This is a genomic window from Caulobacter sp. HJHS_5, from assembly GCF_056683955.1.
Genome location: NZ_JBWZNC010000003.1, coordinates 221,811 through 276,083, shown reverse-complemented (window position 1 = coordinate 276,083; position 54,273 = coordinate 221,811). Strand labels below are relative to the sequence as shown.

Here is a 54,273-nt window from a genome sequence, read left to right as displayed (position 1 = left end):
GGACCGCCCCGATGGCGGCGCCGATCAACAGCACGAAGGTCGCCGCCGCCTGCAGCCCGAAGCCGGGATAGCGCGCCTTGGCGTCCTTCATGTAGCCGACCCAATAGAGCAGTCGGCCGACGGTCCAGACCACGCCGAGGCCGGCGGCGACATAGTCGCTCCAGTAGAGGGCGAAGATCCACAGGGCCGGCAGGAAGATCGCCAGCCATTCGAGGGTGTTGCCCTGCACGCGCAGCGCCCGCTCGACCTGCGGCGCGCCGGTCATCGCCGGCGGCTCGACGCCGTGCTTCCGCCGGGTGCGCGACACGTTCATCCCTGTTCCGAGATAGACCAGCAGGGCGACGACGGTGACCAGGGCGACAAGATTATGCGGCTGCATCAACGAAACGCCTCCCAAGCTTGAGCGTCGGAACCTTACGTTTCAGGCGCGTTTCCTAGTGTGGCAACCCCCCGCGAACGCGGGATATGCGCAGGAGGCCGGTCATGCACGTCGACTCGACCGCAATTACCGACATCGACTACGAGGAAAACCACGGCAAGCTGATCGTCACCTTCACCGACGGCGACTGCTACGTCTACGTCGGGGTGCCCGGCGAGGTGCACCGCTCGTTCGTCGACGCCGACTCCAAGGGCAGCTTCTTCGCCTACGAGATCCGCGACCGGTATCCGTTCAACCGCCTTTCCTGATCAGGCCCGCGCTGAAACGAGCCAACAGGCGGCGGTCATCGGCGCGACGCCGTCCACCGCGTGCGGCGCGAGGGCCGCTCCGACCGCCTCACGCACCTGGGTGCGCACGGCTTCGGATTGGTCGCGCAGGATCGGCCCGAGCATGCCGAGGTCCAGGCTCAGCGCCATCAGTTCGTCGAAGCTCGCGGGCGTCGGCGTGTCGAGCGGCTCGATCTCGATGTCGCGCCAGCCGCTGCGTTCGAGGATGCCGCGCACCCGGTCCGGATCGGCGAAGGCGAAGCGGCCCGGCGCTCCCGGGGTCGGCGCCGGGATGGGCGGCAGGAATGGCCGGGCGGCGTCCACCGCCACGAGCGAGAGCGGGTTGTCCTGCGGCTTGCGCCAGCAGGTGAAGGCGAGGCGGCCGCCGGGAACCAGCGCTTTCCGCAGATTGGCGAAGGCGGCGTCGAAGTCCTCGAAGAACATCACCCCGAAGCGGGAGTAGACGACGTCGAAGCCGCCCGGCTCGAAAGAATGGGTCTGGGCGTCGGCCTCCAGGAAGTCGATGTTGGCGAGGCCCGACTTCGCGGCGGCCTCGCGGGCGCTTGCCAGCAGGGTCGCGGAGATGTCGACGCCGAGACACCGGCCGTCCGGAGCCGTGCGCCGGGCGAGATCGAGGCTGGTGTCCCCGGTCCCGCAGCCGACGTCCAGCACCCGGTCGCCCGGAGCGACCCGGGCCCGTGCGGCCGTCGCCTCGCCGACCGGGCGGTTCATCCGCTCCATCACCGGGTGCAGCGCCGCCCAGGCCCGGCCCATGGCGTCCTTCCAGTTCGCGCCCGTCAGGACGCCGGGCCTGTCGGTTTCGCTCATGGTCGGGCTCCGGAAGAATGATCCTAGCTGTTGTTGCGGCGGTCGCGCTTGGCGGCCACGCGCAGGCGCAGGGCGTTCAGCTTGATGAAGCCGGCGGCGTCGCGGTGATCGTAAGCCACCTTGCCTTCCTCGAAGGTGACGAGATCCTGGTCGTACAGCGAATAGGGGCTCTCGCGGCCGACGACGGTGACGTTGCCCTTGTAGAGCTTCACGGTGACACGGCCCGTCACCAGCGCCTGCGAATGGTCGATGGCCGCCTGCAGCATCAGGCGTTCCGGTGCGAACCAGAAGCCGTTGTAGACCATGCTGGCGTACTTCGGCATCAGCTCGTCCTTCAGGTGCATGGCGCCCCGGTCGAGGGTGATGCTTTCGATGCCGCGGTGGGCGGCCAGCAGGATCGTGCCGCCCGGAGTCTCGTAGACGCCGCGGCTCTTCATGCCGACGTAGCGGTTTTCCACGAGGTCGAGGCGGCCGACGCCGTTGTCGTGGCCCAGCTGGTTCAGCTTGGTCAGCAGGGCGGCCGGGCTCAGGCGCTCGCCGTCGATGGCGACCGGGTCGCCCTTCTCGAAGTCGATGGTGAAGACGGTCGGCTTATCCGGCGCATCCTCCGGGGCGATGGTGCGCATGTGCACGAACTCGGGGGCGGGCACGGCCGGGTCCTCGAGGACCTTACCTTCCGACGACGAGTGCAAGAGGTTGGCGTCGACGCTGAACGGGGCTTCGCCCAGCTTGTCCTTGGCGATCGGAATCTGGTTGTCGCGGGCGAACTCCAGCAGGGCCTCGCGGCTCTTGAAGTCCCACTCGCGCCAGGGGGCGATCACGGTGATGTCCGGTTCCAGGGCGTAGTAGCCGAGCTCGAAGCGGACCTGGTCGTTCCCCTTGCCGGTGGCGCCGTGGCAGACGGCGTCGGCGCCGACCTGGCGGGCGATCTCGATCTGGCGCTTGGCGATCAGCGGCCGGGCGATCGAGGTGCCGAGCAGGTACTGGCCTTCGTAGACGGTGTTGGCGCGGAACATCGGGAAGACGAAGTCGCGCACGAACTCCTCGCGCAGGTCATCGATGAAGATGTTCTCGGGCTTGATGCCCAGCAGCAGGGCCTTCTCGCGGGCCGGGCCCAACTCCTCGCCCTGGCCGAGGTCGGCGGTGAAGGTCACGACTTCCGCCTGGTACTCGGTCTGCAGCCACTTGAGGATGATCGAGGTGTCGAGGCCGCCGGAATAGGCGAGCACGACCTTCTTGACGGGCTTGGCGGCCATGAGCGGGGTCCTTCGGGGAGGGTTTGGGTGAAGTCGCGCGCCTTTAAGCGCGTGCGGCGTGAAGCATCAAGGCTCGTTCGCGCCGCCCGGCCCCAGGCTCTGCAGCACGGCGCGCAGATGGGTCAGGTGGATCAGGCCGAAGAGGGCGGTCAGCAGGCCGCGCGTTCCGAACAGGATGAGGGCCCAGGTCGCGTCGATGTCGCGGTTGGCGAGGCCCCAGAAGGTCAGGGCCAGCAGCACGATGGCGGCGACGGTGGGGGTGAAGGCCAGGGCGAGGCGCTTCGGCGCGAGGCCGCCCCAGGGCGCCGGAATGCGGGCGTCGTCCGGCACGCGCCGCCAGATGACGCGCGAGGCGCCCCAGATGATCGACAGGGCGGCGATGGTCACCCCATCGCCGAGCAGGCGCAGCGTCGTCTCCATGGCTGCGACCTATACCGTGACCTGGGCGCCCAACTCCACCACCCGGCCGGGCGGAATCTTGAAGAAGTCGGTCGGATTGGCGGCGTTCTTCATCAGGAAGATGAACAGCCGGTCCTGCCACAGCGGCATGCCCGAATGGGCCGAGGGCACGATCGAGCGGCGGCCGAGGAAGAAGCTGGTCGACATGATGTCGAACTTCAGCCCCTGCTTGCGGCAGACGGCCAGCGCCTTGGGCAGGTTCGGGCTCTCCATGAAGCCGTAGAACACCGTCACCTTCTTGAAGTCGTCGCTGATCCGCTCGATCGACACGCGGCTGTCCTCCGACAGGCGCGGGCTTTCGGCGGTGCGTACGGTCAGGATGACGTTCTTCTCGTGCAGAACCTTGTTGTGCTTGAGGTTGTGCATCAGGGCCACCGGCGTCATCTCGGTGTCCGAGGTCAGGAAGATCGCCGTGCCGGGCGCGCGGTGCGGTTGGCGGGCGGCCAGGATCTCCATCAGGTCGACCAGGGGCACGCTGTCGCGCCGCGTCTTTTCCGCCAGGATCTTGGCCCCGCGGTTCCAGGTCCACATGACCATCACCAGCACCCCGCCGAACGCCAGCGGCAGCCAGGCGCCGTCGGGCACCTTCAGCAGGTTGGCGGCGATGAACACCATGTCGAGCAGGGCCAGCGGCACCAGCAGGGCGAAGGTCTGGGCGTAGTTCCATTTCCAGACCAGCCGGATGACGACGTAGGCCAGCAGGGTGTCGACGAACATCGCCCCGGTCACCGCGATGCCGTAGGCGGCGGCCAGGCGGTGCGAGCTCTGGAAGATGACCAGCAGCACCAGCACCCCGATCATCAGCAGGGTGTTCACCGACGGCACGAAGATTTGGCCGGCCTGGGTCTCGGAGGTGCGCTTGATGTCGATGCGGGGCAGGAGGCCCAGTTGCACGGCCTGCTGGGTCATGGAGAAGGCGCCGGTGATCACCGCCTGCGAGGCGATGACCGTGGCGGCGGTGGCGAACACCAGGATCGGCCAGTAGGCCGCCTGCGGCACCATTTCCCAGAACGGATTGTGGCGGGTCTCCGGCTGCTGCAGCACCATGGCGCCCTGGCCGAGGTAGTTCAGCGCCAGGCAAGGGAAGGCGAGGTAGAGCCAGGCGGCCTGGATCGGCTTCTTCCCGAAATGGCCCATGTCGGCATAGAGCGCCTCGGCTCCCGTCACCGCCAGGAACACGCTGCCGAGGATGACGAAACCGACGAGGCCGTTCTCGCGCAGGAACAGAAAGCCGTAGGCGGGATTGATCGCCCGGAAGATCGACAGATCGTCGGCCAGATGGAAGACGCCCAGAGCCCCGAGGATCAGGAACCAGATCACCATCACCGGGCCGAACAGGGCCGCCACCCGGTGGGTGCCCTTCGACTGCACCAGGAACAGGCCGATCAGGATCACGCCGGAGATCGGCAGGATGTAGGGCGTGAACAGGTGGCCGACGCGGGGCGCGTCCTTCAGGCCCTCCACGGCCGAAAGCACCGAGATGGCCGGGGTGATGATGCCGTCGCCGTAGAACAGCGAGGCGCCGATCACCCCCAGCAGGAAGATGGCCGCCGACCGCTTGCCCTTGCTGCGTCCCAGCGCCTTCTGGGCCAGGGCCATCAGGGCCAGGGTGCCGCCCTCGCCCTTGTTGTCGGCCCGCATGAAGAAGACCACGTACTTGATGGTCACGAACAGCGTCAGCGTCCACAGCACCAGGGAGACGACGCCGAGCACGGCGATCTCCGGGTTGGCGGTTTCGCCGCGCGCGTGGCTCAGCGCCTCGCGCATCGAATAGAGCGGGCTGGTGCCGATGTCGCCGAACACCACCCCCACCGCGCCGAGCGCGAGGGCGAAAAAGCTGCCCTGGCCATGGGCGGCGGTGTGGGCAGACTGATGAGACGGCGCTTCGACGGCGGGGTCGGACGAGTTCGCCGGCATCGCGCCCGGGGCTTCGGGAGCCATTCAGGTCCTCCGGGCGCGCGGATCCGACGACGAGGGTCGGGGCGTCCCAAAAATCCGCCCGTGCAGGCAGCGGCGGGCGCGATACACCCTTTCGCAGCCGCACACAATCGTACCGTTCCTACGGGTGGGATTCGACATTTTCATTGAACGTGCGCGCAGGGCGCCTACGTTCCGTGCCGAGGTTGTATACCAATGTCCGACAGTCAGAAGTTTCCCGTCGCCGCTCACGCCCTCGCCTATCTGGCGCACAAGGGCGCGTTCGCGCCTGAGCAGGCGGTGTCCAGCGCGGCGCTGGCGGCTTCGATGCCGACCAATCCCGTGGTCGTTCGCCGCGTCACCTCCATGCTCGGCAAGGCCGGGCTGATCGGCGCCCGGGCCGGCGCCAACGGCGGCGCCTGGCTCCTGAAGCCCGCCGAGCAGATCACCCTCGACAACGTGCTGCGAGCGGTGAACGGCTGCGCCCACCTCGGCGTCGCGCCTCCGGGCGCCAAGGGCTGTCCGGTCGGCGAAAAGATTCCCGAGGCGGTCAGCGCCGCCATCGTCGCCGCCGACAAGGCCGTGGCCGAGCGCCTCGGCCAGATCACCGTCGCGGACCTGCTGAAAGACTGCTGAGAAAATCTGGGGGCGGCGCCCCTGGCGGTCGAGGATCGGCCTTAATATGTAATCGCCACCGATACGATTACGAATAAGGATCGACTTTCATGACCACCGTCGCCGTCGTCTACCATTCGGGCTATGGCCATACCGCGGTGCTGGCCGAGCAGGTCGCCGCGGGCGTTCGCGCCACGGGCGCCGAGGCCCGCCTGCTGCCCATCGAGAGCGCCGCCCAGGATTTCGGGCCGCTGCTCGAACAGGTTTCCGCGTCGGACGCCGTCGTGTTCGGCGCCCCGACCTACATGGGCGACGTCTCTGCCGCGTTCCGCGCCTTCGCCGAAGCCTCGTCGCGGGTGTTCGCCACCGGCGGCTGGCAGGACAAGCTGGCCGCGGGCTTCACCAACTCGCACAGCTTCTCGGGCGACAAGACCCACGCCCTGACCAGCCTGGCGATCCTCGCCGCCCAGCACGGCATGAACTGGGTCAACCTCGGGGTGCCCGCCCCGTCGGTGACCGCCGCCGAACGCGGGCCGGAGACGCTGAACCGCGTCGGCGCCTTCCTCGGCCTCGCCGCCCAGTCGGACAACGCCTCCGCCGAGATCACCCCGCCCACCGGCGACCGCCGCACGGCCTACCTGCTCGGCGAGCGCGTGGCCAAGGCCGCCCAGCGCTGGACGGCCGGCCAGGCCGCCGAACCGCTCGCCAACGCCGCCTGAGCTTCGCCGGACGCGCGAAGGCGGCTTGCGTGGCCGGGGCAAGCGCCGCATGGAGGTCGCGGCGAGCGGAGGCGTGTGATGTCGGTGAGGCTGAAGTTGGCGGCGAAGCTGCTGCTCGGACGCATCGATCCGTCCCTGGTGCTCGCCGCCCTGGCCCCTCCGCCGCCTGGGCCGCCGCCGCGGCCGGACGTCGCCCGCCACCCGGTCCTTCCAGGAGTCCTCCACGAAAACATCGACCAGCCCGCTCTCCATGCGGCGGCTGGGACGGCCTTCGAGCGCACCTACTACGCTCATGGCGGCCGGCCGATGTTCAAATGGGTCCATTATCTTCCGCTCTACGACCGCGCCCTTGCGCCCTATGTCGGCAAGCGGCCGCGGGTGCTGGAGATCGGCCTCGCCCAAGGCGGTTCGTTGCAGCTCTGGCGCGAGCACCTGGGCGAAGAAGCCCACATCGTCGGGCTGGATCTTAAGCCGGCCTGCGCCCGGTTCGCCGCCGACGGCTTTCCGATCTACATCGGCGACCAAGGCGATCCCAAGCTGCTCGCCCGGATCGCCGCCGAACACGGCCCGTTCGACATCGTCATCGACGACGGCAGCCACATCACCCATCACCAGATCGCCAGCTTCAAGGCCCTTTGGCCGCACGTGAAGACCGGCGGCGTCTATGTGTGCGAGGATTTGCACTCCAACTACTGGCCGGGCTGGGAAGGCGGCCTGGATCGCGATGACAGCTTCATCGCCTTCACCAAGCGGCTGATCGACAAGCTGCACGACAAGTACTGGCGCGGCGCCGAACTCGACGATCCGACGTCGGAAGAGATCGACTACATCACTCTCGCCGACAGCATCGCCTTCTTTCACAAGCGCGCGCCGACGCCGACGCACATGGATATGGTCGGCCAGCAGGGCTGAGCTTGAACAGACCGGAGGCGCGGGCCACTCTGAGGCCGCGCTTCATAGAGTTTTCCGCATGCCTCGCCGCCTCGCCTTGATCACCGGCGCTTCCGCCGGCATCGGGGCCGCCTTCGCCCGCATCTACGCCTCCAACGGCTATGACGTGGCCCTGACCGCCCGTCGCGCCGACCGGCTGGAGGAGCTGTCGAACGAACTGACCCTGCGTTACGGCGTCGAGGCCCTGGCCGTTCCGGCCGACCTCGCCGAGGCGGGCGCCGTCGACGCCGTCCTCGGGCGCCTCGCCGCCGAGGGCCGCGAGATCGACGCCCTGGTCAACAACGCCGGCTACAGCATCTCCGGCGCCTATGCCGGTTCGGATTGGTCGGCCCAGGCGGCGATGCTGCAGGTGCTGGTCGGGGTGGTCTGCGAGGCCAGCCACAAGGTGCTGCCGGGCATGCTGGAGCGGCGCTTCGGGCGCATTGTCAACGTCGCCTCCCTGGCCGGCCTGATCCCCGCCTCGCCGCACGCCACCCTCTACGGCGCCTGCAAAAGCTTCCTGGTGAAGTTCTCCCAGACCCTGCATCTCGAAACGCTGAACACCGGCGTCCACGTCTCGGCCCTCTGCCCGGGCCTTACCTATTCGGAATTCCACGACGTCGACGGCAGCCGCGCCCGCCTGGAGGCGGCGACGCCGGAATGGATGTGGATGGGCGCCGACGAGGTGGCGGCTCACGGCTACGAGGCGGTGGAGGCCAACCGCCCGGTCAGCGTCACGGGCGCGCCCAACAAGGCCATCGCCGCCTCCGCCAAGCTGATCCCCGACGACTGGGGCCTGGCCCTGATCGCCAGCCAGGGCGGCCGCTTCCGCCCTCGTTAAGGCGCCGCCCGCCAAGCGAGAGTCAGACGGTCGCCGCGCACCTGGTAGGATTCCAGGTCGCCGAGAAAACTCATGCCGAGCAGCGAGGTCGACATCGGCGCCTGGTTGATCATCACCCGGAAATTGTCCGCCCGGATCGGCCCCACCTCCAGCCGGTCCACGGTCGCGGCCGCCGCGTAGCCGACGCCGTTGGCTGTCTCGGCCCGGTAGCCGTAGTCGAGGGCGGAGAGATCGATGCCCAGGCGCTGGGCGTCGCCAGGGCTCAGCACCGTGTCGGTCGCGCCGGTGTCGACGAGGAAGCGCACCGGCTGGCCGTTCACCCGCCCCACCAGCACGAAGTGGCCGCTCTCGTCGCGCGGCACGACCAGCTCCCGCTCGCCGGTCGCCACCGGCGTCCCGCCCCCGAAGGCGACGCGTACGCGCCGGCCCGCGTCCTCGAACACATCGCGATAGGCATAGCCGACCGCCAACACGGCGAAGATCGCCGCCCAGATGGCGATGTGGGCGAGGTGCTGGCGGATCCTGCCGCGCTCCAGCCGCAGGGCGCCGGCGGACAGGAGAATGAGGAAGCCGACGCCATAGGCGACCGACCACCAGTCCTCCTTGCTGTTCATCGCCGAGGGGAAGGCGCGGGCGAGGGCCAGCATCAGCCCGATGACGGCGGCGATCAGCAGTATCCACAGCCATCGCTGATGACGCGGCGGGGGCGGCTCCTCCACCGGCGGTTGGGGACGGGTCCAGGGGCTGCCAGCCTCGGACATCAGTGACCCGCCGCATAGGGCGCCGCGGCCGCGGGAATGATCAGCCCCCGCGTCGCGTCGCCCACGCCCGCGATGATGAACTGCACGGCCATGGCGCAGAGGATGAGGCCCAGCACCCGCACCACGATGGTCATGCCGATGCGGCCGAGCAGCCTGGAGATGACCGGCGTCGCCCAGAAGGTCAGCACCACCACCACCGACACCGCGGCGATCGATGCGATGCCGCCGGCCATGCCGGTGAGGCCCAGCGGCTGGGCGTCGCTGGCGAAGATCACCACCGTGGAGATCGCGCCCGGCCCGATCAGCAGCGGCATGGCGAAGGGCACGATCAGCTTTTCGAACCGCTTGCGGGCATAGCCGCGCGTCGAAAGGTCGGCCTCGTCGGCGGCGTCGGCGAACTTGGCGGTGAAGTCGTCGCGCGCCATGTCCAGGCCAAGCAGGAACAGGATGATGCCGCCGGCGATGCGGAAGGCCGGCAGGGAGATGCCGAAGAACTCCAGCAGGCTCAGGCCCGTGAAGTAGAAGATGGTCAGGAAACCGAGGACGAACAGGCCGATGTAGACCGCGATCAGCCGGCGCTGCGAGGCGTTGGCGCCGGAGGTGGCGGCGGCGAACACCGGCACGTTGCCGATCGGGTCGATCAGCGCGAACAGGGCGACGAAGAAGTTGACGAAAAGGTCGGTCTGGCCCATTCGATGGTCTCGCCCCACACTTGAAGATCGCATCCGCGCCGGTTGAGGCCGCAGGCGCGCGCACGCAGAGGAGCGAACATGCCCGCCCAAGCCCTCGCCGAGCAAGCCCCTGCCACGCTTCGCGCCGATCCGCGCCTGATCGTGCCGCTCGACCTGCCGACTGTCGTCGAGGCCGAGGCCATGGTCGAACGCCTGGGCGACGCGGTCAGCTTCTACAAGGTCGGGCTGGAGCTGCTGGCCACCGGGGGCATGGCCTTCGCCGGCCGCCTCAAGGCCGCCGGCCGCCAGGTCTTCCTCGACTGGAAGCTGCACGATATCGGGGCCACGGTCCGCAAGTCGACGGCGGCCCTGGCCGGCAGCGGCTGCGACCTGCTCACCGTCCACGCCGAACCGCAGGTGATGCGCGCGGCGGTCCAAGGTCGGGGTTCGGGCTCCAGTCTGAAGATTCTGGGGGTCACGGTCCTGACCAGCCTGACCGACACCGACCTCGTCGAGCTCGGCTACGGCTTCACCGCTCGCGACCTCGTCGCCCGCCGGGTGCGCCAGGCGCTGGACTGCGGCGTCGATGGCGTGGTCTCCAGCCCGCACGAGGCGGCGCTGGTGCGCGAGATCGCGCTGGCCGCCGGCCGCCCGGACTTCCTGATCGTCACGCCCGGCGTGCGCCCCGCCTGGTCCGGCAAGGACGACCAGGCCCGCGCCGCCGCGCCGGCCGACGCGCTGGCGGCCGGGGCCAGCCACCTGGTCTGCGGCCGCCCGATCACCGGAGCCGCCGATCCGCACGCGGCGGCGCTGAGGGTGGTCGAGGAGATGGCGGCCTAAAACCCCATGAGTGCTTCGACTGGCGCTGCGCGCCGCTCAGCATGACGTAGGGTTTCAGCTTACAGACACCGTCATCCTGAGCAGGCCGCGCAAGCGGCCGTGTCGAAGGACGCACAGCGTGGCCGCGATCTCAGAAATCGACCGCGATCCCCTTACGCTCCCAGTCGCCGAACCGCGTCGGCTCCGGCCCCTTCGGGCCACCCAGTTCGGCCTGCTTTTCCGCCTCGGCCTTGGCGGCCGCACGGCGTTCCTCGGCCTCGGCCAGGGCGCGCTGGGCGGCGGGGGTGAGAACCTTCTTGGGCGCTTCGTCTTCCATGGCGGCAGCTTACGCCCCTTGCGCCGGGCGCGAAAACCCTTGAGGACGCCGCGATGTCGTCTGAAAGCACCTTGTCCGAGGGACTGCCCGCCCGCGCCGCCGCCATCGAGCTGCTGACCGCCGCCCTGCAACGCCGCGCCGGCGCCGACGAAGCGCAGGGCGGCAAGGCTTTTCAATCCCTGGCCCCGCGCGACCGCGCCTTCGCCCGCGCCCTGTTCCTGGCGACCCTGCGCCACCTCGGCCCGGTCGACCGGCTGCTGGCCGCCAAGCTGACCCGCGAGCCGCCGGAGGCGGTGCGCCACATCCTGCGCATCGGCGCGGTGCAGGCGCTCTACATGGGCGCGCCGCCGCATGCGGCGGTGGCCACCAGCGTCGATCTGGCCGACAGCCGTCGGGACACGCGGGCCTTCAAGGGTCTGGTCAACGCCGTCCTGCGAGGCCTGCTGCGCGACAAGCCGGCCGCCCCGGCGCCGGCCGATTTCGCGCCGCCCTGGCTGTTCGCCCGTTGGACCGCCGCCTATGGCCGCGAGGCCGCCGAGGCCGTCGCCGCCCTGATCCCGGCCGAGCCGCCCACCGACCTGTCGCTGAAGTCGGACAGCGACGCGGCCCGCCTGGCCGGCGACCTGCAGGCGACCGTCCTGCCCGGCGGCTCCCTGCGCAGCGCCCTGCGCGGCGACGTCGCCGGCTGGCCCGACTACACGGAGGGTTCGTGGTGGGTGCAGGACGCCGCCGCCGCCATCCCCGCGCGTCTGCTGCATGTCAAGGCCGGCGAGACCGCCCTCGATCTCTGCGCCGCGCCGGGCGGCAAGACGCTGCAGCTGGCCGCCGCCGGCGCCGAGGTCACCGCCCTCGATCGCTCGGCTGCGAGGCTCAGGCGGGTCGGCGAAAATCTCGCCCGCATGGGACTGGCCGCCGAGGTGATCGCCGCCGACGCCGGCGCCTGGGACGATGCGCGTGAGTTCGACGCCGTGCTGCTGGACGCCCCGTGCTCGGCCACAGGCACGTTCCGCCGCCATCCCGACGTGCTGTGGGCCGCGCGCCCGGGCGATGTCGCCGCCCTCTCGCAGACCCAGGCCAAGCTGCTGGCGTCGGCCGCCAGCCGCGTGAAGCCGGGCGGTCGCCTCGTCTACACCGTCTGCTCGCTGGAGCCGGAAGAGGGCGAGGGCCAGGTCGCCGCCTTCCTCGCCGCCCATCCCGAGATGGCGCTGGAGCCGGTCACGCCGGGCGAAGGCGGGGCGCCCGCCGCCAGCATCCGCGACGACGGCACGCTGCGCATCCTGCCGCATCACGCCGAGGGCGGCCTCGACGGCTTCTTCGCCGCGCGCTTCCGGCGCAAGGCGGACTGAGTTAGGAACTCTTATGACTCTCGCACGCAGCAACGACGGCCCGATCATCGCCCCCTCCATCCTGGCGGCGGACTTCGCGCGCCTGGGCGAGGAAGTGCGGGCGGTGGAGGCGGCCGGCGCCGACTGGCTGCACGTCGATGTCATGGACGGCCACTTCGTGCCCAACATCACCATCGGGCCGATGGTGGTCAAAGCGCTGCGCCCGCACGTGAAGATTCCGATCGACGTGCATCTGATGATCGCTCCGGTCGATCCCTACCTCGAGGCCTATCGCGAGGCCGGCGCCGACATCCTCTCGGTGCACCCCGAATCCGGCCCGCACCTGCACCGCACCCTGGGCCGCATCCGCGAGCTGGGCGCCCAGGCCGGCGTGGTGCTGAACCCCGGCACGCCGCCGGACCTCGTGGAAGAGGTGATCGAGCTGGTCGACCTCGTGCTGATCATGAGCGTGAACCCGGGCTTCGGCGGTCAGAAGTTCATCGCTTCCCAGCTACGCAAGATCGAGCGCGTGCGCGCCATGATCGACGCGGCCGGCACAGGCGCCCTGATCGAGGTCGACGGCGGAGTTGTCGCGTCCAACGCCCGCGCCTGCGTCGACGCCGGCGCCGACGCCCTGGTGGCCGGCACGGCGGTGTTCGGCGGTGGTCCGTCCACCTACGCCGCCGCCATCCGCGCCCTCAAGGACGCCTGATCCCCGCCATGGCCGAGGCCAGGGCGCCCCTCATGCTCCGCGCCGCCGGCCAGGCGGTAGCCCGCCAGGCCGAGGCGGAATGGTTCGGCTCGCCTTTCCACCGCTTTTTCCTCGCCCGGCCCGCGACGCGGGGATTCGCCCTGCGCCCACGCGACAGCCGACCCGCCGACCCGGCGCGCGGCCGCCAGATCCTGGCCGGAACGTTTCGCCTTGGCGGTGCGGTCCTTGAGCTTGGCCCCGAGGGCGATCCCTTCGACCGGCCGAGCCCGACCCGTCCCTTCGCCGTCGCCCTGCACCGTTTCGGCTGGCTGCCCGACCTCGTGGCGGTCGGCGATGAAGGCGTGCGTCGCGCCCTGGCCCTGCAGGCCGACTGGCGGCGCGGTTTCGGCCGCTGGAACGGCTTCTCCTGGGGTGGCGAGACACTGGAGCGGCGGGTGTTCAACCTCGCCTGCGCCGCCTCCGTCCTGGCGGGCTCCGCCGCCGACGCCGAGATCGCCCAGCTGGCGGAAGACCTCGCCCGCCAGGCCCGACACCTGCTGGACATCACCCGCGATCCGGCCCGCGCCGCCGAGCGCGCGGCGGTCGCCGCCCTGGCCGGTTGCGCCCTGGCCGAGACGGCGGGGGAGAAGCTGACCGCCGAGGCGATGAAGCGGCTCGAACGCCTGCTGCCCAGGGCGGTGCTCGCCGACGGCGTCCACGCCTCGCGCTGCCCGGAGACGGGCATGGAGCTGCTGTTCGATCTGATGGCGCTCGACGACGCCCTGGCCCAGCGCGGTCGGGCCGCGCCCGAGATTCTGTCCCAGACGATCGACCGCCTGACCGCCGCCACCCGCTTCTTCACCCTGGCCGACGGCCGTCTCCCCGGCTTCCAGGGCGGCGAGACCTCCGGCGCCGGCCGCGTCGCCGCGGCCCTGTTGCGCGCCGACGCCGAACGGACGGTTCCCGGCGGTCTGGCCGAGGGCGGCTACCAGCGCCTCGCGGGGCGAGAGCTGCAGGCCATCGTCGACGTCGCCGCCCCCGCCCGCGGCGCCCACGCCGTGACGGCCTGCGCCCAGCCCCTGGCGCTGGAGGTCGTCTGCGGCCGGGAACGCCTGATCACCAGTTGCGGCTGGAGCGCCGGCCGTGGGACTCCCCAGGCTTTCCGCCGCGTCGACGCCGCTTCCACCGCCGCCCCGGTCGGAGGCTCGGCGGGCGAGCCCCTCGATGGCCTGATGGCGCGCATTCTCGGCCCGGTGCTGATCGGCGCCCCGGCCAGCGTCGCCGCCCAACGCCACGACACCGAGGCCGGCGGGTTCCTGGAGCTGTCCCACGACGCCTTCGCCGCCGCCACCGGCCTGCGCCATACCCGCAAGCTGTTCTTGGACGCCGCCGCCGACGAACTGCGCGGCGAGGATGTGTTCGAACCGGCGTCGGACGCGGAGATCGCCCACACCCCCTTCGTCGTCCGCTTCCACCTGCACCCGGACGCCCGCGCCTCCCTGGCGCGCGACGGCAAGAGCGTGCTGATCAAACCCTCCCCGACCAGCGCCGGTTGGTGGCTGCGCAACGATGCGCCCGAGGTCTCGGTGGAGAGCAGCGTCCATTTCGATCATGGCGAGGCGCGGCCCTGCGGCCAGATCGTCCTGCGCGGCCAGGCCCGCCCCGGCAAGGGCGGCCGCATCCGCTGGAAGCTGACCCAGGCGGAAAGCTAGGCCAGGACCACGTCCCACTGCGTGCGCCAGCCGGTCGGCGCGCGATCCAGCCTGGCCAGAACCAGCGATCGGTCGGCCGGCGCCAGCCGCCGGAACACGCCGTCGCGCTCGTTCTGCGGCTCACCCTCGACCAGCATCTGGGTGGTCAGCACCCGGCCGTCCGGGCGGTAGACCTTGTAATGGATGTGCGGCGTGCGACCGGGGTAGGCGACCGGCCGGATGGTGCGAAAAGCATAGCGTCCGTCCGCGCCGACTTTCAGGCGGGCGAAACCCTGGAAGCCGGGATCGCCGCCGCCCCGCCTGGCGTCCGCCGTGGCGATGTAGCGGCCGTTGGCGTCGCATTGCCAGATCTCGACCATGGCGCCGGCGACCGGTCGCCCGTCGAGGCCGAGCACCTGGCCGCGAAGGTCGAGCAACTCGCCCTTGGCCTGTCGTCGGGCGGTCTGCACGAGGTCCGGATCGGTCTCGGCGGGCATCACGTCGGGATAGAAGGGCCCCTCGGTCTGGGCCGGGGTCGGTCGCCGTGCATCGGCGGCGAAGGCGGAGGGGGCCGCCAGCAATCCGGCGGCGGCAAGCAGGGCGTCACGACGGCTGAGGGTCATGGCCAAGGCTCCGATATGTCGCGGCCATTAAGCGCCGAAATCGCCTCTGCGTCGATGACATCGGCCGATTTCCGGCCTATAGGGCCTGCGCCTGCGTAACTGGCGCTAGAGATGGTCACCATCGGGGAGCGCAGGCAGCTACGCCGCGCGCCTGGGCTCCTCGCAAACCGCCTGCCGGAGTCCGCCTGAAATGCCCGCCGCCCCCGACTATCCGAAAGCCGCCGACGCCGCGCCCGTCCGCCGCGCCCTGCTGTCCGTTTCCGACAAGACCGGACTGATCGAGGCGGCGACCGCCCTGGTCGAACTCGGCGTCGAGCTGGTGTCGACCGGCGGCACCCGCGCCGCCATCGCCGCCGCCGGCCTGCCGGTGAAGGACGTCTCCGACCTGACCGGCTTCCCCGAGATGATGGACGGCCGGGTGAAGACCCTGCACCCCGTCGTCCACGGCGGGCTCCTCGGGGTGCGCGACGCCCCGGCCCACGCCCAGGCGATGAGCGAGCACGGCATCGGCGGCATCGATCTCCTGTATGTGAACCTCTACCCCTTCGAGGCGACCGTGGCCTCGGGCGCCGGCTATGATGCTTGCGTCGAGAACATCGACATCGGCGGCCCGGCCATGATCCGCTCGGCCGCCAAGAACCACGCCTATGTCTGCGTCTGCACCGAGCCCGGCGACATCGCCGAGGTGATCGCCGCCCTGAAGGCCGACAAGACGACGCCGCTGGCCCTGCGCCAGAGCCTCGCCGCCCGCGCCTACGCCCGCACCGCCGGCTATGACGCCGCCATCAGCGCCTGGTTCGCCGGCCAGCTCGGCGACGCTCAGCCGGTCCGCAAGGCTGTCGCCGGCCAGCTGCGCCAGGGGCTGCGCTACGGCGAAAATCCGCACCAGACGGCCGCCTTCTACGTCACCGGCGAGAATCGCCCCGGTGTCGCCAACGCCCGTCAGGTGCAGGGCAAGGCGCTGAGCTACAACAATATCGCCGACACCGACGCGGCCTTCGAGCTGATCGCGGAGTTCGGGGAGGGCCAGGCGACCTGCGCCATCATCAAGCACGCCAACCCCTGCGGCGTGGCCCTGGGCGGCGACCTGAAGGAAGCCCACGCCCGCGCCCTGGCTTGCGACCCCACCTCGGCCTTCGGCGGCATCGTCGCCGTCAACCGGCCGCTGACCGGCGAGGCGGCGGCCGAGATCGTCAAGGTGTTCACGGAGGTGGTCATCGCGCCGGGCGCCGACGAAGAGGCCCTGGCCATCTTCGCGGCCAAGCCGAACCTGCGCCTGCTGCTCACCGACGGCCTGCCCGATCCGCTGAGCGGCGGCGAGGTGTTCCGGTCGGTGGCCGGCGGCTTCCTGGTGCAGTCGCGCGACGCCGCCCGCATCCTGCCCTCCGACCTGAAGATCGTGACCAAGCGCCAGCCCACCGACCAGGAGGTCGAGGACATGCTGTTCGCCTTCGCCGTGGCCAAGCACGTCAAGTCCAACGCCATCGTCTTCGGCAAGGGCGGCCAGACGCTGGGCATCGGCGCCGGCCAGATGAACCGCAAGGACTCGGCCCGCATCGCCGCCATCCGCGCCGCCGACTTCGGCCTGGACCTGACGGGCAGCGCCTGCGCCTCGGAAGCCTTCTTCCCCTTCGCCGACGGCCTGATCCAGGCGGCCGAAGCGGGCGCCCGGGCGATCATCCAGCCGGGCGGCTCGATGCGCGACGCCGAGGTCATCGCCGCCGCCGACGAGCGCGGCCTGACCATGGCCTTCACCGGCGTGCGGGTGTTTCGCCACTAGAGCGCGCCAGGGCTAAGTGTGCGCGGTTAACCCGCCCAGGCGCGCTCTAAACATTAGAAAGTAGAGCCTTTTTCAACGGGCCAGATGATTCCATCTGGCCCTAAAAGGCTCTAGGCGGGAACCAAAGCGTCCAGCAACAAGGCGAGGGCGGCGCGGTATTCGGCCAGCGCCGCCTCACGGTCGGTCCCGTTGACGGCCACCGCGAAGCCGTAGCCGTGCGTGTAGTCGACCAGGATGTCGCGCACCCGGGCGGTGAAGGCCGCGCCCTGGGCCTCGGCCAGCAGGCCGTCGAGGTCGGCCGTGAACCATCGCGGTCCGCCTTCGAAGGCGGACGGCGTGTCGAACAGCATCATGAACAGGGCCGGGTGGGCGACGACCGCCCGGCAATAGGCATGCATCAGCCCGGCGACACGCTCGCGGGACGAACCCTCGCCGGCCGCCACGTTCGCCAGAACGCGGTCGGCCAGGGCGCCGATCAGGGCCTCGCGGCCGCCGACGTGGTGATAGATCGCCATGGGCGTGACCGACAGGGCGGCGGCCAGCGCCCGCATGCTGAAGGCGGCCTGCCCTTGGTCGAGCAACGCCAGGGCGGCGGTCTCGACAGCTTCCCGATCAAGCCTGGCCTCGGCGCCCTTCGGACGACCCGCGCGGCTCAACGATCGACCGTGAAGCGCGATTGCACCAGGCCGGAGGCGAAGCCGCGCACGCCCTGGTGCGTCAGGCGGATGTCGCCGTCGGTGCGCCCGAACAGCGGCAGGCCGTCTCCGAGCAGGATGGGGACCTGAGTCACGACGAGGTCCTCGATCAGGCCCGCCCGCAGGAACGCCTGGATCACCTGGCCGCCATCGACATAGGCCCGCCGCCAGCCCTCGGCCGCCACGTGCGCCATGGCTTCCTCAGGCGTCTCGTCACGAAAGACCACCTTGCCCCTCAGGCGCTCCGGCGGCTCCGTTCCCGTCAGCCGGCGCGACAACACCACCACGGGGCGGGTGTAGTACCAGGGCTCCACGGCCAGCATCTTCTCATAGGTCCCGCGCCCCATGATCAGGCCGTCGATATCGGCGATGAAGGCCTCATAGCCGTGGTCCTCGCCCTGTGCGCCCGGAAACGAGACCAGCCACTCGATGTCGCCGTCACGGCGCGCGATGAAGCCGTCGAGGCTGGCGGCGATGAAGACGTGGCCGGTGGCCTGGGGGGCGGGGTCGCTCATATTATACATCGTATAAATAATACGATCGCATCACAAGCCGGGCCGACGCCCCTAGGAACGGGCGCCCTTTGCGGGGCATTGTGCAGGGCATGAAACGCACCCTGCCGATCCTCGCCGTCTCCGCCCTGGCCTTGGGCCTCGCGGCCTGCGGCGACCAGAAGCCCGCCGCGCCGCCGCCGCAGCAACCGACGGCGGCCGAGCCGGCGCCGAACTATCCGCCGGTCGAGCCGCCGGCTCCCGGCGCGCCGGGCGGCTTCCCGGATGACCGCACGCCGATCAGCGAAGCGCCGTTCACGCCCGAGAGCGAGCAGGGCGCCGCCGACGTGGTGCAGACCTACGCCGCGCACATCGGCCAGAAGGACTACGCCGCCGCCTACGCCCTGCTGCGCAACCCGTCGCAGACGGTGGTTCAGTTCACCCAGGGGTTCGGCAAGTACTACCAGTACGACATGCAGGTCGGCTCGCCGGGCCGCATCGAGGGCGCCGCCGGCTCGCTGTTCATCCAGGTGCCGGTGCTGATCTACGGCCGCCTGAAGACCGGCGAGACGGTCAATGAGCTCGGCTCGGCCACCCTCCGCCGCAGCAACAATGTCGACGGCGCGACCCCCGAGCAGCGGCTGTGGCGCATCGAGAAGTTCGAGACCAAGCCCACCGAGGCCAACGGCGTCGCCAACGGGTGACGGCTTGATCGAGGGGATCGGGGCCGACTGGGCGAAGCTGGCGCCGCATGTCGTCGCCATCGGGCCGCGCGACGACGCGCCGCGTCCCGCCGTGCTGCTGTTCCATGGCTGCGGCGGGGTGCAGGAGCATCTTTTCGACTATGCGCGGGACCTGGCCGACCGTGGCCTGCGCGCCTTCGTGGTCGACAGCTACGCCCCGCGCGGATGGAGCCGAACCTACGCCCTGGCGACCGTCTGCACGGGCCTCGCCTTTCGTGGCTCGACCCGCGCGTGCGATGTGCTGGCGGCGATCTGGGGCGTCTCCCAGCGGCCGGACGTCGATGCGACGCGGCTGGGCCTCGCCGGCTGGAGCCACGGCGCCTGGTCGATCAACGAACTGATGGCCCGCGACCTCGCGCTCGAGGCGGAGGACCTGCTGTCCGGCGTGCGGGCGCTCGGCTTCGTCTACGCCTATGTCGGCCCCGGCGCGACGCGGGCGGCCTGGCGGCGCGGCGCCCCGGCCCTGGTGATCGCCGCCGAGCAGGACCACCTCGCCTCGCCCGCCCAGCAGGCCCGCGCCTATCGCTCGCTGGCCGCGCTCGGCCACGAGGTGGAGACCTGGCTCGCCGCCGCCACCCACGCCTTCGACCAGCCGGGCGTCACCTTTCCCATGCGGCGGGACGAGGCCATGGCCGCCGAGTGTCGGCGGCGGCTGGCGGACTTCTTCGCCGCGCGGCTGGGCTGAGCCTCAGAACCGGCCGAACAAGCTGACCGAAGCGATGTGGTTCATCCGGTCGTCGTCGCCCGGACGGTCGATGTACTGGTTCAGGTAGCCGACCTCGAAGCGCGCCTTCGGGGCCACACTGAAGCCGACGCCGGCGAAGTTGCGGATCTGGTCGAAGCCCGAGCGGGCGCCCCAGTCGGCATCGCCGAGGGCGATAAAGGTCTCGCTGGTCAGCACCAGCGACGGGGCAGCGCCGCCGGGTGGGGCTCCGGCATTGAACGGCCGGTCGTATTTGAAGAACTGTCGCACCCGCCAGCCCGTATCGTCGCCGCCGTCGACCCGGCGCTGCTCCAGGCGCGAGCGGCTGGTGATCGCCGCGTCGCCGAGCTTGCCGACGTTCCACAGCGCCTGCTGCCAGAGGCGGTCCTCCGCCTGGTCCTTGCCGGGGTTTTGGTTGGTGATCCGCCCGTAGCCCGCCCACAGCGATAGGCGCGGCGTCGCCTGCCAGCCGACGCCCGGACGCAGGATCGACTGGGTCAACCGGCGGGCGTTGTCGCCAAACCGCCCCTGCGCCTCGGCCCACAGCATCAGGCGGCCTTTGACGGGACCCTGGTAGGTGACGTTGCCCCAGGCCTGGCGGTCGTGGTCGTCCGCCAGGGCGGGGGTGGCGAAGGCAAGGCAGAGGCCGGCGGCGGCCAGGAGAAGAGCGCGCGACATCCGGCCCGGCTAGCCGAGCCCCGGCGGCCTGTCACGGCCGCCGGGGGCGCCGAAACGCGATGTCACGAAGCCGAAACGCGGCGTCTAACTCAGCGCCCGATTACCCCGCCGGCCTTCAGCTTCTCAAGGATGGCCTCGGCCGCCGCCTCGGGACCACCGGCGCCGTCGAGATGAATCTCGGGGGCCTCCGGCGCCTCGTAAGGGCTGTCGATGCCGGTGAAGTTCTTCAGCTCGCCGGCCCGGGCCTTCTTGTAGAGACCCTTGACGTCGCGCTGCTCGGCCACGGCCAGGGGCGTGTCGACGAACACCTCGAAGAACTCGCCTTCGCCCATCATCCGCCGGGCCATGTCGCGCTCGGCGCGGAACGGCGAGATGAACGACACCAGCACGATCAGGCCGGCGTCGGCCATCAGCCGGGACACCTCGGCGACGCGGCGGATGTTTTCCACCCGGTCGGCGTCGGTGAAGCCGAGGTCGCGGTTCAGCCCGTGGCGCACATTGTCGCCGTCGAGCAGGTAGGTGTGGCGGCCCTCGGCCTGCAGCCGCTTCTCGACGATGTTGGCGATGGTCGACTTGCCGGCGCCCGAAAGGCCGGTGAACCACAGCACGGCCGGCTTCTGGCCCTTCTGAGCCGCGCGGCTCTCCTTGCTGACGTCCAGGGCCTGCCAGTGGATGTTGTGCGAGCGGCGCAGGGCGAAGCGGATCATCCCGGCGCCGACCGTGGCGTTGGAGATCCGGTCGATGAGGATGAAGCCGCCGAGATCCGGATTGGTCTCGTAGGGCTCGAAGGCCACCGTCTGGTCGAGGCTCACCGTGGCGACGGCGATCTCGTTGAGCTCCAGGGTCGTGGTCGCCAGGTGCTCCAGGGTGTTGACGTTGACCTTGTACTTCAGGTCCAGCACCTGGGCCGAGACGAGGCGGGTCCCGATCTTAAGCCAGTAGGGGCGGCCCGGCAGCAGCGCTTCCTCGGCCATCCAGACGAGGGTGGCCTCGAACTGGTCGGCGGCCTCCGGCGGGTCGCCGGCGGCGGCGATGACGTCGCCGCGCGAGCAGTCGATCTCGTCGGCCAGGGTGATGGTCACCGACTGGCCGGCGACGGCCAGATCAAGGTCTCCGCCCTTGTCGACGATGCGGGCCACCGTCGAGGTGCGGCCCGAGGGGGCCACGCGAATGGCGTCGCCGGGGCGCACGGTCCCTTGAGCGATCTGACCGGCGAAGCCGCGGAAGTCGAGGTTCGGACGGTTCACCCACTGCACCGGCAGGCGCAGCGGCAGACGGGCCAGGCGGTCGGCGTCGACCTCCACCGTCTCCAGGTGCTCCATCAGCGACGGACCCGCGTACCAGGGCGTGGCGTCGCTCTTGGCGGTGATGTTGTCGCCCTTCAGGCCGCTGATCGGGATGGCCAGCACGTCGGTCAGGCCGATCTCGTCGGCGAAGGCGCGGTAGTCGGCGACGATCTCTTCGAAGCGGTCCTTCGACCAGCCGACGAGGTCCATCTTGTTGACCGCCAGCACCGCCTTGCGCACGCCCAGCAGCTTCACGAGGTAGCTGTGGCGGCGGGTCTGGGTCAGCACGCCCTTGCGGGCGTCGATCAGGATCACCGCCAGGTCCGCCGTCGAGGCGCCGGTGACCATGTTGCGGGTGTACTGCTCGTGGCCGGGGGTGTCGGCGACGATGAACTTGCGGCGGTCGGTCGAGAAGAACCGGTAGGCCACGTCGATGGTGATGCCCTGCTCGCGCTCGGCGGCCAGGCCGTCAACCAGCAGGGCGAAGTCGATCTCCTGGCCCTGGGTGCCGAGCTTCCTGGAGTCGGCCTCCAGCGCGGCCAGCTGATCCTCGAAAATCATCTTGGAGTCGTAGAGCAGCCGCCCGATCAGGGTCGACTTGCCGTCGTCCACCGAGCCGCAGGTAATGAAGCGCAGCAGGCTCTTGCGACGGTGCGCGTCGAGGTAGCCCTCGATGTCGCTGGCGATGAGGTCGGATTGGTGGGCCATCAGAAGTAGCCCTCCTGCTTCTTCTTCTCCATGGAGGCGGCCTGGTCGTGGTCGATGACCCGCCCCTGGCGCTCGCTGCTGGTGGTCAGCAGCATCTCCTGAATGATTTCCGGCAGCGTCGCCGCCTCGCTCTCGATCGCCCCGGTCAGCGGGTAGCAGCCGAGCGTGCGGAACCGCACGGTCTTCGTCTGCGGGGTTTCGCCCGGCTCCAGCGGCATGCGGTCGTCGTCGACCATGATCAGGGCGCCGCCGCGCTCCACCACCGGCCGCGGGGCGGCGAAATAGAGGTCGGGGATCGGGATGTTCTCCAGGTGGATGTATTGCCAGACGTCCAGCTCGGTCCAGTTGGAGATCGGGAACACCCGGATGCTTTCGCCCTTGTGCTTGCGGGCGTTGTAAAGCTTCCAGAGTTCGGGGCGCTGGCTCTTCGGATCCCAGCGGTGCTGGGCGTTGCGGAACGAGAAGATGCGCTCCTTGGCGCGGCTCTTTTCCTCGTCGCGGCGCGCGCCGCCGAAGGCGGCGTCGAACCCGTACTTGTCCAGCGCCTGCTTCAGGCCCTGGGTCTTCATCACGTCGGTGTGCACGGCCGAGCCGTGGGTGAAGGGGCCGACGCCGGCGGCGACGCCTTCCGGGTTCTTGTGGACCAGCAGCTTGAAGCCGAGTTCGGCGGCGCGGGCGTCGCGGTGCTCGTACATGGCCTTGAACTTCCAGCCGGTGTCGACGTGCAGCAGCGGGAAGGGCGGCGGCGCGGGCCAGAAGGCCTTCACGGCCAGGTGCAGCATCACGGCGCTGTCCTTGCCGACCGAATAAAGCATCACCGGGTTCTCACACTCGGCGACGACTTCGCGCAGGATGTGGATGCTCTCGGCCTCGAGTCTCTGCAGGTGGGTCAGACTGGGCGGTGCGGGGGACGACAAGGGACGCGCAGGCTCCGGACAAAAATCGGGCTTTCCGTCACCACGGGCGGCCTTCCGGCGCAATGCAGAAGGCCTGACCCCCGGCGCAGTAATGCTGAGCATGGCCGCAGTTTTGGCGCCGCGCGGGTCGTAATTTCATTCGCTTCTCGGGCCTCGGTCGCTGGCGACCCGCCGTCCTCGCTTGGCTCACAAGGCGGCTCGACCCCGCACCGGCGACGCTGCTGGACGCGGCGCCGAGGTCGCGCCTACAGTCCTCCCAGCTTGCAAGGGGGCGTCGGGTTCGGATGCTGGGGCGCGTCGCCGTAAGGTTCGCCACCGCCGATCATAAGCCGCTGGTCGCCTATGCCGCCGCCACGCTCTGCGTCGGCATCGGGGTGGCCCTGCGCGGGCTGCTGAATCTTTTCCTGGTCTCGCCCGGCGTCTATGCGCCCTTCTTCCCGGCCATCCTGCTGGCGACGGCCATAGGCGGCGTCGGGCCGGGCCTCTTCGCCATGGGTCTGGGAGCGGCGATCGGCCTCGGCTTCTGGGGCGGGTCGAGCGGCTTCCTGCGGATGACCGACCCGCAGGTGAGCAACTTCGCGCTTTATCTCATCGTCAGCGCGGTCCTGATCGTGATTATCGAGGGCATGCGCGTCGCCGTCCGGCGCGGCTTTCAAGCCGAGGAGCGCTTCCGCAGCGCGCAGGACAGCGCGCTCGACGCCTTCGTCATTCTCGATCCGGTGAAGCGTCGCGGCGAGATCGTCGACTTCCGCTGGAGCTACGCCAATCCCGCAGCCGAGAGGATGCGGCCGAAGGGCGTCTCGACGCTCGTGGGGCGGCGGGTGCTGGAGATGTTTCCCGACGCCGCCGGCGCCATGATGGTCGCCAGGATGAAGAGCGTGCTCGCGGCCGATCATCCGGACGATCTGGAGCTCCGCTGGCGCCAGGACGGCGTGGAATCCCTACTGCGATCCACCGCCGTTCGCCTTGGCGAGGGGGTGGCCGCCACCTTCCGCGACGTAACCGGCGAGCGGGCCGCCGCGGAGGCGCTTCGCCGGTCGGAAGCCCAGTTCCGGGCCCTCGCCGAAATGACGCCCCAGCTGAGCTGGTCGACCGACGCCGCCGGGCAGGTGGACTATTTCAGTCCGCAGTGGAGCGCCTACACCGGCGTGCCGGAGGCTGAGCATTTCGGCGCCGGCTGGCTCGACGCCCTGCATCCCGACGATCGCGCGTCGGCGGCCGCCGCCTGGCGCCGCGCCGTCGAGGAAGACCGCGCCTATGACACCGAATACCGCTTGAGACGTCATGACGGCGCCCTGCGCTGGTTCAAGGTGCGCGGTCAGCCGATCCGCGACGAGGCCGGCGCCATCCAGCGCTGGTTCGGCGTCTGCATCGACATCTCCGAACTGGTCGAAGCCCGCCGCGATCTGGAAGCCCGCTTCGAGGCCCGCAGCCGCGAACTGGAGCAAAGCCTGGAGGACCGCGCCCGCACCGAGGCGGCCCTGGCCCAGGCCCAGCGGCTGGAGACGGTTGGCCGGCTGACGGGCGGGGTCGCCCATGACTTCAACAACCTGCTGACCGTGGTTATCGGCGGCCTCGACATGATCCTGCGCAAGCCGGGCGATACCGCGCGGGTGACGCGCTACGGCCAGGCGGCCCTGGAGGCCGGGCGGCGAGGCGAGCGGCTGACCCGCCAGCTGCTGGCCTTCGCCCGCAGCCAGGAGCTGAGGCTGCAGACTGTCGATCTCGCCGGCCTGCTGCGCAGCTCCGAGCCCTTGATGCGACGGGCGGTCGACGAGGCGGTGGACCTGAAGGTGATCGCGCCGATCGACGTCGGCGGGGCTCGGGTCGATGCGGCTCAGTTCGAAAGCGCGGTGCTCAACCTGGTGGTCAACGCCGCCGACGCCACGCCGTCGGGCGGGGCCATCACCCTGAAGGTGGATCGCCGCACCCTGGCCGAGGGCGAGGTGGCCGACGCCGCGCCGGGCGACTGGTTATGTGTCTCGGTGGCCGATACCGGCGCCGGCATGCCGCCGCATGTGCTGGCGCGGGTGTTCGAACCCTTCTTCACCACCAAGGAGATCGGCAAGGGCACCGGGCTCGGCCTCGCCCAGGTCTACGGCTTCGTGCGCCAGTGCGGCGGGGCGGTGACCGTGGACAGCACGGTGGGCGAGGGCACGACAGTCAGCCTCTACCTGCCGCGCGCCGATCTGAGCGAGGCCGAGGCCCCGGCAGCCGCCGCCGTCGTCGACATTTCGTCCCTGGCCGGGCGCCGCGTGCTGCTGGTCGAGGACGACGCGGCGGTGCGCGAGGTCGGCGAGGCGGCCCTGGCCGAATTCGGCTGCCAGGTGACGACCGCCGTCGACGGCCGTGAGGCCATGGCGCGGCTGCGCGCCGGCGAGCGCTTCGAGCTGCTGATCTCCGACGTGGTCATGCCCGGCGGCGTCAGCGGCGTCGATGTCGCCCGGATGGGCCGGGAGCTAGACCCGGGATTGGCGATCCTGCTGACCACCGGCTATGCGGGCGAACGCGTCGACGGCGCGCCGGCCGACCTGCCCTGGGCGATCCTGCGCAAGCCGTTCCGCACCGACGACCTGGCGGCCGCGATGATCGACGCGCTGAAGGGCGGGGCGGCCTGACCCCGGCTCACGATTCCAGAACCGCGTTTGAGTTCGCGGGCGTCCTACCGCTTTCGCAGACTTCCCAACACGCCCCGCATGATCTCGCGGCCGATGGAGCTGCCGACGCTGCGGAGGACGGACTTGGCGAGGGCTTCGCCCATCGACTGGCGGTTGCTGGCGCGGGCGCGCGGAGCGGCCTTGGGGGCCGGAGCGCGGGTTCGGGGCGCGGGGGTCGTGCCCCAGGGGCTCGGGTCGTAGCGCGGCTGGCGGGCGGCTTCTTCCTGCTGCGCTTCGGCCTGGGCGGCGGCGGCGCTCTGGCGGGCGGCGGCTTCCAGGCGTTCGAAGGCGCTCTCGCGGTCCTGCATCTGGTCGTAGGTTCCGCGCACCGGGCTGGCGGCCATGGTCGCGGCGCGCTCGGGCGGCAGGGCCGGGCCCATGCGGCTGTCCGGCGGGCGGATCATGGTGCGCTGCACGACGCACGGCGCGCCCTTCTCGTCGAGGCAGGAGACCAGGGCCTCGCCGACCCCCAGGGCCTGGATGGTCTCGGCGGTGTCGAAGGCCGGGTTGGCGCGGAATGACTGCGAGGCGGCGCGCAGGCCCTTCTGGTCGGCGGGGGTGTAGGCGCGCAGGGCGTGCTGGATGCGGTTGCCGAGTTGGGCCAGCACGCCGTCGGGGATATCGGCCGGGTTCTGGGTGACGAAATAGATGCCGACGCCCTTGGAGCGGATCAGGCGCACGACCTGCTCGACCTTCTCCAGCAGCGGCTTGGGGGCGTCGTTGAACAGCAGGTGGGCTTCGTCGAAGAAGAACACCAGCCTGGGCTTGTCGGGATCGCCCACCTCGGGCAGCACCTCGAACAGCTCCGACATCAGCCACAGGAGGAAGGTGGCGTAGAGGCGCGGGCTCTGGATCAGCTGGTCGGCGGTCAGGATGCTGACGTAGCCGCGGCCCGCCGCGTCGGTGCGCATCAGGTCGGTGAGCTGCAGGGCGGGCTCGCCGAAGAAATGGGTCGCGCCCTGGTTCTCCAGGGTCAGCAGCTTGCGCTGGATGGTTCCCACCGTGGCGGGCGAGACGTTGCCGTACTGGGCGCCGATCTCGGCGGCGTGGTCGGCCACGTACTTCAGCATCGACTGCAGGTCCTTGAGGTCCAGCAGCAGGAGACCCTGCTCGTCGGCGACGCGAAAAGTGACGTTGAGCACGCCTTCCTGCACCTCGTTCAACTCCAGCAGGCGCGACAGCAGCAGCGGCCCCATCTCCGAGGCGGTGGCGCGGATCGGGTGGCCCTTCTGGCCGAACAGATCCCAGAAGACGGTCGGCATGGCGGCGGGGGCCAGGGTGATGCCCATGCCCTGGGCGCGGGCCAGCATCTTCTCATTGGGCGCGCCGGCCTGGCTGATGCCCGAAAGGTCGCCCTTCACGTCGGCGGCGAACACCGGAACGCCCGCGCGGCTGAAGCCCTCGGCGAGAATCTGCAGGGTGACGGTCTTGCCGGTGCCGGTCGCGCCGGCGACGACGCCGTGGCGGTTGGCGCGGTCGAGCCTGAGGCCGACGGGCGCGTCGGCGCCGTCGCTTGGGGCGGCGACCGGGATGGAACCTTCAAGAGCAGACCAGTCCATTCGGCGTCTCCGAGCGTTGCTGTCTAAGGCCTAGCAAATGATGCTGCGCCGCGCCAACCTGAGCCTCATGACGACCAGCCCCGAAAAGCCCCCGCTCGCGCCCGCCTCCATCTCCAAGACCGCGCGCAACGCCCTGGTCATCCTGGCTGCGATCGTCACGGGCGCGGCCCTGCACTGGCTGGGCGACATCCTCACGCCCCTGGCCCTGGCCGTGTTCCTGGCGGTGATGGTCGATGGTTTCGCGCGGGTGCTGCGCGACAAGGCCCCTATCCCCGACGCGGCCGCCCTGCCGGTAGCCATCGTGCTGTCGATCCTGATGTTCGCCGGCAGCGCCTATGTGATCGCCGACAACGCCTCGACCTTCGTCGGCCAGCTGTCGACCTACGGCCCGCGCCTGAACGCGGTGATCGCCCGCACGGCGGGAATGCTGCATCTGGCGGTCACGCCGACGCTGGACGACCTGTTCCGGCAACTGAACCCGACCCGCTACATCGGCGACGTGGCCAAGGTGCTGCAGAGCTTCGCCTCCAACGCGGTGTTCGTGCTGATCTATCTCGGCTTCATCCTGGCCTCGCGGCGCGGCTTCCGGCGCAAGATCGTGGCGATGTTCCCCGAGCAGAAGGACCGCGCCGACGCGGTGCAGATCTTCCAGTCGGTGCGCAACGGCGTGGAGCAGTATCTGTGGATCCAGACCGTGACGGGCCTGATGATCGCCGCCGCCTCGTGGGCGATCATGGCCGGGGTGGGGCTGGAGAACGCCGCCTTCTTCGCCTTCCTGATCTTCATCGTCGGCTACATCCCGATCATCGGCGGGGCGGTGGGCGTGCTGCTGCCGCCGCTGTTCGCCCTGGTGCAGTTCGACACCATCTGGCCGGCCGTGGTGCTGATCGGCGTGCTGCAGGCGATCAACTTCGTGGTGGGCAATATCATCCTGCCGCGCATGCAGGGCGACAGCCTGAACATCGATCCGGTGGTGGTGCTGCTGTCCCTGGCCTTCTGGGGCGCGATCTGGGGCGTGCCGGGCATGTTCCTCTCCACGCCGCTGACGGTGATGTTCATGGTCATCCTGGCGCAGTTCCCGAGCGGGCGGTGGATCGCGGTGCTGCTGTCCAGCGACGGCGATCCGTCGGGGCTTTCGCACCATAGTCCGGGCCCCGCGGGGGTGGACGACAACCCGAAAAAACGCCGGGCGCGGGCGGCCGGGGGAAAATCGTGAGGCGCCCCTTTTTTCGCCTCCCGGGGCGCCTATCTGAATGTCTCGCCCGGGCCCACACCCCCCAATGCCCGGGTCTCGATGCGGCCCTCCACCCCCCACCCGGGGTCGCAAATGAGCCTTCCGCTCTCCCCCCCAAGAGCGGAGACTGCGCCGCCGGCCCCCCAGCCGGCGGCGTTTCCGCATCTGGGAAAAGTTTTGCCTGCGGCCTCGCCTTTTTCGTTGAACCTTCACCCATATGGCCTAGGTTCGTGGTAGAAAAATTGCGAGGAAGCCGATGGACGGCGAAACGCTCGTGCGCAACGGCGCAACCCTTTCCACCGAGTCGCTGCGGCGCGTCTTCACGGCCGCCGCCGGCCTGAAGGCGCCGGACCCCGCCGCCCCAAACTCCGCCGCTGAGGACTTCATCCGGCAGGCCGCCGCCGACTGCGCGCCGGAGGAGCTCCCGGGCCTCACCGAGGATGACGTCGGCGCCCTCCTGGCCGGGCTGTGGACCTTCGGCCGAGCCTTCGCCCCGGGCCAGCCGGCGGCGGTGCGCCTGCGCCGGGCGCTCGGAGCCGGCGATCGCGATCTGGGCTTCGACGTGCTGGAGATCGCACAGGACGACCGGCCGTTCCTGGTCGACAGCGTGATGAGCGAGGTGGCCGACGGCGGCTTCGTGGTTCGAGCCATGATCCACCCGATCGTCGGCGGCGTGTCGATGATTCAGGTGCACCTTGACAGCGTCGGCGACGACCGCGCCCCGGGGCTCGTGCAAGGCATGAACGGCGCCCTGCTCGACGTGCGCCAGGCGGTGGACGGCTTCGCCGCCATGCGCGCCCTGATGGCGCGCAGCCGCGCCGAGCTGGCGGCTTCGCCAGAGGCGGAAGGCGAGGCGGTGACAGAGGCCCTTGCGTTCCTCGACTGGCTGAACGACGACCACTTCGTGTTCCTGGGCGCGCGGGTCTATGATTATCCGCGCGACGCTTCGGGCGGCTACGCGGCCGAGGAGCCGCTCTTCGAGCCCGAGGCGAGCCTCGGGGTTCTGCGAGATCCCGAACGGATGGTGCTGCGCCGGGGCAGCGAGCCGGCGGTGCTTTCCGCCCAGCTGCGCCGCCAGATCGAGATCGGCGCGCCGCTGACGGTGGCTAAGTCCAACCTGCTGAGCCGCGTCCATCGGCGCGGCTACATGGACTATATCGGGGTGCGCCGGTACGGCGACGACGGCAAACCCTCGGGCGAGGTGCGGTTCGTCGGCCTGTTCACGGCCGAGGCCTATGAGGAGCCGGCGCGCGACGTGCCGCTGATCCGCCGCAAGGTCGCCCTTGTGCTGCAACGCTCCGGCGCCGCGCCGGGCGGGCACAATGAAAAACGCCTGCGCAACATTCTCGAGACCTGGCCGCGCGACGAGCTGTTCCAGAGCGGCGACGACGAACTGCTGTCGATGGCGCTGGGGGTGCTGCACCTCTACGACCGCCCGCGCGTGCGGCTGTTCGCCCGGCGCGATCCGTTCGACCGCTTCGTTTCGGTGATCCTGTTCGTCCCCCGCGACCGCTATGGCTCGGGGCTGCGCAAGCGGGTGGGGGAAATCCTGGCCAAGGCCTTCGGGGGCCGGGTGTCGGCCTATTATCCGAGCTTCTCCGAGCAGCCGTTGGCGCGGGTGCATTTCATCATCGGGGTGACGCCGGGCGACCACGCCGAGCCGGACCTGATCGCCATCGAGGCCGAGATCGCCGAGGCCGCCCGCACCTGGGAGGATCGCTTCGAGGCGGCCGTGCGCGGCGTGGCCAAGGCCTCGGGCGCCGGCGCCACCGCCGTCTCCGCCCAGTTGGCCGCCTGGGGCGAGGCGTTCCCGCCCGGCTATCGCGACCAATACGACGCCGCCGAGGCGCTGATCGACCTGGCCGAGGTCGAAGCCCTGGAGGCGAGCGGCGAGGCGGTGCGGGTGCGGGCCTTCCGCCGACCGGCCGATTCCGCCCTGACGTTCCGCTTCAAGCTCTACCGCCCGAAGACCGCCGCGCCCCTGGCCGACGTGCTGCCGATCCTGGAGCGCATGGGGCTGAAGGCGATGATCGAGGAGGGCTTCAAGCTTTCGCCTCGCGCTCCTGAAAGAGAAGCGGACGCTCGCGACGGTCGCGATGTGTGGGTGCATGAGTTCATTCTGGAGGACGAGCGCGGCGAACACCTGTCGTTCGACGATGTGCGGGACGCCTTCGAGGACGCCTTCGTCGCCGTCTGGACCGGCCAGATCGAGAACGACGGCTTCAACCGCCTGGTGCTGGAGCTCGGCCTGCCGCCGCGGGACGCCGCCCTGATCCGCGCCCTCGCCGGCTATCGCCGCCAGAGCGGCCTCGATCCCAGCCGGGAGGTGCAGGAAGAGGCCTTGAGCGCCTATCCCGGCGTCGCCCGCCTGATCCTCGATCTCTTCCGCCTGAAGTTCGACCCCGCCATCAGGGCGGACGTCGCGGCCCGCGCCGAGCAGGCCGAGGCGCTGCAGGGCGAGATCGCCGCCGCTCTGCAGGCCGTCGCCAGCCTCGACGCCGACCGGGCGCTGCGCCGCATCGCCGCCCTGGTGGGGGCCATCCAGCGGACCAACTTCTACCAGACCGGGCCCGATGGGACGCCAAAGCCTTACATCAGCTTCAAGGTGGCCTCGCGCGAGCTGGCCGACCTGCCGGCGCCGAAGCCCTATCGCGAAATCTATGTAGCCGCGCCGCACATCGAAGGGGTGCATACCCGCTTCGGTCCGGTGGCGCGGGGCGGCCTGCGCTGGTCGGACCGGCGCGAGGACTTCCGCACCGAGGTGCTGAGCCTGGTGAAGGCCCAGCAGGTGAAGAACGCGGTGATCGTGCCCGTGGGGGCCAAGGGCTGCTTCTATCCGAAGGCGATCCCGGCCGGCGCCGCGCCGGACGCGGCCCGCGCCGAGGCCGTGCGGGCCTACAGGACCTTCCTCGCGGGCCTCTTGGACATCACCGACAACCTCGACGCCGCCGGCCGGCCGGTGCGGCCGGAAGGCGTGATCGCCCACGACGGTGACGACCCCTATCTGGTGGTCGCGGCCGACAAGGGCACGGCGACCTTCTCCGACATCGCCAACGGCGTGGCCGAGGACTACGGCTTCTGGCTGGGCGACGCCTTCGCGTCCGGCGGTTCGGCCGGCTACGACCACAAGGGCATGGGCATCACCGCGCGCGGGGCGTGGGAGGCGGTGAAGCGCCACTTCCGCGAGCTGGGCAAGGACATCCAGGCCGAGCCCTTCACCTGCGTCGGGGTGGGCGACATGTCGGGCGACGTGTTCGGCAACGGCATGCTGCTTTCCGAGCAGACCAAGCTGGTGGCGGCCTTCGACCACCGGCACATCTTCATCGATCCCGCCCCCGATCCGGCGCTCTCCTTCAGGGAGCGGGCGCGGCTGTTCGCCCTGCCGCGCTCGTCGTGGGACGACTACGACAAGAGCCTGATCTCCAAAGGCGGCGGGGTCTATCCGCGCAGTCTGAAGGCCATTCCGCTGAGCGCCGAGGCGCGGGCCCTGCTCGACATCAAGGCCGAGGCGCCCGACCCGTTCACGGTGATGACCGCCATCCTGAAGGCGCGGGCCGAGCTGCTCTACTTCGGCGGTATCGGCAACTATGTGAAGTCCAGCCGCGAGAGCCACGCCCAGGCGGGCGACAAGGCCAATGACGCCATCCGCATCGACGGCCCGGACCTGCGGGTGAAGGTGGTGGGCGAGGGCGCCAACCTCGGCATGACCCAGGCGGGGCGCATCGAGTATGCGCAAGCGGGGGGACGGCTGAACACCGACGCCATCGACAACTCGGCTGGCGTCGACACCTCCGACCACGAGGTGAACATCAAGATCCTGGTCGGCCAGGTGGAGCGGGCCGGGAGCATGACCCGCCAGGAGCGGGATGCGCTGCTGGCCTCGATGACCGACGACGTCGCCGCCCACGTGCTGGCCCACAACTACGACCAGACCCTCGCCCTGTCGCTGATGCAGGCCGACGGGATCGGGGCCATGGACGCCTACGCCGGCTTCATGACCAACTTGGAGCAGCGCGGTCGCCTCGACCGCGCCGTCGAAGGCCTGCCCACTCCGGCGGCGATGACAGAGCGGACCCAAGCCGGAGAGCCGCTGACCCGGCCGGAGCTGGCGGTGCTGCTGGCCTACGGCAAGCTGGACCTGAAGGACGAGATCGTCGCCGGGGCGGCGCCGGACGATCCCTGGTTCGAGGCGACGCTGAAGGCCTATTTCCCGGCCGGCCTCGGCGCGTTCGAGGACGAGATGAAGCGTCACCGGCTGCGGCGCGAGATCGTCACCATGGTGGTTGGCAACCGGATGGTGAACCTCTGCGGCCCGACCTTCCCGGGGCGTCTGCGCGCGGCGGCGGGCTGCACCACCGACGTCCTGGTCGCCGCCTTCGAGGCCGCGCGGACGGTGCTGGGCGTCGACGACCTCTGGGCGCGGGTGAACGCCCTCGACGGCAAGGCGCCGGCCGCCGCGCAACTGGCGCTTTACGGCGCCCTGTCGACCGCCCTGCGCGGTCAGACCTACTGGCTGGCGCGCCGGGCCAAGGCGGCCGGCCGGGGCGGGGTCTCGATCGGCGGCTTGGTCGACGCCTACGGCCCGGCCATCGCTCGGCTGAAGCCGCTGACCTCCGGCATGCTCGGGGCGACCGAGAAGGAGGCCCTGGCCAAACGCGCCAAGGCCTTCGTCAAGGCCGGGGCGCCGGAGGACCTGGCCCAGGTCGTAGCGGCCCTTCAGCCGCTGACCGTCACCGCCGATCTCGTGGACCTGGCGGCCGGCTCCAGCTGGCCCCTGGAGAACGTGGCGCGCCTCTATCACCAGGCGGGCGCGGCCTTCGCCATCGACCGGCTGCGGGCGGCGGCGGGCGCCTTCACGCCCGGCGACAGCTTCGAACGCCTGGCCGTGCGCCGCCTGATCGAGGATCTGCTGGCCGAGCAGGCGCAGATCACCGGAGCGATCGTAGAGTTCGCCGCCGGGCCGCAGGCCGGCGACATCGAACGCGCCCGCGAGGCCGTCAAGTCCTGGGCCGCCCTCAAGCCCGAGGTGGCCGACGCGGCGAGAACCGCGGTGGAAGAGATCGAAAAGGCTGGCGGCGGCTGGAGCTTCGCCAAGCTGACCATAGCCAACGCGGCCGTCCGCGAACTGGCGTCCGGGGCAGGGAGCTAAGCGTATCCCCCTGTCTGCGAACGGCTCTCAACTCCGCTGCATTGCACAAGGCCGCGTTGACACCGGGTCCCTCAGGACTAAAACCGGCCACGCTATATCCGGGGCAAGTGTGGGGACATTGTCGCACCCATGAGTGAAGCTGCGAGCGGACCGCGTCCGCGGGGTCCCAATGACCGGCCCATGTCGCCGCATACGTCGATCTGGCGCTGGCACATCACCATGGCCTCGTCGATCCTGCACCGCATCTCCGGCTGCGCCCTGTATTTCGGGGCCCTGATCCTGGCGGGCGGCGCCCTGTCGCTGGCCTGCGGTCCGGAGGCCTACGACATCTTCCGCGCCCTGATGGCCGGCTTCCTCGGCAAGATCGCGCTGTTCGGCCTGACCCTGGCGATCTTCTACCACCTGGCCCACGGCGTGCGGCACCTGACCTACGACGTCGGCTACGGCTTCCAGCCGAAGCTGGCGGACGCCATCGCCGTGGCCGAGATCGCCTTCACCATCGTGGCCACCGTCGTGGCCTGGTGGCTGGCCTACTACACGGGGGTGTTCTGATGGCTCGCAGCGCTGAAGCCCGCGTCAAGGCCCAGGGTTCCGCCAAGCACGGCGCCGGCCATTTCATCGCCGAGCGCGTCACCTCGATCGCCCTTGTGCCGCTGTCGCTGTGGGCCGTCTATGCGGTGATCGCCCTGGCGCCGCTGCCCTACGAGGGCGTGGTCGCCTGGCTGCAGTCGCCGCTGAACATCGTCCTGGCGACGCTGTTCATCGCCATCGCCTTCTACCACATGGGCATCGGCATGAAGGTGGTCATCGAGGACTACATCCATAAGCCCGGCAGCCTGGTTGCGCTGCTTCTGCTCAACACCTTGGCCTGGGGCCTCGGCGCTGTCGTCGCCATCGTCTGCATCCTCAAGGTCGCCTTCACGGGAGCCGTAGCCTGATGGCGGCCTACAAGTTCATCGATCACAAGTTCGACGTCGTCGTTGTCGGCGCCGGCGGCTCGGGCTTGCGCGCCGCCCTCGGCTGCGCCGCCGCCGGCCTGCGCACCGCCTGCGTCACCAAGGTGTTCCCGACCCGCAGCCATACCGTGGCCGCCCAGGGCGGCATCTCCGCCAGCCTCGGCAACATGAGCCACGACGAGTGGAAGTGGCATATGTACGACACCGTGAAGGGGTCGGACTGGCTGGGCGATCAGGACGCCATCGAATACCTGGCGCGCAACGCGCCGGCCGCCGTCTACGAGCTCGAGCACTGGGGCGTGCCCTTCTCGCGCACCGAGGAAGGCAAGATCTATCAGCGCGCCTTCGGCGGCATGACCAAGAACTACGGAGAGGCTCCGATCCAGCGCACCTGCGCGGCGGCCGACCGCACCGGCCACGCCATGCTGCACACCATGTACGGCCAGGCCGTCTCGAAACGGACCGAGTTCTTCATCGAGTATTTCGCGCTCGACCTGATCATGGACAACGGCGTCTGCCGGGGCGTGACCGCGTGGAAGCTCGACGACGGCACCCTGCACCGCTTCCAGGCGCAGCAGGTGATCCTGGCGACCGGCGGCTACGGTCGCGCCTATTTCTCGGCCACCAGCGCCCACACCTGCACGGGTGACGGCGGCGGCATGGCCCTGCGCGCTGGCCTGCCGCTGCAGGACATGGAGTTCGTGCAGTTCCACCCGACCGGCATCTACGGCGCCGGCTGCCTGATCACCGAAGGCGCCCGCGGCGAGGGCGGCTATCTGACCAACTCCGAGGGCGAGCGCTTCATGGAGCGCTATGCGCCGTCCGTGAAAGACCTGGCTCCGCGCGACATGGTCAGCCGGGCGATGACGTTGGAGATTCGCGAGGGTCGCGGCGTGGGCCCGAACAAGGACCACATCTTCCTGCACCTGGATCACCTGTCGCCGGAAACCCTGGCCGAGCGCCTGCCGGGCATTTCGGAGACCGCCAAGATCTTCGCCGGCGTCGACCTGACCCGCGAGCCGATCCCGGTGCTGCCGACCGTGCACTACAACATGGGCGGCATCCCGACGAACTTCCATTGCGAGGTGGTGACCAAGGCCGGCGGCGACCCGGACAGCATCATCCCCGGCCTGATGGCCGTGGGCGAGGCGGCCTGCGTCTCGGTGCACGGCGCCAACCGCCTGGGCTCCAACAGCCTGACCGACCTGGTGGTGTTCGGCCGCGCGGCCGGCCTGCGCTGCGGCGACATCCTGAAGCCGGGCGCGACCCAGCCCGACATGAAGGACGCCTGGACCGACGGCCACCTGACCCGCTTCGACCGCTTCCGCAACGCCAACGGCGGCACCCCGACCGCGAAGCTGCGTCTGGAGATGCAGCGCACCATGCAGGAAGACGCCGCCGTGTTCCGAACCGGCGAGAGCCTGAAGAGCGGCGCGGAGCGGATGGCCAAGGTGTTCGCCGGCAAGGCCGACCTTTCGGTGCAGGACCGCACCCTGATCTGGAACACCGATCTCGTGGAGACCCTCGAGCTCGACAACCTGATCGGCCAGGCCGTCGTCACCGTCGAGGGCGCGCTGAACCGCACCGAGAGCCGCGGCGCTCACGCCCGCGAGGACTTCTCCGAGCGGAATGACACCGAGTGGATGAAGCACACCCTCGCCTGGATCGACGAGAACACCGGCAAGGTGAGCATCGACTACCGGCCGGTGCACAACTTCACCATGACCGACGAGATCGACTACATCCCGCCGAAGGCGCGGGTCTACTAAGGGGGCGCACAGGTCATGGTCGAACTCGTCCTCCCGAAGAACTCCAAGGTCCAGCCGGGCCGCCACTGGCCGGCGCCGCAGGGCGCCGACAGGGCCAAGGTGCGCACCTTCCGCATCTACCGCTACGATCCGGAGACCGGTCTCAACCCGCGTTGGGACACCTATGACGTCGACACGAGCCAGTGCGGCCCGATGGTCCTCGACGCCCTGATCTACATCAAGAACGTCATCGACCCGACGCTGGCCTTCCGCCGTTCGTGCCGCGAAGGCGTCTGCGGTTCCTGCGCCATGAACATCGGCGGCCGCAACACCCTGGCCTGCACCCACGGCCACGCCGAGACGCCCGGCAAGGCCGTGCAGATCAGCCCGCTGCCGCACATGCCGGTGGTGCGCGACCTGATCCCGGACCTGACGGTGTTCTACGCCCAGTACGCCTCGATCGAGCCGTGGCTGCACACCACCACCCCGACGCCGGACACCGAGTGGCTGCAGAGCCCGAAGGACCGCGAGAAGCTCGACGGCCTCTACGAGTGCATCCTGTGCGCCTGCTGCTCGACCTCGTGCCCGAGCTACTGGTGGAACGGCGACAAGTATCTCGGCCCGGCCGCCCTGCTGCACGCCTACCGCTGGCTGATCGACAGCCGCGACGAGGCGACCGGCGAGCGCCTGGATGGCGTCGAGGACCCGTTCAAGCTCTACCGCTGCCACACGATCATGAACTGCGCCCAGGTCTGCCCCAAGGGGCTGAACCCGGCCAAGGCGATCGCCGAGATCAAGAAGATGATGGTCGAGCGGGCGCTCTAAGCCCGCGCTTCCGGCTCTTGCTTTTCGTCGCCAAACCGCCGACACCTAAACTGTATACAGGGCCCGTCGATGAGGCCCTGAGCGGGAGGTTCGGATGAAGCGGCTGTGGTCGTTGGCGTTGTGCGCCCTCGCGTTTTTCGTTCCCGCCGGCTGGGCCGCCGCTCAGGCCCGCTACAGCGTCAAGACGACGGGCGACGTCGTGCAACTGCGCGACAACGGCTCCGACACGACGGTCTCCGTCCTGACTCCGGTCAACAACGCCTATGAGATGGTCGTCAAGGGCCAGAACGTCATCCGCATGGCGGTGAAGGACCTCGACGAGCTGCGCGCTCGCCCCGGACTGAACGGCGTACCGTTCCTCGCCCCCTGGGCCAACCGCCTCGACGAGCTGGGCTTCTACGCCAACGGCAAGAAGTACAATTTCGACATGGAGCTGGGGAACGTGCGCGGCCCCGTGCCGAGCCAGGGCTTCCTCAGCGGGACCAACGCCTGGAAGGTGGTCGAGGCCAAGGCCGACGCCAACGGCGCCTGGCTGACCAGCAAGCTCGAGTTCTACAAATACCCGCAATACATGGCCCAGTGGCCGTTCGCCCACACCATCACCATGACCTATCGCCTTTCGAACGGGGTGATGGAGGTGCGCACGCGCATCGACAACCTGGCCAATGAGCCGATGCCGGTGGTGATCGGCTTCCACCCCTACTTCCAGCTCACCGACTCCGGGCGCAACGACTGGACGCTGAGCGTGCCGGCCAAGGTGCACTGGCTGCTCGACCAGCGGGTGATCCCGACCGGCGAGACCGAGCCGTCGACCAAGTTCTGGGGCGTGGAGGATCTGACCAAGATTCCGCTGTCGCTGAAGGCCGGCCAGCGGCTGGACGACGTGTTCACCGACTTCACCCGCGACGCCCAGGGGCGCGCCGTGGTCAGCATGTCGGGCGTGAAGCAGAAGGTGGCGGTCACCCTCGGGCCTAAGATCAAGACGGTGCTGGTCTATTCAACCGCCGCCCCGCCGCCGCCCAGCACGCCCGGCCAGGGCGGCCCGCCGCCGGCCTCGGGCCAGCGTCCGCCCGCTCCGCCGCCGGTCAGCGTCGGCCCGCCGATCCCGTTCAGCGCCACCAAGGGCGAACCGGCCCCGCCGGAGCGCGGCTTTATCGCCTTCGAGCCGATGGTGGCGATCACCAACGCCCTGAACGCGGCTCAGAAGGGCCAGTACAAGGAGCTGCAGACCGTGGCGCCGGGGGCGTTCTGGGAAGAGAGCTTCTGGGTGACGCCGACGGGGTTTTGAGGAGCCGCCCTCGTCCTTCGAAGCCGCTTCGCGGCGCCTCAGGATGAGGGCTACTTCAAGCGCCTGAGGTCCTCATGCTGAGGTGCGAGCGGAGCGAGCCTCGAAGCACCCCCTTCAAAACGCCCCGCCTTCGCGCAGGTTGATGCCGTATTCCAGGCTGGCCTTGAGGCCGCACATCATGTGCATCCAGCCCGGCGCGTTGCCGAAGGCGGCCTTGAAGCCGGCCGGGGTTTCGCGCCAGCCGCTTTCGCGGATCGAGACCATGGTGTTGGCGGCGTCCAGCGGCTTGAAGGCCATCTCCACCCGCGTGTTGTAATCGCCATCCATCGCTTTCCAGGCCAGGACGATGCGCTCGGGTCGGGTCACCTCGACGACCTCGACCGGGAAGAATTCGTCGAACTCCGGAAACTTCCATTGCACCGTCCGCCCCGCGACCAGCGGGCCGGAGGCCTCGGCGATGAAATAGCCGGCGAGCTTCTTGTCGTCGGCCACCGCGTCGAACACCTCGGCGACCGGTTTGCGGATTTTCAGCGAGACGGTGAACTCGGGCTTGATAGCGTCCGTGTCGGTTTCAACGGCTTGGGGCATGGCGGTCTCTCCCTTGAGATGGCTCTCCGGTAGTCGCCCGACAATAAATGTTATAAGACTATAACATGTCAACCGCCGATTCGCAGACCGTCGACGCCGAGGACCAGGCCGACCTGGTGTTCAAGGCGCTGGCCGACCGTCGGCGGCGGCGGATTCTCGATGTGCTGAAGGACGGACCGCGGACCACCGGCGAGCTCTGCGCCCGCTTCGAGGGCGATCTCGATCGTTGCACGGTGATGCAGCACCTCGGGGTGCTGGAGAAGGCGGGGCTGCTGATCGCCGCCCGCGACGGGCGGGTGCGCTGGAACCACCTCGACGTCGCGCCGATCCAGGAGGTGCACGCCCGCTGGATCGCACCCTACGCCGCCGAAGCGGCCGGGCTGCTGCATCGGCTGAAGTCGGATCTGGAAGGATGAGGCGGCTGATGCTCGCAGCCGGCCTGCTGCTGGCCGGCTGCGCCCTGCGGAATCGCTTCGAGGTGATCGTGGTCGATCCCGGCGCGACGGCGGCGCGGCTGGAGCTCTGCGGTCGGCCGCCGGAAGCCTTGGCGTGGACCGCGCGGGGCTTCGAACTGCGCCGCCGTTCGGACTGCCGGGGCGGCGGGCGGGTGGTGATCAGCTTCGAAGGCGGCCGGACGGTGGTCTGCCCGGTGCGCTTCGTCGATGCGCGCCTGGAGGCCTGGTATCGCTACCGGGTCGAGGGCGGGCGGTGCGTTATCGCCTAGGCGGCCATCAGTCCGTCGTAGACGCGGGCGATCTGGCCTTCGCGTTCGTCCCACACCACCGACACCTTGGCGGCGCGCGCCAGGTCCGGGCCGAAGACGGCGCGGACTTCGGCGTCCTGCAGGCGGTCGGCCGACAGCTTGTTGAGCACCCGGCCGCCTCCGAGATCTTCCTCGATGTCGGCGAAGCGCAGGATGTTGGAGATGGTCTCGCCCGAGAGCAGGGTGCGTTGGGCCATCGACTGAGCCGTCGGCGTCGCGCGCTTGGCGTAGGGCGCGTAGGCGGCGGCGAAGCTGCGGCGTTGAGCGGGGCGGCGATAGTTGTGACTGGCCATCGGTGGAATCTCGGTTCGGGGTTGCGTTCCGTGTCGAATAACGTTTTGTTCCATTGAAACGTCAGAAACGGACGCACCTATGCGACACGAGAAAGCCGCGGGCCTTTTGGAGCTGGCGCGCATGCTGGCGAGCTCCGCCGAGGGCCTGACCCTCGACGAGATGACCGAGCGCATGGGCCTCGGCAGGCGGACGATCGAACGCATGCGCGACGCGCTGAACGATCTTTTCCCGGTGGAGATCGTCGAGGACCCGCCGACCCGGCGATTCCGCATCCCCGCCGGCCTCGACAGTCTGTTCCAGACCCCGACCGCCGAGGAAATGGCCGCCCTGCGCCGCGCCGCCGACGCCTCGGGCGGCTCGACCGCCGCCGCCCTGCGCACGCTGGAGCAGAAGGTGCTGTCGGCCCTGCGCGCCGGAGCGCGCCGCCGCCTGGCGCCCGACCTTGAGGCCCTGGTCCAGGCCGAGGCCATCGCCGTGCACGCCGGCCCGCGGCCTTTTGAAGACGAAGGGGTGCTCTCGATTGTCCGCCAGGCCATCGTCAGCCTGCAGGCCCTGTCGTTCCGCTACGAGGGCGGCAGCCGGCGGGGCGAGGCGCGGGAAGTGACGCCCTACGGCCTGCTGTTCGGTCGCTCGAACTATCTGGTCGCCGCCGAGGCCGGATCGGAGGCGCCGAAGACCTTCCGCCTGGACCTGATGCGCGAGCCGCAGGTGCTGGACCGTCCGGCCGCGCCGCCGAACGGCTTCTCCCTGCAGGATTTCGCCGACCAGAGCTTCGGCATCTATCACGACGAGGTGCAGGACGTGGTGCTGCGCATCGGCAAGGGGCGGGCCCGCGACGCCCTGAACTGGCGTTTCCACGCCCGCCAGACCGTGGAGCTGCAGCCCGATGAGACGGCCCTGGTCCGTTTCAGCGCCAGCGGCATGCGCGAGCTGGCCTGGCACCTGTTCACCTGGGGGCGCGATGTCGAGATCCTGGCGCCGCCAAGCCTGAAGGCGCAGATGGTCGGCATGCTGCAGGACGCTCTGACGGTCCATGACGCCTGATTTTCCGAGGCCCGATTGACGCGAAGCGCCTTTGGCGCAACGAGACGGCATGTCGGATTCCCCTCGCGTACTCATCGTCGGCGCCGGTCATGCGGGCGGCACTGCGGCGGCCCTGTTGCGTCAGTATGGGTTCGAGGGACCCATCGCCCTGATCGGTGAAGAACCGATTCCGCCCTACCAGCGCCCGCCGCTGTCCAAGGCCTGGCTGAAGGGGGAGGCGGACGAGGACGCCCTGACCCTGAAGCCCGCCGAATGGTACGCCGAGGCGGGTATAGATCTCTGGCTGTCGGCCCCCGTCGCCTCCATCGAGCGCATGGAGCGAAAGGTCACCTTGGTCGACGGGGAGCGGTTGCCCTACGACATCCTGATCCTGGCCACCGGCGCCCGCGCGCGACCGCTGCCGGTCCGGGGCGCGGCGCTTTCCGGCGTGCTGTCGCTGCGCAGCGCCGCCGACGCCGAGGCGCTGAAGACGTCGCTCGGGCCCGGCAGGCGGCTGGTGGTGGTCGGCGGCGGCTATGTCGGACTGGAGGCGGCGGCTTCGGCCCTGGCCCTCGGCGCCGAGGTCACGGTGGTGGAGCGTGAGGACCGGGTGCTGGCCCGCGTCGCCAGCCGCACGCTCAGCGGATTCTTCCAGGGCTATCACGCGACCAAGGGGGTGCGGTTCCATCTCGGCGCGCGGGTGACGGGCTTCGACGGGGTCGATGGGCGGGTGGCCGCCGTGCGCCTGGCCGATGGCGCGAGCCTGCCCTGCGACGTGGCCCTGGTCGGCGTCGGCGCCGTGCCGAACGTCGAACTGGCCGCCGGCTGCGGCCTGGCCCTGGCCGACGGGGTGGTGGTCGACGGCGAGGCGCGGACCTCCGACCCGGCGATCTTCGCCATCGGCGACTGCACCTGGCGGCCGATGCCGCTTCACGGCCGCGATCTGCGTCTCGAAAGCGTGCCCAGCGCGCTGGAGCAGGCCAAGCAGGCCGCCAGCGCTATCGCCGGCCGCCCGGCTCCGCCACCGGAAGTGCCGTGGTTCTGGTCGGACCAATACGACCTGAAGCTGCAGATGGCGGGCCTGGCCGACGGGGCCGACGAGATCGTGGTGCGGGGCGACCCCGCCGCCGGCCGCTTCGCCGTCTTCCACCTGCGCGAGGGCGTGCTGACCGCCGTCGAGGCGGTCAACGCCCCGCCGGAGTTCATGGGCGGACGCCAGATGATCGGCCGCCAGGCTCGCGTCGACCCCGCGAAGCTTGCGGATATGGCCGTTTCCATGAAAGAGGTCGCCGCAGGTAACTAGGGCGCGCGAGTGCGCGCGCCAGCGACGGACGACCATGGCGAAGATCACCTACATCGAGCACGACGGGCGTGAACACGAGATCGAGGTCCGCCCCGGCCTGTCGGTGATGGAAGGCGCGGTGAAGAACAACATCCCGGGCATCGACGCCGACTGCGGCGGCGCCTGCGCCTGCGCCACCTGCCATGTCTATGTCGACGAGGCCTGGCGCGAGCGGACCGGCAAGGCCTCGGCGATGGAGGAGTCGATGCTCGACTTCGCCGACGAGGTGGAGCCGAACTCGCGGCTCTCCTGCCAGATTCGCGTCACCGCCGAACTCGATGGCCTGATCGTCCGCCTGCCCGAGCGGCAGCACTAAGGACCTCGGCTCTCGGATTCAGACCGATGTTCGCTCAATCTCTCAAGGATTGAGACCTGTTCGCCTGGCTGAAATCTTATGACGGCGTCTCCTGTGATCTCCTCGCCCGGCGCGCGAACCCGCTGTGCGCGCCAAGGATCAATGGCCAGATCGCCGGTGTCCACGGACCGGCGGTGCTGAGACCAGACCATAGGGAGGTACTACATGAGTAAGCTTCGCCGCTTCACCGGGCTGCTGCTGGCGACGGCCGCCATAGCCGTCGCCGTTCCAACGGCGGTTGTCGTCGCGCAGAACGCGGCCCCGGCCAAGACGCCCTCGACCCCGCAACCCCCGCTGCCGGACATGCCGCCGCTGACCGACGCGGAAATCCTGGCCCGGCAGGGCCGGGGCGGTGGCGGCGGTCAGGCCGCCCCGTTCAACTGGGCGGTCTCGCTGCGGTCGGATTTCGACAAGCAGCTGCAGAACCCCTACGTCGCCGACATGAACTGGTACCAGATGCCGCCGGGCCGCTTCCTGGGCGGAATCAGCGCCATCGACACGGACCGCGACGGCACCTCGATCTGGATCGCCGAGCGCTGCGGCGGGATCAACGCCTGCGAAGGGCAGAGCGTCGATATGATCATGAAGATCGGCGAGGACGGGAAGATCAAGAAGATGTTCGGCAAGAACATCATCAACTACCCGCACGGCCTGTTCGTCGACAAGGACAACAACATCTGGGTGACCGACACCTGGTCGAACGTGATGGCCAACGGCAACATCCCGGCCCCGAAGACGCCGCCGCAGTATCCGGGCGGCGCGCAGGTGATCAAGTTCGATCAGAACGGCAAGATCCTGCTGCGGATCGGCAAGCCGGGAATCTACGGCAGCGGCCCCGAGCTGCTCAGCCAGCCGTCCGACGTGGTCGTCGACAGCAAGGGCAACATCTATGTCGCCGATGCGCATGACAGCCCGCCGGCCAACAACCGGATCGCCAAGTACGACAAGAACGGCAAGTACCTGATGGAATGGCGCAGCTGCCACCCGTCGCAGGCGCGCCAGATCGACTGCAGCCATTCGATCGAGATCGACAGCCAGGATCGCATCTTCGTGGCCAACCGGGCCAACAACGTGATCCAGATCTACGACACCGAGGGCAAGATGCTGGCGGTGTGGCCGCACTTCGGCAAGCCGACAGGCCTGATGATCGACGACGACGACAACCTCTACGTCGCCGACTCGCAGACCGGCACGGGCAACGGCAATTCGTTCGTGAAAGGCACCCACGTCGGCAGCGCCCGGACCGGCGAGGTGAAGTGGTTCATCCCCGATCCGCTCGGCAACTCGGCGCCGTGGACGGGGGCCGGCACGCTCAGCCCCGAGTCCGTCACCGCTCTCAAGGACGGCCGGATCATCACCGCCTCGGTGCGGCCGCAAGGCCTCTATCGCTGGAGCATCTCGACGAACACGCGACCCTTCCCGGCGCCGCCCGCCAGGCCCGCTGGCGGCGGCGCTCCCGCCGGCGGGGGTGGCGACTGATCTATGAGGCGCGGTCTTCGGACCGCGCCTTTTCGCTTTCTAGAGGCCGAGTTCGGCCTGGTTGGCCGAGCCGGCGGCGACGGCTTCCGGCAGGTGACAGGTGAAGGTCGCGCCGTGGCCCGGTTCGCTCTCCAGGGCCACCCAACCGCCATGCAGTTCGACCAGCGCCTTGACCAGGGCCAGGCCCAGGCCCGGGCCGCCGCGATCGCGCGTGGTGAAGCGGTCGAAGATGTGGGCCTGGGTGTGGAAGGGGATGCCCCGGCCGGTGTCGGCCACCTGCAGGCGCACCTCGCCCACCGCCCGGCGGGCGCCGAGACTGACCTTTCCTTCAGGCGGGGTCTGCCGCAGGGCGTTCTCCACCAGGTGGTCGATCACCTGGGCGAGGCGGCGGCGGTCGCCGCGGATCAGGCCGACGTCGGTGTCGGCGTCGCACGACAGGCTGACGCCGGCGCCTTCCGCCTCGGCCGCCCAGCGGGCGCAGGCCTCGACCAGCAGCTCGTCGACGCGGATCTCCTCGTTCTCCAGCGCCAGTTCGTCGGCGTCGATGGTCGCCATGTCGAGCACGTCGTCGATCGAGCGGGCCAGCTGGGTGGCGGCGGCGCGCACCGAGGCGACGTGGCTGCGGCCGCGCTCGGACAGGCTCTCGCCGGTGCGTTCCAGCAGCTCGGAATAGCCGATGATCGTGGTCAGCGGAGTGCGCAGCTCATAGGAGACGTTGCCGACGAAGTCGCGCTTCAGCCGCTCGGCCTCGGCCAGGGCCTGGGAGCGGTCGGCCAGGGCGCTTTCCAGCTGGCGGGTGTCGGTGATGTCGACGAAGGCGATCAGGGTCGCGCCGTCGGGCAGGGGCCGCGACTGGTAGGTGATGATCCGCCCGTCGCCGGTGCGCTCCTCGCCCGAGAGCGGGGCGCGGGCCTGGGGATCGGGGTCGGCGACACGGCCCTTAAGCTCGCGCCAGAACGACAGGTCGTGCAGGCGCGGCACGCACATCTCGACCACGGTCTCGAAGTCGACCGGCCCACTGAGCAGGCCGGGCTCGATATTCCAGAAACGCTCGAAGGCTTCGTTGTGCAGGCGCAGGCGCCCGTCGGAGCCGAACACCGCGACCGCGTCGTTGAGCTTGTCCAGCGTGGCCTGCTGCACCTGGATCAGGGCGTTGTACTGGGCCTTCAAGCGCAGCTCGCCGGTGATGTCGGAGAACAGCACCAGCAGGCCGCCGAGCGGGTGGGTCTGGTGGACGACCTTCAGGGTGCGGCCGTCGGGCAGGGTCCAGAGATCGTCGGCCTGGGGGCCGAGGGCTTCGTAGCGGCCGAGTTCGGCGGCCTTCCACTTGGCGTAGTCGACGGTCTCAGGCAGGCGGCGGCGCTGACGCAGGCGGTCGAGCATCTCCGAATGGGTCGGGCCCTCGGCCAGCCAGGCCGGCTCCAGGCCCCACAGCTCGGCGAAGGCGGCGTTGTGGAACAACAGGGTTCGCTGCTGGCTGAAGATCGCCACCGCCTCGGCGATGTGGTCCAGGGTCTCGTCGTGGGCGGCGACGTGGCGCTTGAAGGCCTCGCGCAACTCCTCCGGTTCGGTGACGTCGAAGCTCCACACTCCCGCGCCGCCGCCTTCCAGGGGCTCGGCGACGAAGCGGAAGGCGCGACGGCGGCCGCCGGCGCTGGTCCAGCGCAGCATCTCGCGGCTCTGGCCGAGGTTGGAGGCCTCGCTGGAGAGGGTCTCGGCGTCGCGGTCGAAGGCGAGGCCGCGGGCCTGCGCGTCGGCCAGGTTCTTGGCGTCTACGGCGGCCAGCCAGGCTTTGTTGGCCCAGGTGACCGAGCCGTCGGCGGCGGCGATCCAGGCGGGCTCCGGCCGGGCGTCGAGGAAGGCGGCGAAGCGGGCCGCGGTCGGCAGGGCGGAGGCGTGCGGCGCCAGGGCGGCGAGCCGCAGCCAGGCGAGAGCGCCGGAGGCGCGGCCCTCCACCGAGACGGCGCCGTGCGGGCCGAGCGCCTCGAAGGCGCAGGGCTCGCCGCGTTCGAACAGGGCGCGCAGGCGGCGGGCGTGGTCGGGATCGGCGCGCATCAGGGCGTTGACCACGGCCTGGGGCTCGGCCTCGGCGTCGAGGGCCTCGGCGCAGGCGGTGAGGCTTTCGGCGCCGGAAGCGAGTTCGGCGTTTCCGTTCTCCACCGCCAGCAGCGCGCAGTCGAAGGCCTCGGTCGAGGCGTTGGCCGCCATGGCCTGGGTTTCGATCTCGGCGATACGACTTTGCAGGCCGGCGACCCGCCAGTCGGCCTGGCGGCGCTGCACGATCGCCCACAGCGTGGCGCAGATCGCCAGGCAGATGGCGCCGGCCGCCGCGGCCAGCATGAGGTCCGCTCCCGTCAAGGCCTGTCCCTTATCACCGGCGCCCGGAAGCCATGCTCCCACGCCGACGCCCGAATCACCCCGGCCACCATAGGTTTTCGCAAGCCCCTGGCGAAGCGGCGCTTTCGGTTTATCTGCAAACCATGACCCAAGCGCCTGCCGCCGACGCCCTGGCCGCTCTCGTCGCCCCGTCCCTCGACGATTTCGCCCGCCTCGCCGAGGCCGCCTTCGCCGCTCTGCCGGAGGGCTTTCGCCAGCTGACCGGCGATGTGCTGTTCCGCGTCGAGGACTTCGCGACCGATGAGGTGCTGGACTCGCTCGGCATCGAGGACGCCTTCGAACTGACGGGCCTCTACCAGGGCGTCGACCTTTCGCGCCGCACGGTGTTCGATCCCTCGCCCCAGGCCTCGATGGTATTCCTCTATCGGCGGCCGATCCTCGACGAATGGGCCGAGCGTGGCGATCTGCCGCTCGGCGAGCTGATCTCTCACGTGCTGGTGCACGAGATCGGCCACCACTTCGGCCTGTCGGACGACGACATCCACCGGCTGGAGGACGAGGCCGGTTAGGCGGCCCTCAGGGTTTCGGCCAGCAGGCGGCCTTCGACTCCCCGACTGGAGCCGGCGCGCCAGGCGACGACGATCTCGCGGCTGGGGTGATCGGCCTGCAGGGGGCGGACGGCGACGTGAGCCGCCTCGGCCAGGCCCGCCTTCACCGCCATGGCCGGCAGGAACGACACCCCGAGGCCCGAGCCGACCATCTGCACCAGCGTCGGCAGGGAGGTGGCGGCGAAGTTCTCGTCGGCGCCGGCCTTGGGCGGCTCCAGGCCGCAGGCGGCCAGGGCGTGTTCGCGCAGGCAGTGGCCGTCTTCCAGAAGGATGAGGTCGTCGCCTTCCATGGTCTCGGGGGCGATCTTCTTCCTGTCGGCGAGCGGGTGATCCGCGGGCACGGCGGCCAGCAGTTCGTCGTCGGAGACGTGAGCATAGTGCAGGCCGGAGAGGTCGTAGGGCAGGGCGATGAGAGCGGCGTCGAGGGCGCCCGCCTTCAGGGCCGAGACCAGGCGGCTGGTCAGATCCTCACGCAGGAACAGGCGCAGCTTGGGGAAGCGGCGACGCAGTTGCGGCAGGGCCTCGGGCAGCAGGAAGGGCGCGATGGTCGGGATGACGCCGAGGCGGAAGCGACCGGCCAGGGGCTCGCCGGCCCCGCGGGCGGCCTGCACCAGGTCCTCGGCCTGGGCCAGGATGGCCTCGGCGCGGCTCGCCGCCTCCTGCCCGGCGGCGGTGAGGATCACGCCCGAGCGGGCGCGGTCGACCACCGGGGCGCCGATCACCCGCTCCAGCTCCTGGATGCCGGCCGAGAGGGTCGGCTGGGTGACGTGAGCGGCCTCGGCGGCGCGGCTGAACGAGCCATGCTCGACCAGCAGCTTCAGATATTGCAGTTGGCGCAGGGTGGGCAGGAGCATGGTTGACGATATAGGCCTGCTCTATCGAATTTCAAGAAACTATCGATTGGCTGTAAGGCGGCCGAGCGCCTATCTGTCTCCCTGCAGCGGACGCCGCCCCAGCGCCCGCCTTACCCGCTTCAAGGAGAGACACATGCTCGGCGTCGGCGAAAAGCTTCCCGATTTCAAGATCGTGGGCGTGAAGCCCAAGTTCAACAAGCACGAAGAAAACGGCGAAAGCGCCTTCGAAACCGTCACCGGCGAAAGCTTTCCGGGCAAGTGGAAGGTCATCTTCTTCTACCCGAAGGACTTCACCTTCGTGTGCCCGACCGAAATCACCGCCTTCGGCGCCCTCGCCAAGGACTTCGAGGACCGCGACACCGTCGTCCTCGGCGGCTCGACCGACAACGAGCACTCCAAGCTCGGCTGGCGCCGTGAGCACCCCGATCTGACCAGCCTGCCGATCTGGCAGTTCGCCGACAACGGCGGCAAGTTCGCCCGCGCCCTCGGCATCCTTGACGAGGCTGAAGGCGTCGCCCTGCGCGCCACCTTCGTGGTCGATCCGCACAACGTCGTGCAGCACGTCTATGTGACCAACCTCAACGTTGGCCGCGCCCCGCAGGACACTCTGCGCGTGGTGGACGCGCTGCAGACCGACGAACTCTGCCCCTGCAACCGCGCGGTGGGCGGCGACACCCTCAAGGCCGCCTAAGCGCTCCAGAGCCGCTTAAGTCGTCTTGTCGTCCGGGGGCCGGTCCCTCCCCCCGCGCCCCCGGACATTCATTCCTTCTGATTCAGGAGCCCGCCCATGTCGCTCGACGCGCTGCGCGAGACGATCCCCGCCTACGCCAAGGATATCAGCCTCAACCTGTCGTCGCTCGCCGGCGAGACCCTGCTGACCGACCAGCAGAAGTGGGGCGCGTTCCTGGCCTCGGCCCACGCCGTGGGCGTGCCGCCGGTGGTCAAGGCCATCGAGGCGGCGGCCAAGGCGGCCGGCCTGTCCGATGAAGCCGCCACCGCCGCCAAGGCGGCCGCGGCGATCATGGGCATGAACAACGTCTACTACCGCGCCCTGCACCTCCTGAAGAACCAGGAGTACCGGACCCTTCCGGCGCGGCTGCGGATGAACATCATCGCCAACCCGGGCGTCGACAAGACCGACTTCGAGCTGTGGTGCACCGCCGTTTCGGCCGTCAACGGCTGCGGCATGTGCCTCGACAGCCACGAGGAAGAGTTGAAGAAGCGCGGCGTCGCCGCCCAGCAGATCCAGGCCGCCCTGCGCATCGCCGCGACGGTCAATGCCGTCAGCGCCGTGTTGCGCGGCGAACTCGCCGCCGCCTAGCGCCGCCCTGGCGAGGAGTCGTCCTGCGTCCCCTCCCTGTCGATGGAGGGGATGCGGAGACCTTCCCGGTTTCGACGGGACCTTCGGCCAGCGCCCTTGGCGCGGCCGGCGCTTGGGCTTAGGTCGGGGTCATGCCGACACCCGTCGCCCCCTATCACGCCATGGCCATCAACCGCCTGGCCCACCAGCTGCAGGCGGACGGCCGCAGCGTCATCCACATGCAGTTCGGCCAGCCATCGACCGGCGCGCCGAAGGCGGCGGTCGCCCTGGCGCATCAGGTGCTCGATCGCGAGGCCATGGGCTATTGGGAAAGCGCGCCCCTGAAGGAACGCATCGCCCGCCACTACGCCGAGACCTACGGCGTCGAGGTGGCGCCCGAGCGGGTGACCCTGACCAACGGCGCCTCCGCCGGCCTGGTGCTGGCGCTGACCACCCTGTTCGCCGCCGGGGCGACCATCGCCATCGCCCGGCCCGGCTATGTGGCCTACCGCAACTGCATCCGCGCCCTCTCCATGCACGCTCTGGAGATCGAATGCGGCGCCGCCGAAGGCTTCCAGCTCTCGGCCGCCGCCCTTGAGGCGCTCGATCCGGCGCCGGATGCGGTGCTGATCGCCAGCCCGGCCAACCCGACCGGAACGGTGATCCCTGGGCCGGAGCTGGCCGCCCTCGCCGAGGTCTGCCGCCGGCGCGGCATCCGCATCATCTCCGACGAAATCTACCACGGGCTGGTCTACGGCGACCCGGCCCGCTCGATGCTGGAGTTCGAGCCCGAGGCCGTCGTCATCAACAGCTTCTCGAAATACTACTCGATGGCCGGCTGGCGGCTGGGCTGGATGGTGGTTCCGCCGCGCGAGGCCGACCGCGCCTCCGACGTCATGGGCGCCCTGTTCCTGACCCCGCCGTCGCTGGCGCAGCACGCGGGCCTGGTGGCGATGGACAGCCGCGAGGAACTCGACGGCCACTTGGAGACCTATCGCGCCAACCGCGCCCTGCTGCTGCAGGCCCTCCCGGCGCTCGGCCTGCGGCGCATCGCCCCGCCGGACGGCGCCTTCTACATCTATGCCGACATCGGCGGGCTGACGAACGACAGCCTGGGCTTCTGCGAGCGCCTGCTGCGCGAGACCGGGGTGGCGACGGCCCCCGGCGTCGACTTCGACCCCGTCGACGGCGGCCGCTTCCTGCGTTTCAGTTTCGCGGTCTCGACGCCGGAGGTCGAGGAGGCGCTGCGGCGGCTGGCGCCCTGGTTCGAGGCCGAGTGGGAGAAGGTGGGCGGGCGGCCTTAGTTGAAGTCCCTCTCCCTCGAAGGGAGAGGGGCAGGGGTGAGGGTGCGTGCAGTGTATGTCCTTGAAGACGCTATTGGGCTCCGCCTCTCGATCCTGTCCTGACCGGCCCTGCCGACACCCCCAACCCTGGCCCTTCCCCCTTCGAGGGGGAAGGGAACTTACGCCGCCTCGAAGCTTACCGGCCCGCCCCAGAATTCCGCGACGAGCGCGCTCTGCGGACCCGGCGTTCCCGTGGTGAGGAAACGGCGGGCGCCGCCCGTCCCGATATCCAGCTCCGGATGCCGCTCGGCATAGAGGCCGAGGGCCTCCGCCGTGGCGGCCGGCTGGTGGATCAGGGGCGTGCCTTCGGGCAGGGCGGCCACGAACAGGTCGGCGACGATCTCATAGTGGGTGCAGCCGAGGATGGCGCGGTCGGGATGGCGGCCGATGCGGCGGCGCAGGCCCTCGACATGACCGGCGATCTCCTCGGCCAGCAGGGCGCGCTCGGCGCCGCTCTCGATCAGGCGGGCGAGGTTGGGGCAGGGTTCGGAAAACACCGCCACGTCCTGCCGGCGCTTGTCGATCTCGATCTCATAGACCCGGCTGGCCGCCGTGCCGGGGGTCGAGAACACGCCGAGGATGTCGAGCGCCTCGACCTTGTCGCCGCGCCGCTCCGCCTCGTGTTCCCAGGGCAGGCCGGTGGCGGCCTCGATGGTCGGCACGATGATGCCCAGTACATTGACCGGCCGGCCGAGCGCCTTGCGATGGCCGGGCAGCCAGGTCTGCTGCAGGCGGCGCAAGGCGATGGCGCTGGCGGTGTTGCAGGCGAGGACCACCAGGCCGGCGCCTTCATCGAACAGCCGCTCGCAGCCGGCGCGGGTGAGATCGACCACCTCCTCGCCGGGGCGGCCGCCGTAGGGGGCGTTGGCCTGGTCGGCGAGGTAGACGAAGTCCGCGTCCGGGAGGCGGTCCACCAGGGCGCGGGCGACCGAGAGGCCGCCGACGCCGGAATCGAAGAGGCCGATCGACATGCCCCGGCTTTAGCGCGCTTCCGCCGCGATTGTCATCAAACCGCCCCGAGCCGGCGTGACCTTGCCGCCCGCCGATCCTAGAGTGGCGGCATGGAAGGAAACGCCCGCATGCGACGGCTGCGATCCGCCTTCGTCTGGAGCCTGGCGGCGGCGCTCGTCGCCAGCGTCCCCGCCGGATCGCAGACGCCTCCGCCCGCCTCGCCCGCGACCGCGACCGATCTCGCCGAGCAGTCCGGCGGCAGCACGGTGATCGAGGCGCTGGAGGTGATCGGCCGGCCGCTGGGCCCGGCCATGTGGCGCGCCAAGATGGGCGACAGCGAGGTGATCATCCTCGGCTCGGTGACGCCCATCCATCACCAGCAGAAGTGGGACCAAACACGCGTGCGCCGCGCCCTGACCGGGGCGCGGATGCTGCTGACGCCCGTGGAGGGCAAGGTCGGCGTCGGCGGGGTGGCGGCGTTTCTCGCCCGCGACGCCTTCCGCGTGCGCACCTTCCGCGGCAATCTGGAGCGCGACATTCCGCCCGACCTGCGCGAGCGCGTGGTCGAAACCCGCCGCCAGGCCAAGGTGAAGGCCGACCGCTACGCCAAGTGGAAACCGGCGGTGGCCGGCGCCCTGCTGCTTTCCGACTTCCGCGCCGCCCAGGGCGTCTCCGAAGCCAAGCCCGCCAGCCAGGTGGAGGATATCGCCCAGGCGATGAAGGTGCCGGTCAAGCCGATGGCCGAACTGCCGATCAGCGCCCTGATGAAGGCGGCGGGCGATCTCAACCCGGCCCAGCAGATCAACTGCCTGCGCGCCTTCCTCAATCAGGTGACCTTCGAAGGCGCCCGCCCGGGCGAGCTGGGCAAGGCTTGGGCGGTGGGCGATCTGGCCGGCGTGCGCCGCAACTATCCGGCCCAGGCCTACGAGAGTTGTCTTGGCCAGGTCGGCGGCGGCCAGGCCCTGCGCGAGCGAGCGGTGGCGGAGTCGACCGCCACCCTGCTGCAGGCGCTGAGGACCCCCGGCAAGACGGTGGTGATCATCGACCTCAGCCAGCTGCAGCGCCGCAACGGGGTGCTCGACCGGCTGCAGGCTGCGGGCGCGCAGATCACGGTGCCGCTGGAGGGTTAGGGGCGGCGCGAACCCGCCCTTTGATTCGTCTCGCCGTTTCCGCTATAGAGCCCGCCTTTCCGGCGCAGCATCAGCCAGCGCCCTCCACCGACACGAAAGCCTCCGGGACGATCCGGCGGGCCTGAGGTCGGCGAGGACCCCCGTCGACGTGATCGTCCACGGGGGCTGGCTGCGTTTGCGTCCTCGGTTTTGAAGGTTCACGCCTCGAATGTTCGAAGCGCTTGGTGATCGCCTCTCGTCCGTCTTCGACCGCCTCGGCGGTCGCGGCGTGCTGTCGGCCGCCGACATCGACGAGGCGCTGCGCGAAGTCCGCATCGCCCTGCTGGAGGCCGACGTCGCCCTTCCGGTGGTGAAGGACTTCGTCGCCAAGGCCAAGGAATTGGCCACCGGCGAGACGGTGATCCGCTCGGTCAAGCCGTCCGAGCAGGTGGTCAAGATCGTCTATGACGGCCTGGTCGACATGCTGGGCGGCGAGCAGCCGGAAGGCCTGAACCTCTCGCTCAACCCGCCGACCGTGATCCTGATGGCCGGCCTGCAGGGCTCGGGCAAGACGACCACGGCCGGCAAGCTGGCCCTTCGCCTCGGCAAGACCGAGCGCAAAAAGGTGATGCTGGCCTCGCTGGACACCCGTCGTCCGGCCGCCATGGAGCAGCTGGCGATGCTGGCCAAGCTGGCCGAGGTCGACAGCCTGCCGATCGTCGCCGGGCAGAGCGCGCCAGACATCACACGCCGGGCGATGAGCGCGGCCCGCCTGGGCGGCTACGACGTCCTGATCCTCGACACCGCCGGCCGCACCACGCTGGACGAGGCGATGATGAGCGAGGCGGCCGAGATCGCCCGCCTGTCCAACCCCTCCGAGACCCTGCTGGTCGCCGACAGCCTGACCGGCCAGGACGCGGTGCGCACCGCCAAGGCCTTCCACGAGCGTCTGCCGCTCACCGGCCTGATCCTGACCCGCGCGGACGGCGACGGTCGGGGCGGCGCGGCGCTGTCGATGCGCCACGTCACCGGCCTGCCGATCAAGTTCCTCGGGGCCGGCGAAAAGATCGATGCGCTGGACGTGTTCGACGCCCGCCGCGTGGCCGGCCGCATCCTCGGTCAGGGCGACGTGGTGGCCCTGGTCGAAAAGGCCGCCGCCGACTTCGACAAGGCCGACGCCGAACGCATGGCCCGCAAGCTGGCCAAGGGTCAGTTCGACCTCGACGACCTCGCGGCCCAGCTGTCCCAGATGCAGAAGATGGGCGGCATGGAAGGCATCATGGGCCTGCTGCCCGGCGTGCAGAAGGTGAAGAAGCAGATCG

Annotated in this window: 52 protein-coding genes and 1 riboswitch (2 of these 53 running past the window's edge); of the genes, 32 read left to right on the top strand and 20 right to left on the bottom strand. The window is 70.0% G+C overall.

What is annotated here, in order from left to right; translation table 11 throughout:
* Window positions 1–379: the 5' portion of an MAPEG family protein gene (locus ACFLIT_RS07570; protein ID WP_479910759.1), read on the bottom strand. The gene continues 29 nt to the left of window position 1, outside the view; the window shows 379 of its 408 coding nt (coding positions 1–379); its start codon is at window positions 377–379; its stop codon lies beyond the left edge, outside the window.
* Between the two features lie 104 nt (window positions 380–483).
* Between ACFLIT_RS07570 and ACFLIT_RS07565 the strand changes: the two genes are divergently transcribed.
* A complete protein-coding gene (locus tag ACFLIT_RS07565; protein ID WP_479910599.1) occupies window positions 484–687 on the top strand; it encodes a KTSC domain-containing protein in 204 nt (67 codons plus the stop codon).
* On the opposite strand, the gene ACFLIT_RS07560 is transcribed toward ACFLIT_RS07565, so the two are convergent.
* The 4 genes from ACFLIT_RS07560 to ACFLIT_RS07545 form a co-directional block, all read right to left on the bottom strand.
* The gene (locus tag ACFLIT_RS07560; protein WP_479910598.1) at window positions 688–1,533 is read right to left on the bottom strand and encodes a class I SAM-dependent methyltransferase; all 846 of its coding nucleotides are present in this window, start codon (window positions 1,531–1,533) and stop codon (window positions 688–690) included.
* 23 nt (window positions 1,534–1,556) lie between these two features.
* Window positions 1,557–2,789: an argininosuccinate synthase gene (locus ACFLIT_RS07555; RefSeq protein ID WP_479910597.1), complete on the bottom strand. Its 1,233-nt coding sequence runs from the start codon at window positions 2,787–2,789 to the stop codon at window positions 1,557–1,559.
* Window positions 2,790–2,855: 66 nt separating this feature from the next.
* Entirely contained in the window at window positions 2,856–3,209 is a 354-nt protein-coding gene (locus ACFLIT_RS07550) for a hypothetical protein (protein WP_479910596.1), read from the bottom strand.
* 9 nt (window positions 3,210–3,218) lie between these two features.
* Window positions 3,219–5,189 (bottom strand): potassium transporter Kup, encoded by a 1,971-nt coding sequence (locus tag ACFLIT_RS07545; RefSeq protein ID WP_479910595.1) that lies wholly within the window; start codon window positions 5,187–5,189, stop codon window positions 3,219–3,221.
* 192 nt (window positions 5,190–5,381) lie between these two features.
* On the opposite strand from ACFLIT_RS07545, the gene ACFLIT_RS07540 reads away from it, so the two are divergent.
* From ACFLIT_RS07540 to ACFLIT_RS07525, 4 genes are all read left to right on the top strand, one after another.
* Window positions 5,382–5,801: an Rrf2 family transcriptional regulator gene (locus ACFLIT_RS07540; protein WP_479910594.1), complete on the top strand. Its 420-nt coding sequence runs from the start codon at window positions 5,382–5,384 to the stop codon at window positions 5,799–5,801.
* An 89-nt stretch (window positions 5,802–5,890) separates the two neighbouring features.
* Entirely contained in the window at window positions 5,891–6,499 is a 609-nt protein-coding gene (locus ACFLIT_RS07535; protein WP_479910593.1) for a flavodoxin family protein, read from the top strand.
* 78 nt (window positions 6,500–6,577) lie between these two features.
* The gene (locus tag ACFLIT_RS07530) at window positions 6,578–7,411 is read left to right on the top strand and encodes a class I SAM-dependent methyltransferase (RefSeq protein WP_479910592.1); all 834 of its coding nucleotides are present in this window, start codon (window positions 6,578–6,580) and stop codon (window positions 7,409–7,411) included.
* A gap of 58 nt (window positions 7,412–7,469) precedes the next feature.
* Window positions 7,470–8,270, top strand: a complete 801-nt coding sequence (locus tag ACFLIT_RS07525) for an SDR family NAD(P)-dependent oxidoreductase (protein WP_479910591.1) — start codon at window positions 7,470–7,472, stop codon at window positions 8,268–8,270.
* Here the strand turns inward: ACFLIT_RS07525 and ACFLIT_RS07520 are convergent.
* Window positions 8,267–9,031, bottom strand: coding sequence for a retropepsin-like aspartic protease family protein (locus ACFLIT_RS07520; RefSeq protein WP_479910590.1), 765 nt, complete (start codon window positions 9,029–9,031; stop codon window positions 8,267–8,269). The genes ACFLIT_RS07525 and ACFLIT_RS07520 overlap by 4 nt on opposite strands.
* Complete coding sequence (locus tag ACFLIT_RS07515) at window positions 9,031–9,723, bottom strand: MarC family protein (RefSeq protein ID WP_479910589.1); 693 nt, start codon at window positions 9,721–9,723, stop codon at window positions 9,031–9,033. The genes ACFLIT_RS07520 and ACFLIT_RS07515 overlap by 1 nt, the downstream gene beginning before the upstream one ends.
* Window positions 9,724–9,801: 78 nt before the next feature.
* On the opposite strand from ACFLIT_RS07515, the gene pyrF reads away from it, so the two are divergent.
* Window positions 9,802–10,542 carry an orotidine-5'-phosphate decarboxylase gene (gene pyrF / locus ACFLIT_RS07510; protein ID WP_479910588.1) on the top strand — a complete coding sequence of 247 codons (741 nt, stop codon included), beginning with the start codon at window positions 9,802–9,804 and terminating at the stop codon, window positions 10,540–10,542.
* 130 nt (window positions 10,543–10,672) lie between these two features.
* Here the strand turns inward: pyrF and ACFLIT_RS07505 are convergent, their stop codons facing one another.
* The gene (locus tag ACFLIT_RS07505; protein WP_479910587.1) at window positions 10,673–10,858 is read right to left on the bottom strand and encodes a DUF1674 domain-containing protein; all 186 of its coding nucleotides are present in this window, start codon (window positions 10,856–10,858) and stop codon (window positions 10,673–10,675) included.
* A 53-nt stretch (window positions 10,859–10,911) separates the two neighbouring features.
* Between ACFLIT_RS07505 and ACFLIT_RS07500 the strand changes: the two genes are divergently transcribed.
* The 3 genes from ACFLIT_RS07500 to ACFLIT_RS07490 are packed head-to-tail and all read left to right on the top strand — an operon-like array spanning window position 10,912 to window position 14,586.
* Window positions 10,912–12,204: an RsmB/NOP family class I SAM-dependent RNA methyltransferase gene (locus ACFLIT_RS07500; protein ID WP_479910586.1), complete on the top strand. Its 1,293-nt coding sequence runs from the start codon at window positions 10,912–10,914 to the stop codon at window positions 12,202–12,204.
* Window positions 12,205–12,217: 13 nt separating this feature from the next.
* Window positions 12,218–12,895, top strand: a complete 678-nt coding sequence (rpe, locus tag ACFLIT_RS07495; RefSeq protein WP_479910585.1) for a ribulose-phosphate 3-epimerase — start codon at window positions 12,218–12,220, stop codon at window positions 12,893–12,895.
* Window positions 12,896–12,927: 32 nt separating this feature from the next.
* Entirely contained in the window at window positions 12,928–14,586 is a 1,659-nt protein-coding gene (locus ACFLIT_RS07490) for a heparinase II/III family protein (protein ID WP_479910584.1), read from the top strand.
* On the opposite strand, the gene ACFLIT_RS07485 is transcribed toward ACFLIT_RS07490, so the two are convergent.
* Complete coding sequence (locus ACFLIT_RS07485; protein ID WP_479910583.1) at window positions 14,583–15,188, bottom strand: dioxygenase family protein; 606 nt, start codon at window positions 15,186–15,188, stop codon at window positions 14,583–14,585. The genes ACFLIT_RS07490 and ACFLIT_RS07485 overlap by 4 nt on opposite strands.
* An 85-nt stretch (window positions 15,189–15,273) precedes the next feature.
* Window positions 15,274–15,352: riboswitch (ZMP/ZTP riboswitch) on the top strand.
* 26 nt (window positions 15,353–15,378) lie between these two features.
* On the opposite strand from ACFLIT_RS07485, the gene purH reads away from it, so the two are divergent.
* Window positions 15,379–16,968 (top strand): bifunctional phosphoribosylaminoimidazolecarboxamide formyltransferase/IMP cyclohydrolase, encoded by a 1,590-nt coding sequence (gene purH / locus ACFLIT_RS07480; protein WP_479910582.1) that lies wholly within the window; start codon window positions 15,379–15,381, stop codon window positions 16,966–16,968.
* 110 nt (window positions 16,969–17,078) lie between these two features.
* Here the strand turns inward: purH and ACFLIT_RS07475 are convergent, their stop codons facing one another.
* Window positions 17,079–17,624, bottom strand: coding sequence for a TetR/AcrR family transcriptional regulator (locus ACFLIT_RS07475; RefSeq protein WP_479910581.1), 546 nt, complete (start codon window positions 17,622–17,624; stop codon window positions 17,079–17,081).
* Window positions 17,621–18,178: a dihydrofolate reductase family protein gene (locus tag ACFLIT_RS07470; RefSeq protein ID WP_479910580.1), complete on the bottom strand. Its 558-nt coding sequence runs from the start codon at window positions 18,176–18,178 to the stop codon at window positions 17,621–17,623. Before ACFLIT_RS07470 ends, ACFLIT_RS07475 begins: the two co-directional genes overlap by 4 nt.
* Before the next feature lie 89 nt (window positions 18,179–18,267).
* Between ACFLIT_RS07470 and ACFLIT_RS07465 the strand changes: the two genes are divergently transcribed.
* Window positions 18,268–18,858: a hypothetical protein gene (locus tag ACFLIT_RS07465; protein ID WP_479910579.1), complete on the top strand. Its 591-nt coding sequence runs from the start codon at window positions 18,268–18,270 to the stop codon at window positions 18,856–18,858.
* A gap of 4 nt (window positions 18,859–18,862) precedes the next feature.
* A complete protein-coding gene (locus ACFLIT_RS07460; protein ID WP_479910578.1) occupies window positions 18,863–19,582 on the top strand; it encodes a dienelactone hydrolase family protein in 720 nt (239 codons plus the stop codon).
* A 3-nt stretch (window positions 19,583–19,585) separates the two neighbouring features.
* Here ACFLIT_RS07460 and ACFLIT_RS07455 read toward each other — a convergent pair whose 3' ends face one another.
* The 3 genes from ACFLIT_RS07455 to cysD all read right to left on the bottom strand — a co-directional run bounded on the left by ACFLIT_RS07455 (window position 19,586) and on the right by cysD (window position 23,189).
* Window positions 19,586–20,278, bottom strand: a complete 693-nt coding sequence (locus ACFLIT_RS07455; protein WP_479910577.1) for a DUF2490 domain-containing protein — start codon at window positions 20,276–20,278, stop codon at window positions 19,586–19,588.
* Window positions 20,279–20,367: 89 nt separating this feature from the next.
* Entirely contained in the window at window positions 20,368–22,272 is a 1,905-nt protein-coding gene (cysN, locus tag ACFLIT_RS07450; protein ID WP_479910576.1) for a sulfate adenylyltransferase subunit CysN, read from the bottom strand.
* On the bottom strand, window positions 22,272–23,189 hold the full coding sequence (cysD, locus tag ACFLIT_RS07445; protein WP_479910575.1) for a sulfate adenylyltransferase subunit CysD: 918 nt from the start codon (window positions 23,187–23,189) through the stop codon (window positions 22,272–22,274). Before cysD ends, cysN begins: the two co-directional genes overlap by 1 nt.
* Window positions 23,190–23,473: 284 nt before the next feature.
* Between cysD and ACFLIT_RS07440 the strand changes: the two genes are divergently transcribed.
* Window positions 23,474–25,807 carry a hybrid sensor histidine kinase/response regulator gene (locus ACFLIT_RS07440; RefSeq protein WP_479910574.1) on the top strand — a complete coding sequence of 778 codons (2,334 nt, stop codon included), beginning with the start codon at window positions 23,474–23,476 and terminating at the stop codon, window positions 25,805–25,807.
* 44 nt (window positions 25,808–25,851) lie between these two features.
* Here ACFLIT_RS07440 and ACFLIT_RS07435 read toward each other — a convergent pair whose 3' ends face one another.
* Complete coding sequence (locus tag ACFLIT_RS07435; protein WP_479910573.1) at window positions 25,852–27,405, bottom strand: helicase HerA-like domain-containing protein; 1,554 nt, start codon at window positions 27,403–27,405, stop codon at window positions 25,852–25,854.
* 40 nt (window positions 27,406–27,445) lie between these two features.
* Between ACFLIT_RS07435 and ACFLIT_RS07430 the strand changes: the two genes are divergently transcribed.
* The 7 genes from ACFLIT_RS07430 (at window position 27,446) to ACFLIT_RS07400 (ending at window position 38,605) form a co-directional block, all read left to right on the top strand.
* Window positions 27,446–28,621: an AI-2E family transporter gene (locus ACFLIT_RS07430; RefSeq protein WP_479910758.1), complete on the top strand. Its 1,176-nt coding sequence runs from the start codon at window positions 27,446–27,448 to the stop codon at window positions 28,619–28,621.
* A 274-nt stretch (window positions 28,622–28,895) separates the two neighbouring features.
* Window positions 28,896–33,788: an NAD-glutamate dehydrogenase gene (locus ACFLIT_RS07425; RefSeq protein WP_479910572.1), complete on the top strand. Its 4,893-nt coding sequence runs from the start codon at window positions 28,896–28,898 to the stop codon at window positions 33,786–33,788.
* 180 nt (window positions 33,789–33,968) lie between these two features.
* The gene (gene sdhC, locus ACFLIT_RS07420) at window positions 33,969–34,340 is read left to right on the top strand and encodes a succinate dehydrogenase, cytochrome b556 subunit (RefSeq protein ID WP_479910571.1); all 372 of its coding nucleotides are present in this window, start codon (window positions 33,969–33,971) and stop codon (window positions 34,338–34,340) included.
* Complete coding sequence (gene sdhD, locus ACFLIT_RS07415; RefSeq protein ID WP_479910570.1) at window positions 34,340–34,726, top strand: succinate dehydrogenase, hydrophobic membrane anchor protein; 387 nt, start codon at window positions 34,340–34,342, stop codon at window positions 34,724–34,726. The genes sdhC and sdhD overlap by 1 nt, the downstream gene beginning before the upstream one ends.
* The gene (gene sdhA, locus ACFLIT_RS07410) at window positions 34,726–36,513 is read left to right on the top strand and encodes a succinate dehydrogenase flavoprotein subunit (protein WP_479910569.1); all 1,788 of its coding nucleotides are present in this window, start codon (window positions 34,726–34,728) and stop codon (window positions 36,511–36,513) included. The genes sdhD and sdhA overlap by 1 nt, the downstream gene beginning before the upstream one ends.
* Before the next feature lie 15 nt (window positions 36,514–36,528).
* Window positions 36,529–37,317: a succinate dehydrogenase iron-sulfur subunit gene (locus ACFLIT_RS07405; RefSeq protein WP_479910568.1), complete on the top strand. Its 789-nt coding sequence runs from the start codon at window positions 36,529–36,531 to the stop codon at window positions 37,315–37,317.
* Window positions 37,318–37,411: 94 nt separating this feature from the next.
* On the top strand, window positions 37,412–38,605 hold the full coding sequence (locus tag ACFLIT_RS07400; RefSeq protein ID WP_479910567.1) for an aldose 1-epimerase: 1,194 nt from the start codon (window positions 37,412–37,414) through the stop codon (window positions 38,603–38,605).
* A 114-nt stretch (window positions 38,606–38,719) separates the two neighbouring features.
* Here ACFLIT_RS07400 and ACFLIT_RS07395 read toward each other — a convergent pair whose 3' ends face one another.
* Entirely contained in the window at window positions 38,720–39,193 is a 474-nt protein-coding gene (locus ACFLIT_RS07395; RefSeq protein WP_479910566.1) for an SRPBCC domain-containing protein, read from the bottom strand.
* Window positions 39,194–39,258: 65 nt separating this feature from the next.
* Between ACFLIT_RS07395 and ACFLIT_RS07390 the strand changes: the two genes are divergently transcribed.
* On the top strand, window positions 39,259–39,609 hold the full coding sequence (locus ACFLIT_RS07390) for an ArsR/SmtB family transcription factor (protein ID WP_479910565.1): 351 nt from the start codon (window positions 39,259–39,261) through the stop codon (window positions 39,607–39,609).
* 8 nt (window positions 39,610–39,617) lie between these two features.
* A complete protein-coding gene (locus ACFLIT_RS07385) occupies window positions 39,618–39,917 on the top strand; it encodes a hypothetical protein (RefSeq protein ID WP_479910564.1) in 300 nt (99 codons plus the stop codon).
* Here ACFLIT_RS07385 and ACFLIT_RS07380 read toward each other — a convergent pair.
* Window positions 39,914–40,249, bottom strand: coding sequence for a hypothetical protein (locus ACFLIT_RS07380; protein ID WP_479910563.1), 336 nt, complete (start codon window positions 40,247–40,249; stop codon window positions 39,914–39,916). The genes ACFLIT_RS07385 and ACFLIT_RS07380 overlap by 4 nt on opposite strands.
* Window positions 40,250–40,328: 79 nt before the next feature.
* Between ACFLIT_RS07380 and ACFLIT_RS07375 the strand changes: the two genes are divergently transcribed.
* The 4 genes from ACFLIT_RS07375 (at window position 40,329) to ACFLIT_RS07360 (ending at window position 44,449) form a co-directional block, all read left to right on the top strand.
* Window positions 40,329–41,294 carry a helix-turn-helix transcriptional regulator gene (locus ACFLIT_RS07375; RefSeq protein WP_479910562.1) on the top strand — a complete coding sequence of 322 codons (966 nt, stop codon included), beginning with the start codon at window positions 40,329–40,331 and terminating at the stop codon, window positions 41,292–41,294.
* Window positions 41,295–41,343: 49 nt separating this feature from the next.
* The gene (locus tag ACFLIT_RS07370; RefSeq protein ID WP_479910561.1) at window positions 41,344–42,576 is read left to right on the top strand and encodes an NAD(P)/FAD-dependent oxidoreductase; all 1,233 of its coding nucleotides are present in this window, start codon (window positions 41,344–41,346) and stop codon (window positions 42,574–42,576) included.
* A gap of 34 nt (window positions 42,577–42,610) precedes the next feature.
* Window positions 42,611–42,931 carry a 2Fe-2S iron-sulfur cluster-binding protein gene (locus tag ACFLIT_RS07365; protein ID WP_479910560.1) on the top strand — a complete coding sequence of 107 codons (321 nt, stop codon included), beginning with the start codon at window positions 42,611–42,613 and terminating at the stop codon, window positions 42,929–42,931.
* Between the two features lie 204 nt (window positions 42,932–43,135).
* Window positions 43,136–44,449: an NHL repeat-containing protein gene (locus ACFLIT_RS07360; RefSeq protein ID WP_479910559.1), complete on the top strand. Its 1,314-nt coding sequence runs from the start codon at window positions 43,136–43,138 to the stop codon at window positions 44,447–44,449.
* A 39-nt stretch (window positions 44,450–44,488) separates the two neighbouring features.
* On the opposite strand, the gene divL is transcribed toward ACFLIT_RS07360, so the two are convergent.
* The gene (gene divL / locus ACFLIT_RS07355; protein ID WP_479910558.1) at window positions 44,489–46,807 is read right to left on the bottom strand and encodes a cell cycle protein kinase DivL; all 2,319 of its coding nucleotides are present in this window, start codon (window positions 46,805–46,807) and stop codon (window positions 44,489–44,491) included.
* A 122-nt stretch (window positions 46,808–46,929) separates the two neighbouring features.
* On the opposite strand from divL, the gene ACFLIT_RS07350 reads away from it, so the two are divergent.
* A complete protein-coding gene (locus ACFLIT_RS07350; RefSeq protein WP_479910557.1) occupies window positions 46,930–47,355 on the top strand; it encodes a metallopeptidase family protein in 426 nt (141 codons plus the stop codon).
* On the opposite strand, the gene ACFLIT_RS07345 is transcribed toward ACFLIT_RS07350, so the two are convergent.
* Window positions 47,352–48,248, bottom strand: coding sequence for a hydrogen peroxide-inducible genes activator (locus ACFLIT_RS07345; protein WP_479910556.1), 897 nt, complete (start codon window positions 48,246–48,248; stop codon window positions 47,352–47,354). The two genes, ACFLIT_RS07350 and ACFLIT_RS07345, sit on opposite strands and share 4 nt — an antisense overlap.
* A gap of 133 nt (window positions 48,249–48,381) precedes the next feature.
* On the opposite strand from ACFLIT_RS07345, the gene ACFLIT_RS07340 reads away from it, so the two are divergent.
* The 3 genes from ACFLIT_RS07340 to ACFLIT_RS07330 all read left to right on the top strand — a co-directional run bounded on the left by ACFLIT_RS07340 (window position 48,382) and on the right by ACFLIT_RS07330 (window position 50,852).
* Window positions 48,382–48,939 (top strand): peroxiredoxin, encoded by a 558-nt coding sequence (locus tag ACFLIT_RS07340; protein ID WP_479910555.1) that lies wholly within the window; start codon window positions 48,382–48,384, stop codon window positions 48,937–48,939.
* A 96-nt stretch (window positions 48,940–49,035) separates the two neighbouring features.
* Window positions 49,036–49,569 carry an alkylhydroperoxidase, AhpD family gene (ahpD, locus tag ACFLIT_RS07335; RefSeq protein WP_479910554.1) on the top strand — a complete coding sequence of 178 codons (534 nt, stop codon included), beginning with the start codon at window positions 49,036–49,038 and terminating at the stop codon, window positions 49,567–49,569.
* A 131-nt stretch (window positions 49,570–49,700) separates the two neighbouring features.
* On the top strand, window positions 49,701–50,852 hold the full coding sequence (locus ACFLIT_RS07330) for a pyridoxal phosphate-dependent aminotransferase (RefSeq protein ID WP_479910553.1): 1,152 nt from the start codon (window positions 49,701–49,703) through the stop codon (window positions 50,850–50,852).
* Window positions 50,853–51,010: 158 nt separating this feature from the next.
* Here ACFLIT_RS07330 and ACFLIT_RS07325 read toward each other — a convergent pair whose 3' ends face one another.
* Window positions 51,011–51,862 carry a glutamate racemase gene (locus tag ACFLIT_RS07325; RefSeq protein WP_479910552.1) on the bottom strand — a complete coding sequence of 284 codons (852 nt, stop codon included), beginning with the start codon at window positions 51,860–51,862 and terminating at the stop codon, window positions 51,011–51,013.
* Window positions 51,863–51,952: 90 nt separating this feature from the next.
* Here ACFLIT_RS07325 and ACFLIT_RS07320 point away from each other — a divergent pair, with 90 nt between their 5' ends.
* Entirely contained in the window at window positions 51,953–52,972 is a 1,020-nt protein-coding gene (locus ACFLIT_RS07320) for a TraB/GumN family protein (protein ID WP_479910551.1), read from the top strand.
* A gap of 208 nt (window positions 52,973–53,180) precedes the next feature.
* On the top strand, window positions 53,181–54,273 hold the 5' portion of the coding sequence (gene ffh / locus ACFLIT_RS07315) for a signal recognition particle protein (RefSeq protein ID WP_479910550.1). It continues 428 nt past the right edge of the window; the window shows 1,093 of its 1,521 coding nt (coding positions 1–1,093); it begins with the start codon at window positions 53,181–53,183; its stop codon lies beyond the right edge, outside the window.

Bases quoted from the DNA above. Each gene is read 5' to 3' on its own strand.
- ACFLIT_RS07565 (WP_479910599.1), top strand. From the start codon at position 484: ATGCACGTCGACTCGACCGCAATTACCGACATCGACTACGAGGAAAAC.
- ACFLIT_RS07560 (WP_479910598.1), bottom strand. From the start codon at position 1,533: ATGAGCGAAACCGACAGGCCCGGCGTCCTGACGGGCGCGAACTGGAAG.
- ACFLIT_RS07555 (WP_479910597.1), bottom strand. From the start codon at position 2,789: ATGGCCGCCAAGCCCGTCAAGAAGGTCGTGCTCGCCTATTCCGGCGGC.
- ACFLIT_RS07550 (WP_479910596.1), bottom strand. From the start codon at position 3,209: ATGGAGACGACGCTGCGCCTGCTCGGCGATGGGGTGACCATCGCCGCC.
- ACFLIT_RS07545 (WP_479910595.1), bottom strand. From the start codon at position 5,189: ATGGCTCCCGAAGCCCCGGGCGCGATGCCGGCGAACTCGTCCGACCCC.
- ACFLIT_RS07540 (WP_479910594.1), top strand. From the start codon at position 5,382: ATGTCCGACAGTCAGAAGTTTCCCGTCGCCGCTCACGCCCTCGCCTAT.
- ACFLIT_RS07535 (WP_479910593.1), top strand. From the start codon at position 5,891: ATGACCACCGTCGCCGTCGTCTACCATTCGGGCTATGGCCATACCGCG.
- ACFLIT_RS07530 (WP_479910592.1), top strand. From the start codon at position 6,578: ATGTCGGTGAGGCTGAAGTTGGCGGCGAAGCTGCTGCTCGGACGCATC.
- ACFLIT_RS07525 (WP_479910591.1), top strand. From the start codon at position 7,470: ATGCCTCGCCGCCTCGCCTTGATCACCGGCGCTTCCGCCGGCATCGGG.
- ACFLIT_RS07520 (WP_479910590.1), bottom strand. From the start codon at position 9,031: ATGTCCGAGGCTGGCAGCCCCTGGACCCGTCCCCAACCGCCGGTGGAG.
- ACFLIT_RS07515 (WP_479910589.1), bottom strand. From the start codon at position 9,723: ATGGGCCAGACCGACCTTTTCGTCAACTTCTTCGTCGCCCTGTTCGCG.
- pyrF (WP_479910588.1), top strand. From the start codon at position 9,802: ATGCCCGCCCAAGCCCTCGCCGAGCAAGCCCCTGCCACGCTTCGCGCC.
- ACFLIT_RS07505 (WP_479910587.1), bottom strand. From the start codon at position 10,858: ATGGAAGACGAAGCGCCCAAGAAGGTTCTCACCCCCGCCGCCCAGCGC.
- ACFLIT_RS07500 (WP_479910586.1), top strand. From the start codon at position 10,912: ATGTCGTCTGAAAGCACCTTGTCCGAGGGACTGCCCGCCCGCGCCGCC.
- rpe (WP_479910585.1), top strand. From the start codon at position 12,218: ATGACTCTCGCACGCAGCAACGACGGCCCGATCATCGCCCCCTCCATC.
- ACFLIT_RS07490 (WP_479910584.1), top strand. From the start codon at position 12,928: ATGCTCCGCGCCGCCGGCCAGGCGGTAGCCCGCCAGGCCGAGGCGGAA.
- ACFLIT_RS07485 (WP_479910583.1), bottom strand. From the start codon at position 15,188: ATGACCCTCAGCCGTCGTGACGCCCTGCTTGCCGCCGCCGGATTGCTG.
- purH (WP_479910582.1), top strand. From the start codon at position 15,379: ATGCCCGCCGCCCCCGACTATCCGAAAGCCGCCGACGCCGCGCCCGTC.
- ACFLIT_RS07470 (WP_479910580.1), bottom strand. From the start codon at position 18,178: ATGAGCGACCCCGCCCCCCAGGCCACCGGCCACGTCTTCATCGCCGCC.
- ACFLIT_RS07465 (WP_479910579.1), top strand. From the start codon at position 18,268: ATGAAACGCACCCTGCCGATCCTCGCCGTCTCCGCCCTGGCCTTGGGC.
- ACFLIT_RS07455 (WP_479910577.1), bottom strand. From the start codon at position 20,278: ATGTCGCGCGCTCTTCTCCTGGCCGCCGCCGGCCTCTGCCTTGCCTTC.
- cysN (WP_479910576.1), bottom strand. From the start codon at position 22,272: ATGGCCCACCAATCCGACCTCATCGCCAGCGACATCGAGGGCTACCTC.
- ACFLIT_RS07440 (WP_479910574.1), top strand. From the start codon at position 23,474: ATGCTGGGGCGCGTCGCCGTAAGGTTCGCCACCGCCGATCATAAGCCG.
- ACFLIT_RS07435 (WP_479910573.1), bottom strand. From the start codon at position 27,405: ATGGACTGGTCTGCTCTTGAAGGTTCCATCCCGGTCGCCGCCCCAAGC.
- ACFLIT_RS07430 (WP_479910758.1), top strand. From the start codon at position 27,446: ATGCTGCGCCGCGCCAACCTGAGCCTCATGACGACCAGCCCCGAAAAG.
- ACFLIT_RS07425 (WP_479910572.1), top strand. From the start codon at position 28,896: ATGGACGGCGAAACGCTCGTGCGCAACGGCGCAACCCTTTCCACCGAG.
- sdhC (WP_479910571.1), top strand. From the start codon at position 33,969: ATGTCGCCGCATACGTCGATCTGGCGCTGGCACATCACCATGGCCTCG.
- sdhD (WP_479910570.1), top strand. From the start codon at position 34,340: ATGGCTCGCAGCGCTGAAGCCCGCGTCAAGGCCCAGGGTTCCGCCAAG.
- sdhA (WP_479910569.1), top strand. From the start codon at position 34,726: ATGGCGGCCTACAAGTTCATCGATCACAAGTTCGACGTCGTCGTTGTC.
- ACFLIT_RS07405 (WP_479910568.1), top strand. From the start codon at position 36,529: ATGGTCGAACTCGTCCTCCCGAAGAACTCCAAGGTCCAGCCGGGCCGC.
- ACFLIT_RS07400 (WP_479910567.1), top strand. From the start codon at position 37,412: ATGAAGCGGCTGTGGTCGTTGGCGTTGTGCGCCCTCGCGTTTTTCGTT.
- ACFLIT_RS07395 (WP_479910566.1), bottom strand. From the start codon at position 39,193: ATGCCCCAAGCCGTTGAAACCGACACGGACGCTATCAAGCCCGAGTTC.
- ACFLIT_RS07390 (WP_479910565.1), top strand. From the start codon at position 39,259: ATGTCAACCGCCGATTCGCAGACCGTCGACGCCGAGGACCAGGCCGAC.
- ACFLIT_RS07385 (WP_479910564.1), top strand. From the start codon at position 39,618: ATGCTCGCAGCCGGCCTGCTGCTGGCCGGCTGCGCCCTGCGGAATCGC.
- ACFLIT_RS07380 (WP_479910563.1), bottom strand. From the start codon at position 40,249: ATGGCCAGTCACAACTATCGCCGCCCCGCTCAACGCCGCAGCTTCGCC.
- ACFLIT_RS07375 (WP_479910562.1), top strand. From the start codon at position 40,329: ATGCGACACGAGAAAGCCGCGGGCCTTTTGGAGCTGGCGCGCATGCTG.
- ACFLIT_RS07370 (WP_479910561.1), top strand. From the start codon at position 41,344: ATGTCGGATTCCCCTCGCGTACTCATCGTCGGCGCCGGTCATGCGGGC.
- ACFLIT_RS07365 (WP_479910560.1), top strand. From the start codon at position 42,611: ATGGCGAAGATCACCTACATCGAGCACGACGGGCGTGAACACGAGATC.
- ACFLIT_RS07360 (WP_479910559.1), top strand. From the start codon at position 43,136: ATGAGTAAGCTTCGCCGCTTCACCGGGCTGCTGCTGGCGACGGCCGCC.
- ACFLIT_RS07350 (WP_479910557.1), top strand. From the start codon at position 46,930: ATGACCCAAGCGCCTGCCGCCGACGCCCTGGCCGCTCTCGTCGCCCCG.
- ACFLIT_RS07345 (WP_479910556.1), bottom strand. From the start codon at position 48,248: ATGCTCCTGCCCACCCTGCGCCAACTGCAATATCTGAAGCTGCTGGTC.
- ACFLIT_RS07340 (WP_479910555.1), top strand. From the start codon at position 48,382: ATGCTCGGCGTCGGCGAAAAGCTTCCCGATTTCAAGATCGTGGGCGTG.
- ahpD (WP_479910554.1), top strand. From the start codon at position 49,036: ATGTCGCTCGACGCGCTGCGCGAGACGATCCCCGCCTACGCCAAGGAT.
- ACFLIT_RS07330 (WP_479910553.1), top strand. From the start codon at position 49,701: ATGCCGACACCCGTCGCCCCCTATCACGCCATGGCCATCAACCGCCTG.
- ACFLIT_RS07325 (WP_479910552.1), bottom strand. From the start codon at position 51,862: ATGTCGATCGGCCTCTTCGATTCCGGCGTCGGCGGCCTCTCGGTCGCC.
- ACFLIT_RS07320 (WP_479910551.1), top strand. From the start codon at position 51,953: ATGGAAGGAAACGCCCGCATGCGACGGCTGCGATCCGCCTTCGTCTGG.